This is a genomic window from Mycobacteriales bacterium (genome assembly GCA_035550055.1).
In the GTDB taxonomy this organism is placed as follows: domain Bacteria; phylum Actinomycetota; class Actinomycetes; order JAFAQI01; family JAFAQI01; genus DASZTV01.
In genome coordinates this window covers 1-56,914 of sequence record DASZRO010000051.1, presented here as the reverse complement: position 1 = coordinate 56,914, position 56,914 = coordinate 1, and the positions used below count along the sequence as shown (strand labels likewise).

Sequence of the window (56,914 nt, the reverse complement as noted above, 5' to 3'; positions counted from 1 at the left end):
CGCAGGTGTGTCGCACCGTGTTCGATGGCCGCTTCGAGATCGCCGCTCATCCCCGCCGACACGACCGTCGCGGCCGGGAACACCTCGCGCAGCCGGGCGGAGACCTCTGCCAACCGGCGAAACGCCGGCCGCGGGTCGGCGCCGAGCGGCGCCACCGCCATGACCCCGGCCGGGACCAGTCCGGCCGTCGCGTGGATCTGCTCGGCGAGCTCGACGACGCCCGCCGGGTCCACGCCGGCACGGCCTGCGGTTCCCGGCGGATCGAGCGAGACCTGGACCAGGCCGGCGACGACCCGGCCGGCCCCTGCCGCGGCCGCGCCGAGTGCGGCGACGAGCTCCGGCCGGTCGATCGAGTGGACGACGTCGGCGTACGACGCGACCGAGCGGGCCTTGCGCCGCTGCACTTGACCGACGAAGTGCCAGGCCAGCGGCAGGTCGGCGCACGCCGCATGCTTGGCACGCGCCTCGTCGTCGCGGTTCTCGCCGACGTCGGTGACGCCGATCTGCGCCAGCAGCCGGACGTCTGATGCCGGGAAGGTCTTCGTCACAGCGATCAGGGTCAGCCCGGCGCGATCCCGTCCTGCGGCGTCGCAGGCGCGCCGGATCCGGTCGTCGAGGGCGCGCAAGCTGGCCGTGAGCTCGCCGCGGCGGTCAGGCATCGGGCTCGATCATCACGAACCCGGCGAATCGCCCGGTGAGCCCGTCGCGGCGGTAGGAGTAGAAGCGCCCGTCCTCGGCCGTGCAGTGACCGGTGAGGGACACCTGCGACACGCCGGCCGCACGCAGCAGCCGCTCGGCTCCGGCCGGCAGGTCGAGCCCCGGCGTGCCGGCGCGCGTCTGGCAGGCCGATCCCGGGACGACGGCCGCCACCTGCTCGCGCAGCTCGGCGGGAACCTCATAGCAGCGGCCGCAGATCGCCGGGCCGATCACGGCGATCGTCGTGGCGGGCGTCGCGCCGAGCTCGGCCATCGTCGCGAGCGTGGCCTGCAGCACCCCCTCCGCCAGACCACGACGGCCGGCGTGCGCCGCGGCGACGACCCCGTGATCGCGGTCGGCGAGCAGCACCGGAAGGCAGTCGGCAACAAGGACACCGAGCGGCACTCCGGGCACGCCCGTCACCAACGCGTCGACCCCCGGGGCGCCCTCCCGGGTGATCCCGGGTTCAGCCGCAGTCGCACGGTCGACGGCGAGCACTCCCGGCCCGTGAACCTGCTGCGGGAAGCTGATGGGCGCGCTCCCGATCCGGCGGGTGAGGCGCTCGCGGTTGGCAAGTACCCGCGCCGGCTCGTCCTCGACGTGCAGCGCGAGGTTGAGCGCATCCCACGGCGGCGGGCTGTGCCCGCCCGCGCGGGTGGTGAACCCGCCGACGAGGCCAGCCGCGAACCCGGCGTCGATCAGGTCGATGCCGGCCAACGTCGAACGAGCTACTTCAGGAAGTCGGGAACGTCGAGGTCGTCGGAGTCGTCGAAGACGATCGTCCGGCGCGGCGGGGTCGGCCGCGACGCCCGGGCCGGCTCACGCTCCCGGGCCGGCTCCGGCGCGGGCTCGGGGGCCGGCGCACGCCGCGGGGCGCGCACCGGGGGCGGCGGCGGGGTCTCGGTCAGCTCCGTCAGCAGCAGACCGTCGTCTTCCTCGTCGTCGAACTCGACCGCCGGCGCCGGGCGCTCCCGCTCCCGCTCCACGGCGGGCGCCTGCTGGGCGCGCCGCGGCTCGAACAGCCGCGCCCGCGGCATCCCACCGTCGAAGCCGGCCGCGATGACCGTGACGCGCACTTCGTCGCCGAGCGCGTCGTCGATGACGGCGCCGAAGATGATGTTCGCCTCCGGGTGAGCGGCTTCGGCGACCAGCTGCGCCGCCTCGTGGATCTCGAACAGCCCCAGGTCGCTGCCACCCGACACGTTCATCAGTACGCCGTGAGCGCCCTCGATGGACGCCTCGAGCAGCGGGCTGGCGATGGCGCCTTCCGCAGCGACCAGGGCGCGGTCGTCGCCTCGGGCCGACCCGATGCCCATCAGGGCGGTGCCGGCGCCGGTCATGACGGACTTCACGTCGGCGAAGTCGAGGTTGATCAGACCTGGGGTGGTGATCAGGTCGGTGATGCCCTGGACGCCGGAGAGCAGGACCTGGTCGGCCGAGTGGAACGCCTCCAGGACGCTGACCCGCTTGTCGCTGATCGACAGCAGCCGGTCGTTCGGGATGACGATGAGGGTGTCGACCTCCTCGCGGAGCGCCGCGATCCCCTCCTCGGCCTGGGACGACCGGCGCTTGCCCTCGAAGGAGAACGGCCGGGTCACGACCCCGATCGTCAGCGCGCCAAGCTCGCGGGCGATCCGGGCGACCACGGGGGCGCCGCCGGTCCCGGTGCCGCCGCCCTCACCGGCGGTGACGAAGACCATGTCGGCCCCCTTGAGGACCTCCTCGATCTCCTCGACGTTGTCCTCAGCGGCCTGCCGGCCGACCGCCGGGTCGGCACCGGCGCCGAGGCCCCGGGTCAGGTCGCGCCCGACGTCGAGCTTGACGTCGGCGTCGCTCATCAGCAGGGCCTGTGCGTCGGTGTTGACCGCGATGAACTCGACCCCCTTGAGGCCGACCTCGATCATCCGGTTGACGGCGTTGACGCCACCACCACCGATGCCGACGACCTTGATCACGGCGAGGTAGTTCTGCGGTGCTGCCACGAGCTTCATGCCTCCACGGGTTGTGACGGCGGAGCGGGGGGTCCACTGCGGTGACCGCATCGCCGGCGACCCGGGGAAGGTGTCGCCGACACTGCGGTCACCAAGCTCCGATGACTGGCTCGAGTGTCCTCGAGAGTCGGGGAAAACTCTCAACCTCAAGTGAAGGGCTGGAGTTGCCCCGCTCGAAGCCCGGGGACATTACGGGGGACGGCACCCGGCGGTCAAGGCCTGCGACCATGATTCCCGCGTAACGGTGCATAAGTTCCTCACTCGGCCAGTCTCTATCTCAACTTGAGAATCACTACCTGCGCGCGGCCCAACGCCCGAAACGAGCGTGGTTGTGCGGCCGTAGGTGGATACCCGCGGCGCAGACGTAAAAAGGCGAACCCGAGCAACGGGCGAGCCTCAGTCGCGCCCCGGATATCCGTCCACCGCCGACACCCGACGTCCTACGCCCCGGCAAGCTCGTCGAGGACGGCTGGGCCGATCATGGTGACGTCCCCCGCGCCGATGGTGATCACCACGTCGCCCGGTCTCGCCAGCTCTGCGACCAGCGTCGGGACGGCCGCCCAGCTCGGCTCGAAGTGGACCTCGGCCGGCGCGGGCACGGCGTCGGCGATCAGCCGCCCGGTGACCCCGGGAAGCGGGTCTTCCCGGGCGGCGTAGACGTCCATCACCACGACCACGTCGGCGGCGCCGAGCGCCTCGGCAAACTCGGCGGCGAAGCGCTGGGTGCGGCTGTAGAGGTGCGGCTGGAACACCGCGATCACCCGGCCGTCGCGGGCCGCGCCGCGGGCCGCGACCAGCGCCCCTCTGGCCACCTCGGTCGGGTGGTGGGCGTAGTCGTCGTAGACCCGTACTCCCCCGGCGAGGCCCTTCAGCTCGAAGCGGCGCCGGGCGCCGGAGAAGGCAGCCAGCCCGCGGATCATGTCGGCGAACGGCAGCCTGACCGCGAGCCCGAGCCCGAGCGCGCCGGCGGCGTTGACGGCGTTGAAGGCGCCGGGGACCGCGAGCTCGACCGGCCCGAGCCGGCGGCCGCCGACGACCAGGTCGAAGCGTGAGCCCCCGGGTGCGACGACCAGGTCGTCGACCCGGACGTCGGCGTCGGCGGCGACGCCGAAGGTCCGGACGTCGAGGCCCCGGGCCCGGGCCGGCTCGACGAGGGCGCGTGAGCCCGGATCGTCGGCACCCAGCAGCAGCGGGCCGCCGGGCGTGACGCGTCCGACGAAGGCCTCGAACGCGGCGTGGACCGCCGCCGGGTCGCCGTAGTTGTCCAAGTGGTCCGGTTCGACGTTGGTGACGACCGCGCCGTGCGGCGAGAGCAGCAGGAAGGAGCGGTCGCTCTCGTCGGCCTCGGCGACGAAGAACTCGCCCGTGCCGTGGTGGGCGTTCGACCCGGGTTCGTTGAGGTCGCCGCCGATCGCGTAGCTCGGGTCGCGACCGCAGGCGTGCATCGCAACGGTCAGCATCGAGGTCGTCGTGGTCTTGCCGTGGGTCCCGGCGACGGCCAGCCCGATCCGGTCGGCCATCACCGACGCGAGCGCGGCGGCCCGTGGCAGCACCAGCCGCCCGACCTCGTGCGCCCGCTCCAGCTCGGGGTTGGTCGGGCGAATCGCGCTGGACACGACGACCGTGTCGACCTCGGCGCAGTGCGCCGGGTCGTGGCCGATCGAGACGGTGACGCCGAGCGGTCGCAGCGCCGCGAGCGCCGCGGACTCCTTCGCGTCGCACCCGCTGACCGCCACGCCGCGGGAGAGCAGCAGCCGGGCGATCCCGCTCATCCCGGCGCCGCCGATCCCCATCAGGTGGACCCGGCCGAGCTGGTCGGCGGCCGGGATCTCCCCGACCGGCTCGACGATCCCGCTCACCGCCGCCACCCCGCCGGCCACCCGACGGCGACGCCGGCCGTGCAGGCGCTCATCAGGATCCTCCGATCGCAGTTCGGACCAGGTCCGCGAGCAGCCGGTCGGCGTCGATCCTGCCGAAGGCGTGCGCCGCCGTCCCCATGGTGCCCAGCGCGGCGGGGTCCGCGAGCAGCGGGAGCACGTTGTCGAGCAGCCAGACGCGATCGAGCTCGCGGTCGGCGACCATCAGTCCGCCGCCCGCCTGCACCACTGGTAGCGCGTTGAGCCGCTGCTCACCGTTGCCGATCGGCAGCGGGACGTACGCCGCCGGCAGCCCGAGGGCGGTCAGCTCGCTGACGGTGTTGGCGCCGGCCCGCCCGATCACGAAGTCCGCCGCGGCGTAGGCGAGCTCCATCCGGTCGACGTACTCGACGACCCGGTACGCGGGCGCTCCGGGCGGCGGCGAGGGCACCTCGACCGTTTTGCCGTTCCCGCTGACGTGCAGCACCTGGACGCCGCGCTCCCACAGGGCGTCCGCCGCCGCGGGCACGACCTCGTTGAGGCGCTGGGCGCCGAGCGAGCCGCCGAACACCAGCAGCGTGGTGCGCCGCTGGTCGAGCCCGAATGCCCGCCTGGCCGCCGGCCGAGCGGCCGCGACGTCGAGACCCACGATCTCGGCGCGCAGCGGCATTCCGGTGCGCACCGCGTGCCGCAGCGGTGTGTCGGGAAAGGTGACCGCGACGTGCGACGTCAGCCGCGCGCCCAGCCGGTTGGCGAAGCCGGGCCTGCTGTTCTGCTCGTGGACCACGATCGGGGTCGTCGTGCGGCGCGCCGCGAGGTACGCCGGAGCGGACACGTAGCCGCCGAACCCGACGACGACGTCCGCGTCCAGCTCCTCGATCGCCGCTCGCGCGGCATCGACCGCGCGGCGCAGGTTCGCGGGCAACCGCAGCAGGTCCGCGGAGGGCCGCCGCGGGAGCGGAACCTTGGGTATCGGGTGCAGCCGGTAGCCCCGCGCGGGCACCAGCCGGGCCTCGAGGCCGGCCGTGGTCCCCAGTGCGACGATCTCGGTGGCCGGGTCGTCGGCGACGAGCCGATCCGCCAGCGCCAGCAACGGGGAGACGTGGCCGGCGCTCCCGCCTCCCGCCAGAACGGCCTTCATGAGCTGGTCGAGGGCTCGGTCAGCGGGCCCAGGCGAACCGGGGCGAGCGGCGCCCCCTCGCGCGACGTCGAGCCGCCAGGGCCTTCGCGGTCGCCGGCTCGTTGCGCGCGAACGAGATCAGCATCCCGATGGCGAACATCGTCGGCACGAGCGCCGAGCCGCCGAAGGAGACCAGCGGCAGCGGGATCCCGGTGATCGGCAGCAGGCCGACGACCGCCCCCATGTTCACCAGCGCCTGGCCGAGCAGCCACGCGGTCACCCCGGCGGCGGCGAGCTGGCTGAACCGGTCACGGCAGCGCTGGGCGATCCGGATCCCGGCGTAGGCGAGCAGGGCGAACAGTCCCAGCACGACGAGCGAGCCGAGCAGCCCGAGCTCCTCGCCGATGATCGCGAAGATGTAGTCGGTGTAGGTGTTGGGCAGGTAGCCGAACTTTTCCCGGCTGCCACCCAGCCCGACCCCGAACCAGCCTCCCGAGGACAGCGCGTAGAGGCCCTGACAGGCCTGGTAGCCGACCGAGAGCGCGTGACTTTCGGCGCACGGGTCACGGAAGCCGACGAGGCGGCGCATCCGGTAGGGCTCGGTGACCGCCAGCAGCGCCGCGAGCCCGCCCAGCCCGATCCCCAGCCGGGCAAACAGCCACATCGGCGCGCCCGCTGTGAACAGCAGCGCGAGCAGCACCACCATCAGCACGATCGTGGTGCCCATGTCGGGCTCGGCCATGACGAGCAGCGCGATCAGCAGCGCCATCGGCACCAACGGCACCAACAGGTGCTTGGCCTCGCCGAGCCGCTTCTCCTTGCGCGACAACAGGTCCGCGCCCCACAGCACGAGCGCGAGCTTGGCCGGCTCGGACGGCTGCAGCTGCATGCCGCCGGGCAGCGCGATCCACCTGGTCGCGCCGGACACGTTCTGGCCGACGCCGGGCACGAGCACTGCGAGCAGCAGGGCGATCGACCCGATCAGCAGCGGGTAGGCGAGCACCCGGTAGGCGCGCACCGGCAGTCGGGCGCCCAGCCACAGCACCGGCAGCCCGATCACCACCCACAGCGCCTGGCGCGAGGCGATGGTGAACGACGAGCCGCTCGAGGTGTACGACGTGACGCTCGACGCCGACAGCACCATGATCAGCCCGAGCGCCAGCAGAGCGGCCGCACTGCCCGCGACGAGGTAGTAGGAGGCCTGGGGCCGGTTGAGCAGCCCGACGACGGCGGCGATCGGCGACTTCGGGGCAGGCGCCGTCTTGCGGCGCGTGGCGGCGGCCACTACGAGAGGTAGTCGATGATGCGCCGCACTGCCGCGGCGTAACGGTCCCCCCGCTCGGCGTAGTCACGGAACATGTCCATGCTGGCGGCCGCGGGAGCGAGCAGCACGGTGTCGCCGGGCTGGGCCAGCTCGGCGGCAGCCTGCACTGCCTCATCCATCCCGCTAGTTTCATCCGTCACGACCGTCACAAGCGGCACATCCGGCGCGTGTCGCGCAAGAGCTTGCGCAATCTGCGCCCGATCGCGGCCGATCAGCACGACTCCCCGCAGCCGGTGGTGCTGCTCGGCGACCAACGGATCGACGTCGGCGCCCTTCAGCAAGCCTCCGGCGATCCACACCACGGACGGGTACGCCGACAGGCTCGCCGCTGCCGCGTGCGGGTTCGTGGCCTTGGAGTCGTCGACCCAGGTGACTCCGCCGGCCTGACCCACGACGTCGTTGCGGTGACGGCCGGGACGGTAGGACCGCAGGCCCTCGCCGACGGCGCCGACCGGCACGTCGTATCCGCCGGAGAGCCCGAACACCCGGGTCGCCGCGGCGGCCGCGACGGCGTTCGCGACGTTGTGCGGACCGGACACCGCGAGGTCGGCGATCTCCACGAGGCGGGTATCGGTCTTGCCGTTGGTCATCTGATCGATGACCGCACCGTCGGCGACACCGAACCCTCCGAACGCCGGCTCGCCGGTCGTGAACGGGTGCGGACACGACAGGGTCGCCTCGGCGAGCCCCGCGACGAGGGTGTCCTCGGCGTTGTAGACGCCTTCACTCCCGCGCCGCCAGATCGCGGTCTTGGCGGCGACGTACGCCTCCATCGACCCGTGCCAGTCGAGGTGGTCCTCGGCGATGTTGAGCACGGCGCCGACGTGCGGCGTCAGCTCGCTGCTCCAGTGCAGCTGGAAGCTGGACAGCTCGACGGCGACCACGTCGTACGGGTCGGGATCGAGCACCACCTCGATCAGCGGGCGGCCGACGTTGCCCGCGGCGACGGTTCGATGGCCCGCCGCTCGCAAGATGGCGTCGACCATTCCGGTTGTCGTCGTCTTGCCGTTGGTGCCCGTGATCGCCACCCAGGGCTGCGGCCCGAACCCATCGAGCCACGGGCGCATCCGGTAGGCGAGCTCCGGCTCGCCGATGACCTCGATACCGGCGGCCTGGGCCGCGACGAGCATCGGCTGGTCGGGACGCCAGCCGGGCGAGGTCACGACGAGGTCGGCGTCGACCGGCGACTCGGCGTCGCCCAGCCGGGCCTCGGCGCCGGCCGCCAGCAGCGGGGCCAGCGCAGCGCGGACCGATTCGTCGTCCCGCTGGTCGACGACCACTACCCGGGCACCCCGGTCGAGCGCCACCCGCCCGACCGCGAGTCCCGAGACCGCGGCGCCGGCAACGGCGACCCGGCGCCCCGAGAAGTCGGGGCTGGTCATTTGAAGGACAGGAACGCCGCGTAGAAGACGCCGAGCCCGAAGGCGACCGCAAGCCCGGCGATGATCCAGAACCGGACGATGACGGTGTTCTCCGACCATCCGGCGAGCTCGAAATGGTGGTGGAACGGCGCCATCCGGAACACCCGGCGCCCGAAGCCGCGAAACGACGCGACCTGGATGATCACAGACAGCGTCTCGATGACGAACAGCCCGCCGAGGATGAGCAGCAGCAGCTCGGTACGCGTGGTCACCGCGAGTCCCGCCAGCAGGCCGCCGATCGCCAGCGAGCCGGTGTCCCCCATGAAGATGCGCGCCGGAGAGGCGTTCCACCACAGGAAGCCGAAGCAGGCGCCCATGGCCGCCGCGGCGATGACCGCCGCGTCGAGGGGGTCGCGTACCGAGTAGCAGTTGGTCGTCGACACGTTGACGCAGTTGTTGCCGTACTGCCAGAACGCGATGACGACATAGGCGCCGAACACCATGCAGGAGGCGCCGCTGGCGAGCCCGTCGAGCCCGTCGGTGAGGTTCACGCCGTTGGAGGTCGCGGTGATCATCAGGTACGCCCACACGACGAACCCGACAGTCCCGAAGGCCCAGCTCTTGTAGTCGCGGGTGAAGGACAGATGCGTCGAGGCGGGCGCGAGATGGTGCTGGTTGACGAAGTGGATGGCCAGGATCCCGAAGACGATCGCGACGATCGCCTGGCCGGCGAACTTCGCGAGCTTGGTCAGCCCGAGACTGCGCTGCTTGCTGATCTTGATGAAGTCGTCGACGAAACCGACCAGGCCGAGTCCGGTCATCAGCAGCAGGACGAGCAAGCCGGTCGCGGTGAACCCGCTCAGGAAGACCAGGTGCGCCGCGACGTAGCCGAGCAACGTCGCCAGGATGATGACGGTGCCGCCCATCGTGGGCGTGCCGCGCTTGGTGTGGTGGCTGGTCGGCCCGTCGTCGCGGATCAGCTGGCCGTAGCCGCGCCTGGTGAACGTGCGGATCGCGATCGGGGTGCCCACCAGCGAGACGACCAGCGCGACCAGCGCCGAGACGAAGACGTCCCTCACGACGGCAGCCCTTCGACGACCCGTTCGGCGACCTGCCAGAGTTGGGCCGCGTTGGAGGCCTTCACCAGCACCACGTCGCGCGCTCCCGCCGTGCCGGCGAGCCGCGCCGCCTCCTCGTTCGTCGCCACGATCGTGCAGTCTCCCCGCCAGCCGTCGACGGCGCGCGCTCCCTCGCCGATCGCGGCCGCGACGTCTCCGATCACCACCAGATGATCCACGCCGAGCTCGGCCGCCGTGCGGCCGGTCGCCCGATGCAGATCCAGGACGTCCTCGCCGAGCTCGCGCATCTCCCCCAGCACCGCCCAGGTGGCACCGTCGCGCCGATCCCCCAGACGGGCGAGAGCCTCGAGCGCGGCACGCATCGACTCGGGGTTGGCGTTGTAGGCGTCGTCGACGACGAGCAGACCGTCGGCGCGGTGCGAGATCGCCATGCGGTGAGCGCTTCGTGGTGTCGCAGCGGCGAGTGCCTCGACGACGGCAGGCAGACTCATCCCCGATTCCAACCCGACGACGGCCGCCGCGGCCGCGTTGCTCGCCTGATGGCGCCCGTGCAGCCTCAGCGAGAGTTCAGCCTCGCCGTACGGCGTCACCAATCGGAACCGTGGTCGCGCCTCGTCGTCGATGACGAGGTCGGCCACACGTACGTCGGCTCCGTCGGCTTCGCCGAACGTGACGACCCGCGCGGCGGTCCGCGACGCCATCGCCGCGACCAGCGGGTCGTCGCGGTTGAGCACCGCGACCCCGTCGGCCGGCAGAGCTTCGACCAGCTCGCCCTTCGCTGTCGCGATCGCCTCCCGGCTGCCGAACTCGCCGAGGTGCGCGCTCCCCACGTTGAGCACGACGGCGATCCGCGGCCGGGCGATGCCGCACAGGTACGCGATGTGCCCGACGCCTCGGGCGCTGTACTCGAGCACCAGGCTCTCGGTGTCCGAGGTCAGGCTGAGCACGGTGAGCGGCAGTCCGATCTCGTTGTTGAACGACCCGCGCGCCGCGACGGTCGGTCCGTGCCGACCGAGGACGTCGGCGATCAGGTCCTTCGTGGAGGTCTTGCCCGATGACCCGGTGACCCCGCACACCCGCACCGCCGGCGCGCGGCGCAGCACACCTCCAGCCAGATAGCCGAGCGCCCGCTCGACGTCGTCGACGACGACCGTCGGCTCGCCGACCGCGCGGTCGACGAGCGCCAGTGCGGCGCCGCGGCGGATCGCGTCGCCGACGAACGCGTGGCCGTCGTCGTGCTCCCCGGGCAGCGCCACGAACACGCTGCCGGGTCCGGCTTGCCGGGAGTCGACGACCACCGATCCGTCGACGAGCGTCGTCGGGTCGGCGTGGTCGAGCCGGCCGCCGCAGAGGGCGGCGATCTCCTCGGCCCGCAGCGCCAGCATCAGGCGGCTCCGAAGTGGGTCAGCAGCGACTCGCGAAGCACCAGTCGGTCGTCGAAGGGCACGCTCACCCCGGCCGTCTCCTGGCCCTGCTCGTGTCCCTTTCCGGCGACGACGAGCACGTCTCCGGCGCGCGCCAGCCGCACCGCGGCGTCGATGGCCCGCGCCCGGTCGGGCTCGACCAGGACCCTGAGGCCGGCCGGTACGCCGCTGCGCATGGCGGCGAGGATCTCCTCCGGGTCTTCGGAACGCGGGTTGTCGTTGGTGAAGACGGCCAGGTCCGAACCGGTCGCTGCGGCGGCACCCATCAGTGGCCGCTTCGCGCGGTCGCGGTCGCCGCCGCAGCCGAGCACGACCAGCACCCGTCCACCGGGGTCTGCGAGAGCGCGCGCGTCGGACAGCGCCGCCGTTACCGCACCGGGCGTATGGGCGTAGTCGACTACTGCGACGAAAGGCTGTCCGACGTCCACCGGCTCGAGCCGGCCGGGCACCGCGGCAAGCGTCGCGATGCCGGCGCGAGCGAGCCCGCTCTCGACACCCGCCTCGACGAGCATCACGAACGCCATCGCCGCGTTGACCAGGTTGACGGAGCCGAGCAGCCGGCAGCCGACCACGAACGTGTCGCCGCGACCCGTGAGCCGGACCGAGCCGTCGGACCCGGCCGCGGCGGGCACCTCGTCGTGCCGTCGCCAGTCAGCACCGTCACGGCGGCCCGTCGTGACCACCGGCACACCTGCTTCGCCGGCAAGCCGCAGGCCCCACTCGTCGTCGACCGTGACGACCGCCCGCCGCGCCCGGGCCGGGCTGAACAGCGACGCCTTCGCGGCGAAGTAGGACGCCATGTCGGGGTGGAAGTCGAGGTGGTCCTGCGTCAGGTTGGTGAAACCCGCGACGTCGAACACGACACCGTCGACCCGGCCGAGCGCGAGCGCGTGGCTCGACACCTCCATCGCGACCGAGTCGACGCCACGCTCCCGCATGACCGCGAGCAGGGCGTGCAGGTCGGTCGCCTCGGGAGTGGTGCGTGCGCTCGGCAGCACCTCGCCGTCGACGCGAGTCTCGATCGTGCCGACCAGGCCGGTACGCCGGCCGGCGGCGCGCAGTCCCGCGTCGATGAGGTAGCTCGTGGTCGTCTTGCCGTTGGTGCCGGTCACACCGAGCAGCGTCATCGACTCGGCCGGGTCGCCGTACGCCCACGCCGCCGCCGGTCCCATCGCCGCGCGCGGCTCGTCGACGGCAAGCACGGCGGGCGTCCCGGCTTCAATCGCGGACCGGGCCGCGACGCGGTCGGTCAGGACCGCCACCGCGCCGGCGGCTGACGCCTCGGCGAGGTGAACGATGCCGTGCGTGTTCTCCCCGGCGCGGGCGACATAGAGGTCGCCGGGCCGAACCAACCGCGAGTCGTGGGTGATGCCGGTCACCTCGACAGTGGCGTCGCCCCCGAGCTCGACGTCGGTGAAGCCGGCAGAGCGCAGCCGATCGACCAGCGTCGCGATGCGACGGGCCTCGACCGCGGTCGGCCGCACGGAGAGCTCGGACATCGAGAAAACGCTAGTGGGGCGATCGGGATTCGCCGGAGAACTACCAGGTGAGCGCGGCGTGAGCCGCCTTGGTGAACGTCGGCGCGATGCCCAGCGTCCTAAGCGCGAACGACATGACGGTCTTGAACACCGGGGCGGCGACCTGGCCGCCGAAGTAGCCCCGGATCGGCCGCTCGAGCAGCACCTCACACACGAGCTTCGGGTTGTCGGCGGGAACCATCCCCACGAACGTGGCGTCGTACCCGGCCCCCGAATACCCGCCGTGGCCGTTCGACCGGTTGGCCGTCCCGGTCTTGCCCGCGATCCGGTATCCGGGGATCCGCGCGGCAGGAGCGGTGCCTTCGTTCGTCGTCACGGACTCGAGGATCTGGCGCATCTCGGTGGCCACGCCGGCACTGATCACCCGACGCCGCGACGGCGCCGGCGCAGCGTGGTAGGTGCCCTTGGCGTCGGTGGTGCCTTCGATGAGAGTCGGGGTGACCCGTACGCCGTTGTTGGCGATCGTCGAGTAGAGGCTGGCGACCTGCATCGCCGTCACGCCGAGACCCTGGCCGAAGGCCAGCGTCGGCAACGTCGTCCCGGACCACTGGTCGACCGGCAGCAGCAGACCCGGGCTCTCCCCCGGCAGGTCGACGCCGGTCGTCTGGCCGAAGCCGAAGGCGCGCAGGTAGTCGTAGAGCCGATCGGGACCGACTCGTTTCGCGATCTGGATGGCGCCGATGTTGCTCGAGTAGGCGAGGATCCCGGTGAGGGTCAGATGCTCGGTGCCGTGGTTCTCCGCGTCGTGGAACGTCGTCCCGTCGTACTGGTAGGTGTTCGGGATCACGAACTTCGAGGTGGGGGTGACCAGCCCGTTCTGCAGCGCTGCCGAGACGGTCACGGCCTTGATGACGCTGCCGGGCTCGTAGGCGTCGGTGACCGCCGGATCGCCCAGGTCCGCGCTGTTCGCCGTACTGAGGTCGTTCGGGTTGAAGCCGGGCGCGACCGCGAGCGCGTAGATCTGGCCGTTCTTCGGGTTCATCACGATGACCGTGCCCGACAGCGCGCCGGTGGCCTTGACCTGGGCGGCGATGGCCTGCTGCGCCTCGAACTGGATGTCGCGCTGAAGCGTCAGCCGAATGCCTTCGCCCGGGACTGCCGCGGTCTCGACGTCCTCGCCGTCCGGAATGGGCGCACCGTCCGCGGCGACTTCGTAGTGGGCGACGCCGTTGTGGCCTGCCAGCTGCTTCTGGTATTCGTACTCGAGCCCGCCTCGACCCTCACCCTGCGCGTCGACGAACCCGATCACGTTGGAGGCGAGCCGGCCGTCGGGATACACCCGCCGGCTGGTGTCCGGCGTGCTGATCCCGGTCAGGTCCAGGGCGTCGACGGCATCGCCGACGGCGGGTGAGACCGCCGCCGCGAGGCGGGAGTACTCGCTGGTGCCGGTCAGCAACGGCACCAGCTTGGCCGGCTTGATCCCGAGCACCGGCGACAGTGCCGCCGCGACGGTGGCCGGATGATCGATCTCAGAGGGGTCGGCGACGACGTCACGCGCGTCGACGGTCTCGGCCAACGGATCGCCGCTGCGGTCGGTGATCGAGCCGCGCGTCGCGGTCAGTGTCACGGTGTGCAGCCGCTGCTCCTGCGCCGCGGCCGAGTACGCCGCCCGGTCCACGCCCTGCAGCTGCACCAGTCGCGCCGCGATGAGCGAGGTGAGCATCATCGTGACGAGCAGCACGGTGTTGAGGCGGCGTCGCGGGCTCGGGCCGCGTCGCCGAGCCGCGGTACGCCGGGCCGGCGGTCGCGCCGGAGGCCGGCGCCGACTCGGTGGGCGTTGGGTCATCGGTGCGTCGCGTCCGCGGTCGGCCGGGTCGAAGGCTGTCCGGCCGGCTGCGTTGCGCCGCCAGTCGCGGCGGAGGTCCCGGTCGGCTGCGCGGTCCCGGTCGTCGCCGCCCCTGTCGTCGCGGCGGTGGGGCCGGTAGCGGGCGTCGATGCCGACGTCGAAGCCGACGTCGTGACCGTCGAAGTCGCCGGCACGACGTGGCCGATGGCGCGGCCGTCAGCTCCGCGCCGGTAGCCGGTGATCGCGGACGGCACCATGCCGAGCGCCCGGGCCCGCGCCTCGAGCGCGGCGGGAGCCGAGTCGGTCTGCACCTGCTGCTCGAGCTGCTGCTCGCTGTCGGTGAGGGCGGCGAGCTTCTGCTGGAGCGACGTCTGCTGAAACGCGTCCTGCGCGGCGAGCGTGTGCAGCATCAGCAGCGCGAGCAGGCCGCCGACCAGCAGGGTGCTCACCAGAATGATGAACGGACCCCGCGCCACCTTGTGGGTGGGCGAGGAGATGACGACGAGTCGCGGCCGTGCCCACGTCTTGTGCTGCTGGCCCGGCTTCGGCTGCGCGGCCGCCTTCCGCAGCGGATAGGTGGCGCTCACGATGCCGCCGCCCACGGCGAACGCCTGCGCTCGGCGATCATGCCGCTTCCCGGATTCGCTCGACGGCACGCAGGCGCACCGATGCCGCCCGCGGGTTGTCGGCGATCTCGCGCTCCGAGGCCTGCTCCGCGCCCCGCGTCAGCAGCCGCAGCCGCGGCTGCGCAGCCTCAGGTACGACGGGCAGGTCTGCCGGGGCGGTCACGGCGGAGCCGGCGGCGAGCGTCCGCTTGACGATGCGGTCCTCGAGCGACTGATAGGCGAGCACCACCAACCGACCGCCGACCCGCAACGCGGTGATCGCCGCCGGGAGGGCCCGTTCGAGCACCCCGAGCTCGTCGTTGACCTCGATGCGCAGCGCCTGGAAGGTCCGCTTGGCCGGGTGGCCGCCGGTGCGGCGAGTCGCCGCGGGCACCGCGTCCCGCACCAGCTCGGCAAGCCTGGCCGACGAGGTGAGCGGCCGGGCTGCGCGCTCTCGCACGATCGCGTCGGCGATGCGGCGGGCGAACCGCTCCTCGCCGTACGCCGAAAGGATCCGGGCGAGCTCGCGCGTGGGGTAGGTGTTGACCACCTCGGCCGCCGTGATGCCGCGCGTCGGGTCCATCCGCATGTCGAGGCCGGTGTCTCGGGAGTAGGAGAAGCCCCGGTCGTCGTCGTCGAGCTGCATCGAGGAGACACCGAGGTCGAACAGCACCCCGTCGACCTGGCTGACGCCCGCGGCCTGCAGGATCTGCGGCAGGGTGTCGTAGACGCCGTGGACGAGCTGCACCCGGTCGGCGTGGGCCGCCAGCCGGCTGCGGCTGCGAGCCAGCGCCTGCGGGTCGCGGTCGATGCCGATCATGCGCAGCCGCGGGTGGCGTTCGAGCAGCGCCTCGGTGTGACCGCCGAGGCCGAGCGTCGCGTCCACCACGACGGCACCGTCCGCGCTCGCCGCCGGGTCGAGCAGCTCGAGCACCCGGTCGAGCAGAACGGGTACGTGCCCGTCCGGCACGTCATCAGGCTCGACAACCTGGTCCATGACGTCCTTTCGTGGCGCTGAGCTGGGATCTGGGTCGCGAGCGGTGTGTGGCCTGGTCCCTGCCGCCGACGCCTGAGACCGGGGAAGTGATCTCAGGGGACGTCGGCAGGGGCCACGACACGCACCTGGTCGCGGGTGCGGGTGTCACGCGGTCAGAACAGGCCCGGCACCCCCTGTTCGGACAGGGAGGCGTAGGCGTCGGCCTGGCTGGACTTGTACTCCCGCCAGGCGGCCTCGTCCCAGATCTCGAGGTAGCTGTTCAGCCCGACCACGGCGCAGTCGCGGGTGAGCCCGGCGTACTCGCGCAGGGCGGCCGGGACGGTCACCCGACCCTGCCGGTCGGGCACCTCGTCGTGAGCGTCACCGAATGCCATTCGGTGGAAGTCGCGGGTCTCGCGCAGTGACGTGGGGGCCTCCCTGGCGACCTGGGTCACCCGGGCGAACTCCGCGATCGGGAACACCCGCAGGCAGCGCTCCTGCCCCGGGGTGATCACGAGGCCCGCCGCGAGCTCGTCGCGGAACTTGGCGGGAAGGAACAGCCGGCCTTTGTCGTCGAGGCGTGGCGTGAAGGTGCCCAGGAACACCCGCCACCTCCTTCATGAGCGCCGGCTCGCGATGCGGGCGTTCGCCCCACTCCGCTCCCCATGACGCGCCAACTTACTCCACTTCACTCCCCTGTCAACCACTTCGGCGGCGATTCGCTCCACTTGAGGCCTGTGACACACTCGGTTTCATGGCCTCGAGCCGTCCCAGCAGCCGCGCCGGCGCTCGAAGCGCCAGTTACGCGCCGAGCGCGCGCGAGATCTCGGCGGCCGGGCTGCGGATCGCCGAGGCGGTCGACCGCGTCATCGAGGGCAAGCCGGACGAGGTCCACCTCGCCGTTGCCGTCCTGCTCGCCGAAGGTCACCTGCTCATCGAGGACGTGCCTGGCGTCGGCAAGACCATGCTCGCGAAGGCGCTGGGACGGGCGATCGACTGCTCGGTGCGCCGGGTGCAGTTCACCCCCGACCTGCTCCCCAGCGACATCACCGGCGTGTCGGTCTACAACCAGAACACCCGGGAGTTCGAGTTCAAGCCGGGCGCGATCTTCGCCAACATCGTCGTGGGCGACGAGATCAACCGCGCCTCACCGAAGACCCAGTCGGCCCTGCTGGAGTGCATGGAGGAGCACCAGGTCACCGTCGACGGCGTCACCTACGCCCTCGAGTCGCCGTTCATGGTCGTGGCCACACAGAACCCGATCGAGATGGAAGGCACTTACCCGTTGCCGGAAGCGCAACGGGACCGGTTCACGGCGCGCCTCGCGCTCGGCTACCCCGCGCCCGAGGCGGAGCTGGCGATGCTCGACATCCACGGCGGCGGGTCGCCGCTCGACGAGCTGCAGCCGGTGGCCGACGACCGCGAGGTCGCCCGGCTGATCGAAGGGGTACGCCAGATCCACGTCGCGGACAGCGTTCGCGGCTACGCCGTGGACCTCGTCACCGCCACCCGCAACCACCCCGACCTCAGGTTGGGAGCCTCGCCGCGCGCAACGCTTCATCTGCTGCGGGCCGGTCGCGCGATCGCCGCACTCGACGAGCGTGACTACGTGCTCCCCGACGACCTTCAGGCGCTCTCCGAGCCGGTCCTGGCACACCGGTTGCTGCTGTCAGCCGATGCCCACATCGCCCGGCGGCCAGTCAACGCGGTCCTGGCGGACATCGTGGCCTCGGTCCCCGTGCCGGCCGCCTCGACCCGCCGTCCGGCATGACCCCGCGCGCGGCCGCTCCCAAGCCGGGATCGGCACGAGGACCCCACTAGTGGGGCCGCTGGTCAGCGGCGGGGGGCGAAGATGAAGTCGGCGCGGCTCGGACTGCGCTCGCTGACGTTGCGCGGTCGGTGCACGTTGGCCGCGGGCGTGGCCTCCGCGATCGTCGGCCTCGGGTTGCACAACGCAGATCTACTCCGGCTCGGCGTGCTGCTGGCGTGCCTGCCGCTTCTTGCGGTGGCACTCGTCGTCCGCACTCGGTTCCGGTTGGGCTGCACCCGCCGGCTCGAGCCGGCCCGGATCAGCGCCGGCAGCCAGGCACGCGCAGTGCTGCGGATCGAGAACGTGTCGCGGTTGCCGACCGGCCTGCTGCTGATCGAGGACACCATCCCCTACCTGCTCGGGGGTCGACCGCGGGTCGTCATCGAGCGACTCGCCCCGCGCCGGCCGATCGACGTCGGCTACCACCTCAGCGGGGAAGCCCGCGGCCGCTACCGGGTTGGGCCGCTCACCGTGCGACTGCTCGACCCGTTCGGCATGTGCGAGCTGCCACGCGCGTTTGCGGCGGTCGACACGCTCGTCGTCACGCCCCGGGTCGACGCGTTGCCCGACGCCATGCTGCGCGGCGAGTGGGGCGGCGCCGGGCAGAGCACGAGCCGAGCGGTCGCGACTCACGGGGACGACGACGTGGCGACCCGCGAATACCGGCAAGGCGACGACCTGCGGCGCATCCACTGGCGGACGACGGCGCGGCGCGGCGAGCTCACGGTACGGCGAGAGGAACAACCGTGGGAGAGCCGAGCCGCCGTACTGCTCGACTCCCGGCTGATCGCCCATCGAGGCGAAGGTCCGGCGTCCTCGCTCGAATGGGCGGTCTCGGCAGCGGCGTCGATCAGCCTTCATCTCGCCGGCCGCGGCTTCGACGTCCGGCTCGTGACCGACAGCGGCGGCGAGGTCTCTTCCGCCGCGCTCGGCGGAGTCGGCTTCGACGGCGCGCTGCTCGACGTGCTGGCGGCGCTCACCGCCTCGACGTCGACCAGCCTGCATGCCGGGGTCGAGGCCGCACAGCGGACCGGCGGTCAAGGCCTGATCGTCGCGATCCTCGCAGCGGTCGGCCCCGACGACGCCGAGCGACTGGTGCGGCTGCGCACCGCCAACCGTTCGACCGGCATCGCGCTGTTGCTCGACACCGACACCTGGGCGGCGACACCCGGGTCGGTCAGCGCTACCGACCGTGCCCGAGTCGTCCCGATGCTCACCGGCGCCGGCTGGCACGTCGTCGAGGTCAAGCGCGGGGAGACGCTGCCGCAGGTCTGGGCCGGGCTCGCCGCGCGCGCCGCGGGTGCCGGTCGCAACCATCCGGTCGGAGTGGCGCAGTGATCGGACTGCCGCGGTGAGCGGCCAGCTGCGGCTCACGCTCGCCGCGATGGTCGCGTCGGTGGCAGCCTCGACTGCGCTCGCCGCCGTGTTCGCCTCGAACGGCTGGGTAGGGCCGGTGATCGGCGCGATCGTGCTGGTCAGCGCCACCTGCGCCGCGGTCCGCTGGAGCCCGTTGCCCTCGCTGTTCGAGCCGCTTGCAGCCGCAGCTGTCGTGCTGCTGTGGGTGACCGGGCGCTTCGCCTCCCAGCAAGCGGTCGCGGGCTTCATCCCGAACGGCGCGGCGATGCGCCGGCTCGATGCGCTCGCGCGCAACGGGTTCACCGACATCCACAAGCTGCCGCCGCCGGTGCCCGCGCATCACGGGCTCGAGCTGATCACGGTCATCGGGGTCGCGGTCGTGGCGCTGCTGGTCGACCTGCTCACGGTCACCGTGCGCCGTGCGGCGCTCTCCGGGCTTCCGCTACTCGCGCTCTACACGCTGTCTGCAGCGACGAGCCATCACGGCGTCAACGCCGCGAGCTTCGTCGTCGCCGGCGCCGGGTTCCTGCTGCTGCTCTACGTCGACAGTCGCGAACGGGTCAACCGGTGGGGCACTGCGGTCGGCTCGGCGAGGCCGGCCCGGCCGTCGCCGGCACGCGCCGCCGGCGACTACCTGCCGGCCGCGACCGCCTCCCTCGGCGGCCGGATCGGCGTCGCCGCCATCGGGCTCAGCGTGGTCGTGCCGCTGGTCATCCCCGGCGTCCACACCGGCTTCCACGGCCACGGTCACGGCGGATCGGGGGAAGGCGGCGGCAGCGTCACCACAATCGACCCGATCGTGTCGGTCGACCACGACCTGGCGAGCAGCGTCGACGCGCCGGTGTTGTCGTATCGCTCGACCGCGACGGCGCCGGGCTACCTGCGCATGACGTCGCTGGACAACTTCTCGGACGGCTCGTTCACGGCGTCTGCGCTCAACGCCCCGGTCACCGCGCGCGTGACGAACGGGCTCGGCGTGCTGCCGCCGTCGACCGCGCGGGTCACCACGTCGATCACGGTCAGCGACCAGGACGCGTTCCGCTGGCTGCCCATGCCCGCAACGGCGCTGTCGGTGTCGGTGCCGGGCGACTGGCGCTACGACCCGGCCACCGCGACCGCCTTCTCCGCGAGCGACACGACCCAAGGCCTGCACTACACAGTGGTCAGTTCGCCGAACCTGCCGACCCCCTCGCAGCTCGCCCGCGAGCCGCGGACCGTCGCCGCCACCATGGCCGACGACCTCGCGCACCCCCGCATCGACCCGCAGGTGCGCACACTGACCGACCAGATCACCAACGGAGCCAACAGCAGCTACGACGCCGCGTTGGACATCCAGCGATATCTGACGAGCAACCTGTTCAGCTACAACCCGGACCCACCCGCCGCGCCTGCGGGTGCCGATCCGCTCAGCTACTTCCTGCTGCACAGCCGCACCGGGTTCTGCCAACAGTTCGCCACCTCGATGGCGGTGATGGCGCGCCTGGCCGGCATCCCGTCGCGCGTCGCGGTGGGCTTCACCGCCGGCACCCAGCAGGCCGACGGCAGCTGGCTCGTGACGACGCACGACGCCCACGCGTGGCCGGAGCTGTACTTCCCCGACTACGGCTGGCTGCCGTTCGAGCCGACGCCGCGTGGCGACGGCCAGGCCGTCACCCCGTCCTACGCCCGGGCTGCGCCGAACACGCACGGCGGACCGAGTTCGACGACCGGCGGCACCCAACCCGACCCGACGCCGGGCAAGCTGTCGAGCGGCGGTGGCACGAGTCATCTCAACGGCGGCGGGGACACCAGCCACGCCACGGCCGGCGACTCCTCCTCCGGACCGGGCGTCGCAGCACTTGTCCTGCTCGCGCTGGGCGCCGCTGTGGTCCTCGCGCTGCTCACGCCGGCGACGATCCGACAGGTCCTACGACGCCGACGCGCTCTGCTGATCCACGGCAGCGGTTCGATACCTGCCGCATGGGCGGAGCTCCGCGACACCGCGATCGACGCCGGCGCGCCGTGGTCCGAGGGCACCTCGCCGCGCCAGGTCGCCACGGCGCTGAGCGGTTGGCTGCGCAGCGGACGCCCGGCGGACGCGGACTCTCGGGTGCTGCCGGCGTTGGCGCGCCTGACCCGCGCCGAGGAACAGCAGAGGTATGCGGCGATTCCCGCTCCGGCGCCCGCGTCCCTGGCCGCCGACGTGCGCCTGCTGCGGACGGCGATGCGGCGCCAGTCGTCGCGGGCGCGCTGGATCCGCGCTGCGCTGCTGCCGCCCTCGACGATCCGGGCGCTCAGCGGCCGCCTGGGCTAGCGGTTGCCGTCCTGGCGGCGCTGCCACCGCTGTTCGAGTCGCTCCAGCAGTGATCGACCGTCGGCGGACCGCACCGCGCTGCGACGGGAGCGCCGGCGCAGCCGCGGCCGGTCACCCGGCCGACCGACCCGCTGACCGACCATTCGCTGCCATGAGGCCACGCCGTAGGAGGCGCTGGCGAGCATGACGAGGAAACCGACGACGCCGAGCGGGATCAGCGGGACGATCACCGCGGCCAGCAGGATCGCCAGGCCGAGCACCACACCGATCGCGGCGCGGATCAGCCGGCTGCGGTAGTGACTGCGAACGTCGGTGGTCTGATACAGGCGCGCGAACTTCGGATCTTCGTCATACAGCGCTTGCTCGATCTGCTCGAGCAGACGCTGCTCGTGATCGGAGAGCGGCACGACGCCTCCTCGGACGCCTGGGACGGTTCCAGGATAAGGGCGCGGAGCCCGGCTCGGGCAACCGGGCGGCGGGAGCGGTCAGCGCCGGGTCACTGCGGGTCGTGGCGGACGAGCGCCGCAGGACGGATCGCCTCGCGGCCGAACTTTGCCGCCACCTGGTCGACGGCGCGCGCGGCGGCGCGCCACTCCTCGTCGTCCCCGCTGAGCGTGAGCTGCTCCGGGACGTCGGCCGCGCGAGCGATCCCTTCGAGGCGCACGCCCACCAGACGCAGCGGGACGCCCTCGATCTCCAGCGCGTCGTAGAGCGCCACCGCGGTGTCGTAGATGGTGCGGGCGACGTCGGTCGGCTCAGTCAGGGTTCGGGAACGGCTGATCGTCCGGAAGTCGGAGAACCGGACCTTGATCGCGACCGTGCGCCCGACCTGCCCGCTTGCCCGGCAGCGCTCGGCGCAGCGTTCCGAGAGCCGCAGCAGCTCCCGCAGGATGCCGTCGTGGTCGTCGATGTCCTGGGCGAAGGTCTCCTCGGCGCCGATGCTGCGGTCCGGCTCGTTGGGGACGACCGGCCGCGAGTCCTGCCCGTTCGCCAGCGCGTGCAGGTGAGCGCCGGCAGCCTTGCCGACGGTGTGGACGAGGGTCGAGACCGGCGTGGCCGCGATGTCACCGATCGTGCGCAGCCCGATCTGGGTCAGCGCGGCCTCGGTCTTGTCGCCCACTCCCCACAAGGCGCCGATCGGCATCGGGTGCAAGAAGGCGAGCACGGACTCGCGCGGCACCACCAGCAGCCCGTCCGGCTTGGCGCGAGAGGACGCGAGCTTCGCCACGAACTTGGTGCTGGCGACCCCGATCGAGCACGGCAGCTGCTCCTGCTCGGCGATTCGCGCTCTGATCTGCATCGCGATCTGTCGCGGACTCCCCAGCCTGCGGACGGCGCCGGACACGTCCAGGAACGCTTCGTCGAGAGCCAGCGGCTCCACCTCGGGCGTCACGGAACGGAAGATCGCCATGACCGCCTTGGACGCTTCGCTGTACGCCGCGTGGTCCGGTGCTACGACGACCAGCCCCGCGCAGCGCCGCATCGCCTGCGCCATCGGCATCGCGCTGTGAATCCCGAACTTGCGCGCTTCGTAGGTCGCCGCGAGCACGACGGCCCGGCCGCTGGGGTGGCCGACGACGAGCGGCTTTCCCGCCAGCTGCGGCTGACGACGCAGCTCGACGCTGGCGTAGAAGGCGTCCATGTCGGCGTGGAGAATCGTGCAGCCCGAATCGTCGCCCGGCAGATCGGTCGGGCGCTCCCCACGCTCGAGCTGGCGTCGGCTCAGTTGTCCTCCACCTCACCGCGATGCCGGCGCTGAGCCGGTCACCGCAAAGGTTAGGCGCTGTGGCCCACGGGATACGCCGCGGACAAGCCGAGCGGAAGCATCGCCTGGCCCTCCGCCGGCATTCCGAGTCGGGCGGCGACCAGGTCGACGAACAAGCCCGCGTCACGCATCAGGTCGTCGGCCTGCCTGGCGGTGACGGCGCCCCGAAGACCGGCTTGCGCCGCGATCCGGCGGTCGGCACCAGCGGCGAAGTAGGCGGCCCACTCGCCGAGCTCTGGGGCGATGCGGTCGAGCAGGGTCCACACGCTCGTCGGACGGCCTCGCCGCATCGGGTGCTCAGCATCCGGCCGCGCCTGCGCCGCGAGCACTGCCGCTGCCGCCCGAAGCGCTGCCAGATGCGCCGCGGCGTACCGCTCGCCGAGGTCGGTCGCCTGCTCGGCCTCGCCGAGCGCCCGCCGCGCGGCCATGACCAGTCGCAGCGCCGAGGCCGGAAGTGTCGTCCGCCCGGGCGAGACTGCATCCGCAGGCCGGCGTCCGGTCGGACGTTCCAACACCCCGTGGGTCATCGCGTCACCTCCTGAGCTATCTCGTATCGAACATACGTTCGAACTCGGTCGCCGTCAAGGGCGACACTGCGTGCGTTAGCGTCCGCAGATGCATGCAAACGCCGAGCGAGTTGCCGCCGCGTTGCGCGCGGCCGATGCCGATGCGGCAGCCGACGGGATCCGAGAGCTCGCGGACTCGACCCGCACCGCGCTTGAAGCCGCCGACGCGCTCGAGGTCCCGGTCGGTGCGATCGTGAAGTCGCTGGTGTTCGCCGCCGACGACCGTCCGGTCCTGGTCCTCGCCAGCGGCGATCACCAGGTGGACACCGCCAAGGTCGCGACGGTCCTCGGCACCGCGAAGGTCAAGCGAGCCGACGCCGACCTGGTGCGCGAAGCGACCGGCTTCCCGATCGGCGGGGTCGCTCCGGTGGGCCACCCGGCAGCGCTCACCACGGTCGTCGACACGCACTTGGCGGACTTCGCCGTGATCTGGGCCGCCGCCGGTACGCCGCACGCCGTCTTCCCCACCACCTACGCCGAGCTCGTCCGGGTCTCGGGCGGCACGCCTGCCGACGTCGCTGCCGCGTCGTGATCCGGCTGCGCCGGCTCGACGGCGGACAGTTCCGTGCCGTCGCGGGCCAGGCGGCCGCGGTCTACGGCGCGGCGATGCGCCGCTCGCCGGAGATCGTCGTCCAGCGGCGCGAGATCCTCGCCGAGCATGCCGGCTATCCCGGGTTCGCCTGTACCGCGGCCTTCGACGGCCTCGCCGAGGACACTGACGACGTGCTGGCCGGCGAGCTCGTCGGGTTCGGCTACGGCTACCTCGGCGCGCGCGGTCAGTGGTGGCACGACACCGTGGCCCTTGCCCTCGGCCGCGACGAAGCCCGGCGTTGGCTGCGGGACAGCTTCGAACTTGCCGAGCTGCACGTGGAACCCGGCCATCAGAACGCCGGCATCGGCCGCAAGCTCCTCGCCGACGTCCTCGAGCAGACCCGTGCTCAGCGTGCGGTGCTGTCGACTCCGGACGCGCAGACCCCGGCACGCGAGCTGTACCGGTCATTCGGCTTTGCCGACCTGCTGTGCGGCTTTCACTTCCCCGGCAGCGCCGAGGCGTACGCGATCATGGGCGTCACGCTTTGACCGCGGTGGAGACGGCACCCTGAAACGAGACGTGGTCGTGGTCGGCGCGGGCCACAACGGGCTGGTGGCGGCGTGCTACCTCGCGAAGGCCGGGTACGACGTCGAGGTCGTCGAACGCGACCGCATCGTCGGCGGCGCGGTGTCGACCGTCGAACGATGGCCCGGCGTACGGGTCGACCGCGGCTCGAGCATCCACGTCATGGTCCGCCACACCGGCATCGTCGAGGAGCTCGACCTCGCCGGCGTCGGCTTGGTCTACGACGACGTCGAGCCGTGGGCGGTCCTGCCACATCCGGACGGCGCGCTGCGCTTCTCCGGCCGGCTCGACGCGACGTGCGCGTCGATCGAGGAGACGTGCGGCGCGGAGGATGCGGCCGCCTACCGCAGCTTCATCGAGGAGTGGACGCCGCGGATGCGGTGGTTCCTCGACGTCGCATCCGCGGCACCGACCGCCGCCGCACTCGGCCGGCGCGGATGGACGTTGCTGCGCGGCGCCGACTCCGGGACGGCTCCGCTCGTGCGTGCGTTTTTGGAGCCGGCCGAGGTGGCGCTGGCGCGCCGCTTCGACGACGCTCGGCTGCGCGCGGCGCTCGGCTGGTGGGCGGCGCAATCCGGGCCACCGCCGCACGCCGTCGGTACGGCGCCGATGGCAGGCACGGCGGCGCTGTTCCACATGCGGGCGGCGGGGCGGCCCCGCGGCGGCAGCGGCCGGCTCAGTGAAGCGCTCGCCGCCCGACTCACCTCCTACGGCGCGACCATCCGGCTCGCCGACCCCGTCACCGCGATCACCGCACGCGAGCGAGGCAGCTGCACCGTCACGACGACTTCCGGAGATCGCATCACCGCGCGCGCCGTGATCGCCGCGTGCCACATCGCCGACACCACCCGCCTGCTCCACGACGAGTCGGCGGCACGTGACATCCGGAGCGGCGACGGACTCGGCATGGTGATGAGAGTGCTCACCGACCGGCTGCCGACCTATCCCGTCACGGTGCCCGGCGGTCATGTCGCGATGCAGTTGCTGGTGCACTCCCCCGGCCAGCTGCGATCGGCGTACGGCGACTTCCTGCGCGCCGAGCCCTCCCGCGACCCGCCGCTGATCGTGATGACGCCGACCGCGGTCGACGCGACGCTGGCACCCGCCGGACGGCACGTGGTCACGGTGTGGGCACAGTGGCACCCCCGAGAGCTGCGGGTCAGCGACTGGGACGCCGAACGCGAGCGCGCCGGGGACGATCTGCTTGCGGCGCTCGACCGGTGGGCACCGGGCTTCTCCTCCGGTGTCCTCGACCGGCACGTCCAGACTCCGCTGGACCTCGAACGCGAGCTAGGCCTGCACGCCGGCAACGTCATGCACGTCGACAGCGAGCTGGACGCGATGTTCGGGTTCCGGCCGTTGCCGGGCTGGTCGGCGTACCGGACCCCGCACCGCGGCGTCTACGTGTGCGGTGCCTCGACCCACCCGGGCGGTGGCGTGTGGGGGGCGAGCGGGCGCTCGGCCGCGCGGGTGGTCGCCCGAGACCTACGCCTGCGTCGCTAGCCCGAGCTGCTGGTAGATCTCGCGTGAGGAGGTCGAGCGGTTCAAGGTGATGAAGTGCAGACCGGGAGCGCCCTCGGCGAGCACCGTCTCGCACAGCGCGGTCGCCGCCTCGACGCCGATCGCCCGCACGGCGGCGGGATCGTCCTCCACCGCATGCAACCGTTCGGCGAGGTCGGCGGGGAAGACCGCGTTGGACAGCACCGCCATGCGTTCGATCTGCGAGACGTTGGTCACCGGCATGATGCCCGGCAGGATCGGGACGTCGCAGCCCGCCGCGGCGACTCGGTCCCGCAGCCGCAGGTAGTCCTCGGCTCGGAAGAAGAACTGGGAGATCGCGAAGTCCGCGCCTGCGCGGCACTTGTCGACGAACCACCGCACGTCGGTGTCGAAGTCCGGCGAGCGCGGATGCTTCTCCGGGAAGGCCGCCACGCCGACGCAGAAGTCTCCGGACTCGCGGATCAGCTTCACGAGCTCCGAGGCGTAGCTGACCCCCTCGGGGTGTGCCACCCAGTCCGCGCGCGGATCCCCCGGTGGGTCGCCGCGCAGCGCCAGCACGTTGCGGATGCCGGCGTCGGCGTACTGACCGATCACGTGCCGCAGCTCGCTGATCGAGTGGTTCACGGCGGTGAGGTGACCGACTGCGGTGAGGGTCGTCTCGGCGGCGATCCGCTCGGTGATCGAGACGGTGTGGTCGCGGGTCGAGCCACCCGCGCCGTACGTCACGGACACGAAGGTCGGGTGCAGCGACTCCACCTCGCGCAGCGCCTGCCAAAGGGCGCGCTCGCCGTCCGGGGTCTTCGGGGGGAAGAACTCGAACGAGTACGAGCGGGTGCCACTCGCGAGCAGGTCGCGGATCGTCATGCGCGCCGCCGGCGCGCGGTCCGCCGGCCGGGTGGTCGAGAGAGCAGGCACGTCATCAGTATCGGTGAATCGGGCCGAGACCTGACCTGGATTGATGAACGGATCCCACAGTGGGAGATGCTCGGCGGATGAGTGCCGACCTCCGCGCGCGCTTCGACAGCGCACTCGAGCACTTCATGTCGGCGGCGACCGCCGACCTGCGCGCGACCGCCGACGAGCTCGCCCCGATGGCGGATGAGGCACGGGCCTTCGTGCTCGACAGCGGCAAGCGGCTGCGCCCGTCCTTCTGCTTCCTGGGCGCTCTCGCAGCGGGCGCCGAGGACTGCGATGCGCTTGCCGCCGCAGCCGCGAGCCTCGAGCTGCTGCAGGCGTGCGCTCTCGTCCACGACGACGTGATCGACCACAGCGACACCCGGCGCGGGCGCCCGGCCGTGCACCGCCGGTTCGCCGAGCTCCATCGCACGTCGGGGTGGTCCGGCGACCCGTCGGCGTTCGGCGCCGCGGCGGCAATCCTGCTCGGCGACGTTCTGCTGTCGTGGTCCGAGGCGATGCTGTCGACCAGCGGGCTGGACGAGGCCGCGCTGCGCCGCGCGCATCCGATCTCGGCCGCCATGCGCACCGAAGTCATGGCAGGCCAGTACCTCGACGTCGTCGAGCAGGCCCGCGGCGAGACGACGGTCGAGCGCGCCCTGCGGGTGGCACGCCTGAAGTCCGCGAAGTACACGATCGAACGGCCCCTCCATCTCGGCGCAGCCATCGCCGGCGCATCGCAGGAGGCCTCGGCCATCTACACCGGCTTCGGCATTCCGCTGGGCGAGGCGTTCCAGCTGCGCGACGACCTGCTGGGCGTGTTCGGCGATCCCGCGGCCACTGGCAAGCCGGCCGGAGACGACCTGCGAGAAGGCAAGCAGACGGTGCTGGTCGCACTCGCGATCGAGCGATCCTCAGCGGTGGACGCGCGACGCATCCGCGATGCTCTCGGCGAGCCCGACCTCAGCGATGACGAGGTGGCGACGATGCGCGACCTGATCACGGGATCGGGCGCGGAGGCCGAGGTGGAGCGCATGATCGCTGAACGGTTCGAGCGTGCCGTGGCCGCCCTCGACCGGTTGCCGGAGCGGTCGGGGCAGACCGATGCCGCCTGCGAGCAGCTCGTCGCGCTCGCTGAGGTCGCCGTGGGCTACCGGCGCGGCTGAGCGGCCGGTGCGCAGAGTCGTCGGACCGACCGACCACGTCGTCGTCGTCGGAGCGGGCCTCGGCGGCTTGTCGGCGGCGCTGCGGCTCGCTGGGGCGGGCCGGCGGGTCACCGTGCTGGAACGAGCAGCAGCTCCCGGAGGCCGCGCCGGCCAGCTGCAGGTCGGCGGGTTCCGGTTCGACACCGGTCCGACCGTGCTGACCATGCCGGAGCTGATCGCGGACGCGCTGAGGTGCGTCGGCGAGGAGCTCGCCGATTGGCTGACGCTGCGGCGCGTCGAGCCGGCGTACCGGGCGTATTTCGCCGACGGCAGCCGTCTCGATGTCGTCGCAGACGTCGATGTCATGAGCGAACAGCTGGCCGCGACGATCGGCGTCAAGGACGCCGCGGGTTACCGCCGCTTCGCCGACTATGCCCAGCGGCTCTACGAGCTCGAGCGCAAGGACTTCATCGATCGCAACCTCGACGGCCCGCTCGACCTGCTGCGCCCGTCGCTGGCCCGGCTCGTCGCCCTCGGCGGCTTCCGCCGGCTGGACGCGAAGGTGGGCAGCTTCTTCGACGACGAACGGCTTCGCCGGATCTTCACCTTCCAGGCGATGTACGCCGGGCGCTCGCCGTACGACGCGTTGGCGATCTTCGCCGTGATCGCCTACATGGACTGCGTCGCAGGGGTCTGGTTCCCCGACGGCGGCATGCACGCCGTCCCCCGAGCGTTGGCAGCGGCCGCCGCGAAACACGGCGTCGACATCCGCTACGAAACCGATGCGACCCGGGTCGAGATGGCCGGGCAGCGCGCGGTCGCGGTCCACACGGCGTCGGGCGAGCGCATCGCCGCCGACGTCGTCGTGCTGAACCCGGACCTGCCGAGTGCTTGGGACCTGCTGCCCGCGGGCAGCGCGCCGCGACGCCTGCCGCGATTGCGACACGCACCCTCGTGTGCGCTGCTGCTGGCCGGCTCCTCACTGCCGCAGGCCGGGCAGGCGCACCACACGATTCACTTCGGCGCCGCCTGGCGCGAGACGTTCCGGCAGCTGATCGACGAGCACGTCGTGGCGTCCGACCCGTCGCTGCTGGTGTCGTGCCCGACGGTGACCGATCCGACGCTGGCTCCCAGCGGCAAGTCCTCGTGGTACGTCCTGGTCCCGACGCCGAATCTGGACGGTCCGATCGACTGGGAGTTAACCGGGACCGGTTACCGTGACCGGATCGTGGAACGCCTGGAGAACCTGGGGTACGCCGGATTCGGCGACGCCATCGAAACCGAGTCCTGGACCACGCCGGCCGACTGGGCGCGACGCGGCATGGCGCACGGTACGCCCTTCTCGATCGCGCACAGCTTCGGGCAGACCGGCCCGTTCCGGCCGAGCAACCTCGCCTTCGACAACGTCGTGTTCGTCGGCACCGGCACCCAGCCGGGTGTCGGCGTCCCGATGGTGCTCCTGTCAGGCCGTCTCGCCGCCGAACGCATCGTCGGAGCCGTCGCATGAACCTCTGGCGCGCCCTCGACGCGGCAGGCATCACCGACCCGCAGCTGCGCGCATCGTACCGCGCCTGCCGCGCGGTCAACGCGACGCATGGCCGCACCTTCTATCTCGCAACGCTGCTGCTGCCGCCGGCCAAGCGGCCACCGGTGCACGCCCTCTACGGATTCGCGCGCCGAGCGGACGAGATCGTCGACGCGATCGATCCGGCCCTCGACGTAGCCGAACGCGAACGGCAGCTCACCGAGTGGACCAACCTGCTCGTCCGCGGCACCGGCTCGGACCCGATCATGCCCGCGGTGCACGACACGATCGTGCGCAACAACATCCCGCTCGGTCCGTTCGACGACTTCCTGGCCTCGATGCGCATGGACCTGACGACGTCGGAGTACGCGACGTGGGACGACCTGCTCGGCTACATGAACGGGTCGGCCGCCGCGATCGGCTCGCAGCTGGTCCCGGTGCTCGGCACGGTTCGCGGAGCAGCCGACGACGCCGAGCCCTACGCCCGCACGCTCGGGCTCGCCTTCCAGCTGACGAACTTCATCCGCGACGTCGGAGAGGACCTGTCCCGAGGCCGCGTGTATTTGCCCAAGAAGGACCTCGCCGCCTTCGGCGTCACCGTCGACGACCTGTCGGGTCGCAAGGTGGACGCGAACACGAAGGCGCTCCTCGCGTTCGAGATCAGCCGGGCGCACAAGCTGTACGAGTCGGCGGCACCGGGCATCGAGCTCCTCGACCCGAGATCCCGCGACTGCGTACGGACCGCCTTCCGGCTCTACCGCGGCATTCTCGACGCCGTCGAGCGGTCGGGCTATCGCGTGCTCGACCGACGCGCGGCAGTCGGCACACCACGCCGGATCGCGGTAGCGACGCCGGCAGTCATCCGCGCGCGGCGAGCCCGCCGCCGCTAGGACTCGACCGCCGCCGAACCCGCTGGGTGGAGGCGTCTGCCCCACCAAATCCACCACGACAAGGTCTGCAGGACCAGCGAGAACCCGAAGAGCAGGTCCTCGACCGGCGCATCCGCAACGCGCCAGTGCCCGAACAGGTGCGGCCGCGCGTCGCCGAGGATGGCATGCGGTGAGTAGACGACCAACCGGTCGCCGGTCAGGACGCCGTTCACCAGCAGCTGGAAGCACACGATGATGGCGTAGGAGACCCAGAAACCCTTACGAGACAACAGCTTTGTCCGGAGAATGACGAGGTCGAGCGTTGCCGCGAAGGCGACCCCGAGCAGCGCTGCGTCGGTGTAGGTCACCGCGGGTTCTCGCCGAACCACTTGGGTCGCAACCGCCGGACGGCTTCGAACGTCAGCAGCGAGCACACCGGCACGACCACGAAGAAGACCAGCTCCTCGACCGGCAGGTCGCCGATCGAGACGCCGGTCAGGTCGCGGTAGCTCCAAAACCCCGCACGGATCGACAGCACGTCCCAGAGGATGAAGACGCAGAGCACCGGCATGAGTGTCAGCACGAGTCGCCGCCAGCGGGCGTAGACCCGCGCTCGCAAGACGAGCTCGAGGGGCAACGTCACGACGACGCACCCCACCATCACGAGCAGATACGTCATGTCAGAGCGTTCTCAGCCGGTCGGCGAGTGCCTGCGCCGCAGCCTTCGGGTCCTCGGCCTCGGTGATCGCGCGCACCACGACGATGCGGCGGGCACCCGCCGCGATGACTTGGTCGACGTTGGTCGGGTCGATCCCACCGATCGCGAACCACGGCTTTGCCGTCCCCATCGCGGCCGCATGGGCAACGAGCGGCAGGCCGGGCGCGGGCCGGCCGGGCTTCGTCGGCGTCGGCCAGGTCGGGCCGACGCAGAAGTAGTCCACCGACGTGGCGGCGGCCGCCTCACTCGCCTCGTCGTCGGCGTGCGATGACAAGCCGATGATGACGTCGTCGCCGACGAGGGCGCGCGCGGTCTCGGCCGGAAGATCGCCCTGGCCGACGTGCAGCACATCGGCGCCACTCGCCCAGGCGAGGTCGGCTCTGTCGTTGACAGCGAACAGCGCGTGGTGCCGGCGCGCGGCGTCCGCGAACACCTCGGCGAGCGCCAGCTCCTCTCTCGCCTCCAGCCCCTTCTCGCGAAGCTGCACGATGTCGACGCCGCCGGACAGCGCGGCATCGAGGAACTCGGCGAGGTCGCCTCGGTCCCGACGACCGTCGACACACAGGTAGAGCCTGGCGGCGGCGAGCCTTGCCCGGCGATCCACCCCTGTTCGGACCTCAGAAGGCCAACGACATGGCGACGCGCTTCACCGCGGTGTGGCGACCGGCGGCCAGGTAGTCGACGGGACGGCCTGGCAACAGGTCGTTGTCGGTGAGCAACCAACGCACCGCCTGCTCGGGTGAGTAACCGGCGTCGGCAAGGACGGTCAGCGCACCGGTCAGGCCTTTGACCAGCTGGCCGTCATGGACGAACTCGACGGGCACGCTCGGCCGTGGCGGGTCCCCGATGTCGACTGTGACGAGCCGATGCTCGCGGATCAGGTCCTTGACGCGACTCGGACGTTCGTTGAGGCGAGTGGCGAGATCGCCCACCGACAGCCACTGCGCGCTCAGCTCCTCGAGCTCCACACCGCCAACCCTACGGGCGTACCGTGAGGTTCCGCGCGGGAGCCAAGAAGTCGTCGAGCAGTCTCGGCTGAGAGGGTCGCCACGAGGCGACCGACCGCTGAACCTGATCCGGGTAATGCCGGCGAAGGGAGTGGATCCGGTGACAGATGCGTCGTACGACGTCGTGGTGGTCGGTGGCGGCGTCATCGGGCTCGCCTGCGGATGGCGGCTCACCCAACGCGGCGCGCGGGTGGCAGTCGTCGATCCGTCGCCGGCGAGCGCCGCAACGCACGTCGCGGCCGGCATGCTCGCGCCGGTCACCGAGATCAAGTACGGCGAGGAGCAGCTCCTCCAGCTCGCGCTCGAGTCGTTGCGGCGCTACCCGGCGTTCGTGAGCGAGCTGGAGTCGGTCACCGGCCACTCGGTCGGCCTGCGCACCGAGGGCACGCTGCTGGTCGCGACCGATGCGGGCGACCGCGCAATGCTCGCCGAGCTGCATGCATTCCAGACCTCACTCGGGCTCGACGCCACGATGCTCACCTCGCGCGAGGCCCGGGCGCTCGAGCCGGCACTGAGCCCGGACGTCCGTAGCGGACTGCTCGCGGCCAGCGACCACTCGATCGACAATCGGCTGCTGGCAGCGGCTCTGCTGGCGGCACTCGGCGCGTCGCTGGTCCGCGAACGGGTCACCTCCGTCGAGATCGTCGACAACACGGTGCACGCAGTCCGGCTCGGCGATGGCAGCCGGCTCGCCACGCCGACCGTCCTGCTCGCGGCGGGATCTTGGTCGGCGCGAGTCGCCGGGATCCCGGAGTTCGCCTTGCCGCCGATCCGGCCGGTGAAGGGCGAGATCCTCCGGCTGCGCAGCAGGGGCGCGGTCGGGCTGCCGGCCCACAGCGTGCGCGCCTTCGTCAACGGACATGAGGTCTACCTGGTGCCGCGCACGCACGGCGAGCTCGTCGTCGGCGCGACGGTCGAGGAACAAGGCTTCGACGTCAGCGTCCGTGCCGGCGCGGTCCGCGAGCTGCTGCGCGACGCGCGCGCGATCCTCCCGCTGATCGACGAGCTCGAGCTCGTCGAGGTGACGGCGGGCCTGCGCCCCGGCACGCCGGACAACCGACCGCTGATCGGCGAGTCGGCGTCGGTGGCCGGGCTGCACCTGGCCACGGGCCACTACCGCAACGGCGTCCTGCTGGCCCCCGTCACCGCTGACCTCGTCGCCGACTCGATCAGCGGCGCCGAGCCGCCGAGCCGGTGGGCGGTCGCGCCCAGTCGCTTCGAAGCGGTGTCCCGGTGATCCGCATCCGCCTCAACGGCGATGCTCGCGAGGTCGCCGCAGACGTGCGCGTCGCCGACCTGGTGGCGCTGCTCACCCCCGACCACGCCGGATGTGCGGTCGCGATCAACGACGAGGTCGTTCCTCGGCACGAGTGGGGTACCCGTAGCGTCGACGAGGGTGACCACGTCGAGGTCCTGACCGCGGTACAAGGAGGCTGAGTGTCCGACGACCCGTTCGTCATCGCCGACGTCGAGCTGATGTCCCGGTTGATCATGGGGACCGGCGGCGCGACCAGTCTCGATGCCCTCGAGGCCGCACTCGTCGCCAGCGGGACCGAGCTCACCACCGTCGCGATGCGGCGGGTGGACCCCCACGCCGCGGGGTCGGTGCTCGACGTCGTCCGACGCCTCGACATCCGGGTGCTCCCCAACACCGCGGGCTGCGCGACAGCCGCCGAGGCCGTGCTCACCGCGCGACTGGCTCGCGAAGCTTTGGAGACGAACTGGATCAAGCTCGAAGTGATCGGTGACGAGCACACGCTCCTGCCGGACCCGATCGAGCTGCTCGACGCCGCCGAGCGCTGCGTCGCGGACGGGTTCGTCGTACTGCCGTACACGAACGACGATCCGATTCTCGCCGCCCGGCTGGAGGCCGCCGGATGTGCCGCTGTGATGCCCCTGGGCGCACCGATCGGCTCGGGCCTGGGGATCCGCAATCCGCACAACATCGCGATGATCGCCGAACGCGCGACGGTGCCGGTCGTGCTCGACGCCGGAATCGGTACGGCGAGCGACGCCGCGCTCGCGATGGAGCTCGGCTGCAGCGCGGTGCTGGTCGCGTCCGCGGTGACCCGCGCGCAACAGCCGGCCCAGATGGCCGCCGCCATGGCGAAGGCCGTCGAGGCGGGCCGGCTGGCCCACGCGGCGGGCCGGATTCCACGCCGGCGCCACGCCAGGGCCTCGTCGCCCGTCGAGGGCGTGATGCGCGGCGACTAGCGGCGCCGGACCGCCGGGTCGACGCCGTTGACCACGTCGACGACCGGCTCGCCGTCGACGGCCCGCTTGACGTTGGCGACGACGGCCTGGATCAGCTTTGCCTGCGCCTGCCGGGTGGCGCCCGCCGCGTGTGGCGACAGCAGGATCCGGTCGTCGCGACGAAGCGGCGAGTCGGCCGGCAGCGGCTCGACGTCGTAGACATCCAGTGCCGCGCCGGCCAGCGCGCCGGACTCGACAGCCGCGAGGAGAGCCGACTCGTCGACGATCCCGCCACGCGCCGCGTTGACGACGTAACCCCCCGGCGGCAGCATCCCGATGCGATCGGGCCCGATCAAGCCGCGGCTGACGTCGCCGAGGCCGATCACCACCACGAGCACCTCGGCGTGCGCCAAGAGGTCGTCCAGTTCGAGCCATCGCGCGCCGCCGCAGTCCGCCGGGTCGTCGCGCCGGGTGCGGCTCCAGTACGCGACGTCGCAACCGAGAGCGGCGTAGCGCGTGGCGCACTCGCGACCGATCCGGCCCATCCCGACGATGCCGACACGGCGCCCGGACAGCTCGCCGCCGCCGCGAGCGGCGAGCTCGAGCTGCGGCCAGCCGCCAGCCCGGATCTCACGATCGCCGAAGGCCATCGATCGCATCGCCGCAAACGTTGCGCCGAGGCACCATTCGGCGACGCTCACCGCGTTGGCGCTGCCTGCGTTGGCAACCGGGATGCCCGCGCTGCGGCACGCCGCGACATCGACCGCATCGACGCCGGCACTCGGCTGCTGGACGAACGACAGGCGTCGGGCGGCGGCGACCAGGTCCTCGGACACTCGAAGCGTGGCCGTCCAGTCGCCGAGCACGATGTCGGCGTCGCGAACCGCCTCGATCGCGGCGGCCGGTGTGCGCTCGGCCGGCACGACTACCTCGGCGTCGACTTCCGCGAAGATCATCTTCAGCACATCGAGGTCCAGCGGCGGGAGCGCCAGGACCGTCCAGTCCGTCGACATGCGTCAGATCGTCGCAGACGGCGTGTCACATACGCCCCATCCGCCACTCGCGCGTTACGTTGATCGACACGCTGCCCGCTTCCCCGAGCGCTGGTTTTTCCAAGGCTAGGAGCAGCTCGATGTTCGGTGCTCACCGCGCGCGTCACGCTGCCCCGCGCGAGACGTCCGCCGCGCGCCGCAGCGCCGACCGCATCTGGCGACGCCGTGCCGTGGTGCTGCCCCTGGTCCTCGCCGCCGTGGTGACCGCTTCGGCGTCGAGCATCACGCTGATCCGGGTGCATCCGGGGGACACGCTCTCCGCGATCGCGGCTCGCTACCACACGACGGTGGCCCGGCTGATCGAGCTGAACGACCTGCCGGGCAACGGTGACCTGATCTACGCCGGTCAGACGCTGCGGGTGCCGACCGGGCACCGTTACCACGGGCACCGGCGCGTGCACTCGACGCATGTCACGACGATCTGGCACACGGTCGTCGTCGGGGACACCGTCGACGGGCTCGCCGCCCGCTACCACGTCAGGCCCGCCGCGATCGCGCGCCGCAACCATCTACCGAAGTCGCTGGTCATCGAGCTCGGCGAGCGGCTGGCGATCCCGCACCGTGTCGCCGGGCGAGGGAGCACCACCACCCGCGCGGCGAATCGGGAGCTGCGGATCCTCGACCGGCACCCCGAGCCCTCGCGCAGCGCCGTCGCGGCCCTGATTCGCTCCACCTCCGAGGCATGGGGTCTTGACGACCGGCTCGCCCTGGCGATCTCGTGGCAGGAGTCGGGCTTCAACATGCGCGAGGTCTCCCCCGTCGGGGCGATCGGAGCCATGCAGGTGATGCCCTACACCGCGGCGTACCTGTCCGCCGACGTCGTGCATCGCGACCTCGACCTGCTCGACGCGCGGGACAACGTCACCGCCGGCGTCGCGCTGCTGTCAGTGCTGACACACGAGGCGAAAAGCGAACGGCGCGCTGTCGCGGGCTACTACCAAGGTCTTCAGTCGGTGCGGGAGAACGGAATGTTCCGCTCGACGAGGCGATACGTCGCGGACGTGATGGCGCTTCGTGACCGCTTCTGAGCTCGTCACTCCACCTAGAATCGGCGTGATGGATGCCCCGCCGGTCGATCCGATGGTCGGTCGGTTGCTCGACGGCAGATACTCCGTCGACTCCTTCATCGCCCACGGCGGCATGGCGTCGGTCTACCTCGCCACTGACACCCGCCTCGAACGTCGGGTGGCGGTCAAGGTTCTGCACGCCCACCTGGCGGGCGACCACGAGACGCTCGCGCGGTTCCAGCGGGAGGCTCGGGCGGCAGCCCGGCTCTCCCATCCCGACGTGGTGGCCGTCTACGACCAGGGCACCGACGGCGACCGGCCGTTCCTCGTCATGGAGTTCGTGCCGGGGGCGAACCTGCGTGCCGTGCTGCGGGACCGGGGGCTGCTGACCCCCGGCGAGACCCTCGCGGTGATGGATCACGTCCTCGCCGCGCTCGCGGCGGCGCACCGAGCAGGCCTCGTTCACCGCGACATCAAGCCCGAGAACGTGCTGCTCACTGCGGACGGTCGCGTGAAGGTCGCCGACTTCGGCCTCGCCCGCGCCGTCGCCGGCAGCACCGTCACCACCACCGGAAGCGTGCTGTTCGGCACCGCGGCCTATCTGGCACCCGAGCAGTTCGAGCACGGGACCGCCGACGAACGCTCGGACGTCTACTCCGCCGGCGTGCTGATGTTCGAGCTGCTGACCGGACGCACGCCGTTCGAAGGCGACAGCGCATACGCCGTGCTCCACCAGCACGCCAGCCAGAACGTGCCGGCCCCGAGCACCCGGACCCCCGGGATCCCGCCACAGCTCGACGCGCTGGTCACCTGGGCGACGGCCCGGGACCCTGCTCAGCGCCCGACGGACGCGAACGAGCTTCACGACTCGCTCGTCGACGTCCGCGACAAGCTTTCGCTCCACGCCGCGGTGCCGGGGCTGCCGGTGACGGCCACCGCTCCACTGGCGGCGACCACGCCACCGCCGACGCCGACGAACGCGCTCACCCAGGCGGTCGCGGCGGGCTCCGTCGCCGACGCCGCACCACCGCAAGGTCCTACCCGGCACCGTGGACAGAGGTCGGCGAGCGGCCCGCGGTTCGGGCGGCGCGGCTGGATCGTGGCGGGACTGGTCGGCCTGCTGATCGTCGCCGCCGGCGTGCTCGGCTGGTACTTCGCACTCGGCCGCTACACACACGCGCCCGCGTTGCTGGGCGAGACCAGGCCGGCGGCCGACGCCGCTTTGAAGCGCGCCGGGCTTCACGCGAAATGGCTCAAGCCGGTCTACAGCGACCAGTACGCGCAGAACCAAGTGGCTGTCGAGTCCCCCGGCCCCGGCGACCGCGTCGGCCACGGCGGGACGGTGAGCCTGCGGCTTTCGCTCGGTCCCGCGCACATCCCGTCGGTGTCTGGAGACACCGTCGCCGCGGCTACCGCCGCGCTGCGCGCCGTCGGGGTGACGGTCAGCAGCGAGGACCACGTCTACAACGAGACCCTCAAGTCAGGTCTCGTGATCAAGACGGACAAGCCGGTCGGGCAGGAAGTCCAAGCCGGCTCCAGCGTGATCCTCTTCGTCAGCAAAGGCCCCAAGCCGGTCGCGGTGCCAGACGATCTCGACGGGCAGTCGGTCGCGGCCGCAACCGCTGAGCTCAGTTCACTCGGCTTCCTCGTCGACTCCGACCAGCAGCGTTACAGCAACACCGTGGCGAAGGGCGACGTCATCGCCTCTGTGCCCGGGGGCGGTGTCGAGCGTCATCAGGGCGACATCATCAAGCTCGTCGTGTCCGAAGGGCCTGAGTACGTCGACGTGCCGAACGTCGAGGGCGAGTCGCTGGTCGACGCGATCAACGCGCTGAAGGCCGCCGGCTTCAAGGTCGACGACGAGCAGTTCGCGCCGGGCGGACCTCAGCAGGTGTTCCGCGAGACTCCGCTCGGCAAGCAGAAGGTCGGTACGACGATCGAGATCGACTACTACTGACCGGCTGCGCCGTCGTACGTCGAACGGCGACGGCAGCGGCTAGAAGCCCAGCTGGGTCGGCTGTGTCTGTGGCAGGTGGCTGGCCATCGCGTACCCGAACGCTGCGACGTTGAAGGCCAGCGACAGCAGGCTCACCAACATCGCCGCGCCCACGATCGTCGCGTCGGCCCGGGCAGGTACCGGCAGCGCCGCGACGGCCGCCGCTTCGAGAGCGTCCAGGCTGGCCGGATCGTCTGCCTCCGGCGCCGCGACGCCGATGCGGACCCGGGCCCGCCGCCCGACCAGCATCCGCGCCGCCACCACGGCGACGACGAGTGCGACCAACGCCGCCAACGCCCGTAACCCCGACGACCACCGCAGTTCCAGCAGGTTGCCGTCCAGGTTGGCCCGCTGTGTGAACAGGTCGATGTCGCCGATCTCGCTGGCGGGGTCGATGACCATCAACGACGCCATCGCGACGACCAGCGACGCGATCCCGAGCGCCGCCGGCACGGCGACCAGCCCGACGATCCGTTGCAGCTGACTCGGCCCCGTCGGATAGGAGATCTCACTGTCGCCGGAAGGCTCGGGCGGACCGAGCTCGAGGGTGTCGACCACGCTGCGCACGCTAGCGCGGACGAGCTCGCGGCCGCGGCCGCTAGCGTCGATCGCGCCATGAAGCTGTCGAAGCCGGCGCTGGCGACTCTTCTGCTGGTCGCGGCGACTGCCGTATGGGGCTCGACGTTCGTCGTCGTCAAGGACGCCGTCTCGCGCATGCCGGTCATGGACTTCCTGGCATGGCGGTTCACGATCGCGGCCATCGCGATCGCGACGGCACGACCCCGCGCGCTGTCGCGGCTCGACCGGCGGGGCAAGATCCTCGGCGTCGTCCTTGGCCTCGCGCTCGGCACCGGCTACATCACCCAGACGGTCGGCCTGGAACGCACCAGTGCGACCGTGTCGGGCTTCCTCACCGGCCTGCTGGTCGTGTTCACGCCGCTGTGCGCCGCCATCGCGCTGCGCCGACCACCGGGGGCCCTCACCTGGGTGGGCGTCGCGCTGGCCACCGCAGGCCTCGGCGTCATCTCGCTGCACGGGTTCTCGATCGGGTACGGCGAGGCCATCACGCTGCTGTGCGCGCTGCTGTTCGCCCTGCACATCCTCGGCCTCGGCGAGTGGTCGCCCTCCTACGACGCCGCCGGACTGGCCGTGATGCAGCTCTCGACGGTTGCCGTGCTCTCGATCGTGTGCGCGGCGCCGGACTCGCTGGCGCCGCCGCCGGACGCCAAGGCGTGGGAGGCGGTCGTGTTCACCGCACTGTTCGCGACCGCCGTCGCCTTCTTCATCCAGACCTGGTCACAGGCACAGCTTGCGCCGACCCGCGCCGCGGTGGTCCTGACGATGGAGCCGGTGTTCGCCGGGATCTTCGGAGTGACGGTCGGTGGCGACCGTCTCGGACCGCGGATCGTCATCGGCGGTGTGCTCGTGCTGGCGGCGATGTACACGGTCGAGCTGGGCCCCAGGAAGTCCAGGGATGCGCTCGTCCAGCGTTTCGAGTAACATCATTTCCGTGACGCGCTGGTTTGGCTATTTCACCGGGTCCGGGCTGATGCTCGATCGGGTGGAGTAGCGCGCGCACTCCGCACTGACGAGCCCCGGGCAACCGCCCGGGGCTTTTTTGATGGCAAAGGTTGCTGTCAACACGACGTCCTTGGAAGGGACAGGCGATGGTGGTGGTCATGACCTCGGACGCGACCGTCGAGGAGGTCGAGACCGTCGTGAAGACGGTCGAGGCAGCCGGCGGCTCCGCGTTCGTCAGCCGCGGCGTGCACCGCACGATCGTCGGTCTCGTCGGTGACGTCGAGCGGTTCGAGACGCTCAGCCTCGGCGCCCTGCCCGGAGTGAGCGACGTCGTCCGGATCTCCGCGCCGTACAAGCTGGTCAGCCGGGAGAACCATCCGGAGACCTCGACGGTGAAGGTCGGCGGGGTGCCGATCGGCCCGGACACGTTCACCCTCATCGCCGGGCCGTGCGCGGTGGAGACCCGCGAGCAGACCCTCGCCGCCGCCGAGATGGCCAAGGCGGCCGGGGCGGTGCTGCTGCGCGGCGGCGCCTACAAGCCCCGCACCTCCCCGTACGCGTTCCAAGGTCTCGGCGAGGCCGGGCTGAAGATCCTGGCCGACGCGCGGGAGGCGACCGGGCTTCCGATCGTCACCGAGGTGGTTGACGCCGCCGACGTGCCGCTGGTCGCCGAGTACGCCGACATGATGCAGATCGGCACCCGCAACATGCAGAACTTCGCGCTGCTCCAGGCGGTCGGCAGCGCCGGCAAGCCGGTCATGCTCAAGCGCGGGTTCAACGCCACGATCGAGGAGTGGCTGATGGCGGCGGAGTACATCGCCCAGCGCGGGAACCTCGACATCGTGCTCTGCGAGCGCGGGATCCGTACCTTCGAGACCGCCTACCGCAACACCCTCGACATCAGCGCCGTGCCGGTGATCCACTCGCTGTCACACCTGCCGGTGATGGTCGACCCGTCACACGCGGGGGGCAAGCGCGAGCTGGTCGTGCCGCTCGCCAGAGCGGCCATCGCCGTCGGGGCCGACGCGATCATGGTCGACCTGCACCCCGCGCCCGGAGAGGCACTCTGCGACGGACCACAGGCGCTCGTCGACGTCGATCTCGCCGCGTTGACCAAGGCCGTCCAGGAGATGCCTCCGGCGCTGGGGCGCACCGTCGTCACGATGTAGCGACGGTGCGCTGACGCGGCGCTACGCCAGCACGCCCGCGATGACCCGCTGCGCTCGGTCGACCCCTTCGTCGTCCACGTCGAGGTGGGTCAGCAGGCGGACTCGCTGCGGGCCGACGACAGAGACCAGCACACCGGCCTCCTTGCAGGCCGCGGCGAGGCCTGCGCCGTCGACGGAGCCGTCCGCGAGATCGAGGACGACCATGTTCGTCTCGGTCTCGGCAGGGTCGGTCACGCCCGGCGCCGCCTCGGCGATTCCTTCCGCGAGGCGCCTGGCCCTGGCGTGGTCCTCCGCCAGCCGCGCGATGTTGTTGCGCAGGGCATAGCTGCCCGCTGCGGCGAGGACACCCGCCTGGCGCATCGCGCCGCCCAGCCGGTGGCGCAGGTCGCGGGCCCGTGACTCGAGGTGCGCGTCACGCATCAGAACCAACGAGCCGACCGGCGCCCCGAGGCCCTTGCTCAGGCAGACCGACATGGTGTCGAAGAGCGCGCCGTAGTCCGCCAGTGGCACGCCGGTGGCGACGTGCGCGTTCCAGATCCGCGCACCGTCGCAGTGCAGGGTGAGCGCGCGTTCGTCCACCAGGGCTCGGAGATCGCGCAACGTCTGGAGCGGATAGATCGCGCCGCCGCCGCGGTTGTGCGTCTGCTCGACAGCCACCGCGGTCGTCGGGACGGCGTGGTAGCCGGCCGCTCGAAGCTGCGGCTCCACGACCTCGCGGGACAGCAAGCCGCGCGACACGATCGGGGTGCGGGTCTGGATGCCCCCGAGCGCCGCCGCGGCACCGGCCTCGTAGCTGACGATGTGCGAGTCGGCGTCGCAGATGAGCTCGTCACCCTCGCCGCAGAGCAGCCGCAACGAGATCAAGTTGCCCATCGTTCCGCTCGGGACGAACACGGCTGCCCCGTGGCCGAACATCGCGGCGACCTCGGCCTCCAGGGCCGCGATCGACGGATCCTCGCCGTACACGTCGTCACCGACCTCCGCGGCGGCCATCGCCTCGCGCATCTGCCGGCTCGGACGGGTGACGGTGTCACTGCGAAGGTCGACGGTGTCCGAGCGGCCTGCGCCGATGTCGCCCACGCGTGTTGCCTCCAGCCCTGTTCAGATCCCGGCCATAAGGTAGCCGCGTGCCGCGGGACTTGGTCGCTCTCGTGTCGGCCGACGACTTCATCAGCGCGATCCGGGTCTACGCCGACCGGGTCAACGACCTGCTCCGCCGCCGTGGCATCCCGCCGCTCGAGGCGATCGACATCCTCGAGACGCACGCCCTGGCGCTGCTCGACACCGTCGTCAACGCGCCGGAAACCGTCATCGACCTGGCGGGCTGGTGGTTCGCGCGGGCGTTCGAGATGACGTCGACCGCCCGCGCTGACGAGGCGGCCGCCGACGAGGAGGCGGCGAGCGTCCTGGCGGGGACGCAGACCGAGCAGCGGGTCCGGGCGGCACTCGACGGGCTGCGCGATCCGGAGCGCAACGCGGTCGTCCTTCGCGACGCTTACGACCTGCCGCCGCAGGCGGTCGGCGTCGCGCTGCGACGCGGCCAGGACAGCGCCGCCGATCTCACCGCCGCCGGCAGGCTCGCGCTGGTCGCTGCCCACGACGCCACGCCGTCCCCGAACCTGGCAGGGCACTCCGGCCGGACGACCGTCGACGTGACGTCACTGAGCCGGCTGGCCGACGCCAGCCTCGACACCCCGAGAGCCGCCCCGCTGCGCCGGCACGTGTCGAACTGCCCGGCCTGCGAGGAGATGCTCGAGACCCTCGCTCGGGGACGTCGCCTTGCCGCCGGACTGCCGATCATCGCGATGGACGACGACGCGCGGGAGGCGATGCTCGAGCGGATCTCCGAGCGGGCGATCGCCGCGTTGCCCAGTCACGACGCGGTGCTGCGCGCCGTCGACGAAGACCACGACCCGGGCCCGTTGGTCTCCCCGGTGGTGGTCGTGCTCGCGCTGCTGCTCGCTGTCGCGCTCGGGGTCGGCATCGGCGCGTTGAGCCGCACCGGCAACGACAACCTCAGTCCGTTCGCCGACATCCCGACGCCGAGCCTGAGTCCGGTCGTCCCGGCGTTCTCCGTCTCACCCTCCCCGCAGCACACGCGGACGGCGTCGGCCTCGCCGACCGCTTCCCCGACCCTCGCGCCGCCCCCGACCGCGACGATCAGCGCGCCCCCCACCCAGGTCGTCTACCACCCGACGATCACCCTGTCGCCGTCGTCCGGCCGGTCCGGCAGCGACTTCACCGTCACCGGCGCCGGATGGGTGCCGAACACCCGGGTGTTCGTCTCCTACGCCGCCCGGCCGCAGACCAGCGCCAGGGTCAACAGCGACGGCACCTGGAGTGCGAGCGTCGTCGCCAACGCGCTCCTACCCGGCCAGCGGATCGTCACTGCGACCGACGGGCCGCACACCGTGCACGCGTTCTTCACCCAGCAGTTCTGAGAACGCGAGCGGCGGGTCAGCCGAAGAAGACCTCGACCTCGGCGTACCGCTCGAGGGACACCGTCTTCAGCTCGCGGGTCGCCTCCGCCAGCGGCACCCGCACGATGTCGGTGCCACGCAGCGCGACCATGACACCGGACTCGCCGTCGTGGACCGCGTCGATGGCGTGCAGCCCGAACCGGGTCGCGAGCACGCGGTCGTAGGCGGTCGGCGTGCCACCGCGCTGCACGTGACCGAGCACGGTGGCGCGTGCCTCCTTGCCGGTCCGCGAGGCGATCTCGTGTTCCAGGACCGCGCCGATGCCGCCGAGTCGCACGTGACCGAACGAGTCGACGCCCTGGTCCTGCAGCGCCATCGTTCCCTCCGCCGGCACCGCACCCTCCGCGACGACGACGATCGGCGCGTAGTGCGAGTCGAAGCGGCGCTCGATGTAGGCGCACACCTGGTCGATGTCGAACGGGCGCTCGGGAATCAGGATGACGTTCGCGCCGCCGGCCAGGCCGGAGTGCAGCGCGATCCAACCGGCGTGCCGGCCCATCACCTCGACGATGAGCACCCGGTGATGCGACTCCGCGGTCGTGTGCAGGCGGTCGATCGCGTCGACCGCGATCTGGACGGCGGTGTCGAAGCCGAACGTGTAGTCGGTGGCGCCGAGGTCGTTGTCGATCGTCTTGGGAACGCCGACGACCGTCAGGCCCGCTGCGGCGAGCGCCGTCGCCACCCCCAGTGTGTCCTCGCCGCCGATGGCGATCAGCGCGTCCACGCCGGCCGCGGCGAGGTTGCCGCGAATCGTCTCGACGCCGCCGTCGACCTTGAGCGGGTTGGTCCGCGACGAGCCGAGGATGGTGCCGCCCCGCGGCAGGATTCCCCGCGTCGCTTCGACGTCGAGGCGCATCGTGAGGCCTTCGAGCGGGCCTTTCCAGCCGTCGCGAAACCCGACGAACTCGTGACCGTAGACCTGCGTCCCCTTGCGCACCGCGGCGCGGATGACCGCGTTGAGGCCCGGACAGTCGCCGCCACCCGTCAGCACTCCGATCCGCATACGCCGACCCTACGGCCAACCGCCTAGGGTCGTCCCGTGCCTGTTCTCGCCATCGATGCCGGTACGACGGGCGTGACCGCGTTGGTCGTCACCGAGGACGGCCGGATCGCCTCCCGCGGCTACTCGGAGTTCCCGCAGCACTTCCCCGAGCCCGGATGGGTGGAACACGAGCCCGAGGAGATCTGGCAGGCGACGTTGCGTGCCTGCCGCGCTGCTCTCGCCGAAAGTCCCGACTCCCCTACTGCCATCGGCATCACCAACCAGCGCGAGACCGCGGTTGTCTGGGATCGACGGACCCTCGCGGCGCCACGCCGCGCCATCGTCTGGCAGGACCGTCGTACGACGGAGATCTGTGACCGCCTCCGTGACGCCGGCCACGAGGCGCGGGTGAGCGAGCTCACCGGCCTGCGGCTCGACCCCTACTTCACCGGCACGAAGCTCGCCTGGCTCGCCGAGCACGACCCCGCGTGGGCGGGTGTCACGAGCGGCAGCACGGTCGTCGGCACGGTCGACTCCTACCTCGTCGCGCGCCTCACCGGCGGACGCGAGCACGTCACAGACCCGAGCAACGCCAGCCGGACCTTGCTCTACGACATCCACGCCGGGACGTGGAGCGACGAGATGTGCGCGCTCTTGGGCGTACCGATGGGCGCGTTGCCCGAAGTACGCCGGTCCAGCGGCGATCTCGGCCGGACCGACCCCGACGCGTTCCTCGGCCTGCACCTGCCGGTCGCGGGGATCGCCGGCGACCAGCAGGCGGCGTTGTTCGGTCAGGCCTGCTTCGGCGAGGGCGAGAGCAAGTGCACGTACGGCACCGGCTCGTTCATCCTCGTCAACACCGGCGCGACCGCCGTCCGATCCGATGCCGGACTCCTCACGACGGTGGCGTGGGACATCGGCGGCGGGTTGGTGTACGCCCTCGAGGGCGCGATCTTCGTCACCGGAGCCGCTGTGCAGTGGCTGCGCGACGGCCTCGGGATCATCAGCTCCGCCGCGGAGACCGAAGCGGTCGCGGGGACGGTGCCGGACTCCGGCGGCGTCGTCTTCGTGCCGGCGCTCACCGGTCTCGGCGCGCCCCACTGGGACCCGGACGCCCGCGGCACGATCACCGGCATCACCCGCGGCACGACGCGGGCGCACCTCGTCCGCGCCACGTTGGAGGCGATCGCCTTCGAGGTCCGCGACGTCGTCGACGTCATGACTCGCGACGCGGGCATCCCGATCCCCGAGCTGTCCGTCGACGGCGGCGCATCGGCCAACAACCTGCTCTGCCAGCTGCAGGCGACCGAGCTGCACATCCCGGTACGACGTCCCCAGGTTGCCGAGACGACGGCGCTCGGTGCTGCGTTCCTCGCCGGTCTCGCGACCGGCGTCTGGTCATCGCTCGACGAGGTCGGGGCCACTTGGCGGCTCGACCGGCGCTTCGAGCCGGGTGAGCGCGACGACACGTCGTACGCCCGGTGGCTGGACGCGGTCCGCCGCACGCTCACCTAGAACGGCCAGGTGCTGACGGCGTACCTGAAGACGACTAGTCGGCTGAGTCCTCGGCATCGAGGCCCTGCTCCATCGCGTAGCGGACCAGCTGGGCCTTGTTGTGCAGCTGAAGCTTGGTCAGCGTGTTCTGCACGTGGTTCTGGACGGTACGCACCGACAGCACCAGCCGCTCCGCGATCTGCGGGTACGTATAGCCCTTCGCGACCAACCGCAGGATCTCGGTCTCGCGCGGGGTCAGCGAAGGAGAGCCGTCCTCACCCGCACCGGACAACCGGTTGTACTCGCCCAGCAGCAAGGCGGCCAGACCCGGCGTGAACACCGCCTCGCCACGCGAGGTGGCGCGTACCGCCGCGACCAGCTCCGCCGTACTCGCCGACTTCACGAGGTAGCCGGTGGCGCCGGCGGCGACGGCGTCGAGCACATCGGGCTGCTCGCCGCTCGCCGACAACACCAGAATGCGCGGCGTCGGGTCGAGGCCGGCGAGCTGCCGCGCGACGTCGACGCCGGACCCGTCGGGCAGCTGGAGGTCGAGGACGACGACGTCAGGCCGCGTCGCCTTCGCGACGCGGACGGCCTGCGCGACGTCCGACGCTGTCCCGCAGACATCCAGGCCGGCCGCTTCGAGGTCGCGGGCTACCGCATCGCGCCAGATCGGATGGTCGTCGACCACCATCACGCGCAAAACCGGCTCAGCGGGGCACACGGATCTCGACCTCCGTCCCCGCTCCGGCGCGCGACTCGATCGTCACGCTGCCACCAACCGCCTCGACCCGCCCGACGATGCTCTGCGCCACGCCGAGCCGGCCGTCCGCGGCCGCCGCCTCCAGGCGACCGGACGGCACCCCGGCGCCGTCGTCGCGCACGGACACGACCACCGCCACATCGTCGGACTCCACCAGCACCCACGCGCGCGCATCCGGCCCGGCGTGGCGCTCGACGTTCACCAGCGCCTCCCCGACCGCGGCCAGGATCGCCTCGGCTTTCGTGGCCGGCAGCGTCACCGCCTCGGCCGGCGTCGAGACATTCACCCGGGCGGAAGTCAGCGCCAAGAGCCCGGAGCGGAGGTCGCTGTCCGCGCCCGAAACCGTCGGGGCCGACGAGACGAGGGCGCGCAAGCTGACCTCCTGGGCCGCGGCCTGCTCGGCGAGGTCCGCCGCGTGACCGCCGAGCTCTCGGCCGCGGCGAGCGATCAGTGCCAGCACCTGAAGGGTCGAGTCGTGGATCTCCCGCGCCAGACGCTCGCGCTCCTCGACCGCCGCGAGCGCCCGCGAGGCGTGCGCGACGGACGTCTCGGCGGCAACGGCCAGCTTGACCAGGTAGCCGCCGACACCACCGGCGAGGAGCAGCAACACCACGCCGTTGAACGTGTGGGCAGTGAGGGTGCCGCGTTCGGCGATGTCCGCGGCACTGACGGCCGCCCCGGCCACGGCGCCGCCGACCGGCCCGGCGAACACCGCGCACGCCATGACGGGGGCCGCCGCCCATGCCGCCGGAAGGGTCGGTGACCCGGCGTCGATTCGCGCCGAGGTCTGCACGGCAAGACCCGCCAGCACCAGCCCGACAGCGACCGCGACATCCGCCGTCAGCAGGCTCGCCCGAGCGCGGCCCGTGAGGTGTTCGTAGCCTGCGGTCGCTGCCACACTCCAGCCCACCATGCCGGCGAGCAGAACCCAGCCGAGCGCGGGCCGCTGGTACTGCCGGTGATCAGCCGCCATCAGTACGCCGGCGTAGATCAACGTCAGCAACCGATAGGCGCCGACCGCGCGCAGCAGCGCCCGCCGTACGGTCACGGGCGAAACGTAGCGGTCAGGAAGCCTTGGCGAGCTCCGGCTCGGGCGCGAGCGCCGCGCCGGCAGCCGCTCGCGCCTCAGCCAGCTCTTCCTTCGCCTTGGTGGCGTACATGTCGACGTACTCCTGGCCGGACAGCTGCATGAGCTCATACATGATCTCGTCGGTGATCGAGCGCAGCACGAAGCGGTCGCTCTCCATCCCCGCGTAGCGGGAGAAGTCCAGCGGCTTGCCGATCTTGATGCCGACCTGCATGATCTTCGGCCGCACCTGCCCAGCCGGCTGGATCTCGAAGGTGTTGATCATCGCGACGGGGATCACCGGCACCCCGGCTTCGAGCGCCATGCGGGCAATGCCGGTCTTGCCGCGGTACAGCCGGCCGTCGGGCGACCGCGTGCCCTCCGGGTAGATCCCGAGCAGCTCGCCCGACCTGAGGATCTCGACGCCCTTGTTCAGCGCGGCCTCACTCGCCCGACCGCCGCTGCGGTCGACCGGCACCTGGTTGATCGACTTGAAGAACGCCGCGGTCAGCTTGCCCTTGATCCCGCGGCCGGTGAAGTAGTCGCCCTTGGCCAGGAAGGTGACGCGGCGGTCGACCTCCAACGGCAGGAAGAACGAGTCCGAGAACGACAGATGGTTGCTGGCCAGGATCGCGCCGCCGGAGGCGGGGATGTTCTCCGCGCCTTCGACCCACGGCCGGAACAAGGTCTTGAGGATCGGGCCCAGCACGATGTGCTTGAGGAACCAGTAGACCATCGCGAACCCTCCTCTCAGGACGAATCCGGTACGGCGGCCGCGGCACCTGGCCTCACCCGACATACCGACCCTAAGCAGGCCGGTTTGGTTACCGCAATGCCAGAACCGGAACGACGATCTTATCGAGCGTGAGCGTCACGCGCTGGCCATGCGACGATCGACGGGTGACCGCTGGCCTTTCACCGAGCGACACCAGCCCGTACGCCGCGGAGGGCGGAGCCGTCGGGGTGGTGCTCTGCCACGGGTTCACGGGAATGCCAGGAAGCATGCGGCCGTGGGGCGAGGCACTGGCGGCGGCGGGCCTGACCGTGCGGGTCCCGCTGCTCCCCGGGCACGGCACCCGATGGCAGGACGCGAACCGCTCGACCTGGCAGCAGTGGTACGCCGCGCTCGACGCGGCGGTCGACGACCTGCGCTCGCGCTGCACGTCGGTCTTCGTGATGGGCCTGTCGATGGGCGGCACCCTCACGATCCGTCTGGCAGAACAGCGCAGCAACGATCTCGCCGGCATCGTCGTGGTCAACCCCTCCCTGTTCACCACCCGCAAGGACGCAAAGCTGCTCCCCCTGTTGCGCCACGTCGTGCCGTCGTTGGCAGGCATCGGCAGCGACATCAAGAAACCCGGCGTCAGCGAACCGGCGTACCCGAGGATGCCGGTCAAGGCCGCCTACCAGCTGTCCTTGCTCTGGCGGCTGACCAACGACGACTTGGCGAAGGTCACCGCCCCCCTGCTGGTGATGACCAGCCGCCACGACCACGTCGTCGAGGCGGGGAACTCGGAACGCGTGATGGACGGCGTGTCGTCGACCGACAAGGAGCGCATCTGGCTCGAGGACAGCTACCACGTGGCGACCCTCGACAACGATCTGCCGCTGATCATCGACAGGTCCCTCGCGTTCGTCCATGCCCGCGCGGCAACCGCCTCACCGTGACCGACAGCAGCTCCGGGCCGCGGCCGGGCGCCCGCGACAACGGACTGCGGTGCGCCGGCTACGTCGCGGCTGGAGACCTCGACCCCCGAGTCGCCGACGCCCTGCTCGACACGCTCCGTTCCGAAGGCATTGCGGCGTACGCCTCGCCGACCCCCGCCTCGCGCGGCGGCTACCTGGAGCTGCGGCTGCCCGACCAGCTGACCGACCGGGTCTACGTCGACGCGGAGAAGTCCGCGCGTGCGATGCAGCTGTTCGCCGAGGAGCAGGCGGACGCTACTCAGCCGGATGCCCGCTCGGCGTCCGACGCTCCTTCGGGAGGCACCTCGCCTGAGCTCGACGTGGACGCCGCCTGGCAGCAGCTGCTCACCTCGCTGCGGTCACCGACCCCCGCGCCGACCTGGCCCGACCGGGAGGACGTGGCCGCCGGCTCGCCGCCGGTGACCTTCGACGAGGCGCGAGTGTCGATGGGTGCCGCGCCGTACGAGCCGCTCGAGGACGACGACCACTACGTGCCGCCCGCCCCGCCTCCGTTGCCCAAGCTCCGCACGGTGACGCTGGGCGCGCTCGCCGCGATCATCGGCGGCATCGCGATCCTCGTGACCGGGCTCGACGGCGGAGATTTCGCCTGGCTCGGTTGGCTTGCCATCATCGGCGGGGGCGCTGCCCTCGTCTGGTACATGAAGGACCGGCCGCCGAACGACTCCGGTTGGGACGACGGCGCGGTGGTCTAGTGCGCGTTTTCGGTGTTGATCATCGCGAAACTGGGGAGGGGTGATCAGATGCTGGTCAACGAGACGGTCGAGATCACCGGCCACCTGATGGATTCCGGAGTCCTCGCGAAGGTCCTCGACGACGTCCTCGACTACGGCGGCGACTACACCGTCGACCGGATCGACCTCGGCAAGGCGCACGAGGACGAGTCGCACGCGGTGATCATCGTCGGCGCGGACAGCGAGGAGAACCTGGCTCGCATCCTGATGCGGCTGCAGGTCCACGGGGTCAACCTGGTGGAGCCCGGCGAGGCGGAGGTCGTCGCCGCCACGGCCGACGGCGTCTTCCCCGACGGCTTCTACTCCACCACCAACCTCGAGACCGTCGTGCGCCTGGGCGGGCAGTGGGTGCCGGTGGAGCAGCCCGAGATGGATTGCGGTCTGCTGGTGACGAACGGAAGGGTCCGCACGGTGCCGGTCAGCGACGTGCGCGCCGGCGACCAGATCGTCGTGGGAGCGGGCGGCGTCAAGGTCGTGCTGCCGCAGCGCGAGCACCGCGCCGTCGAGCATCACGCCATCGACGGGCGCTTCGAGTTCATGTCGTCAGCGGTGTCGAGCGAGCGGCCGCAGGCCCTCGTCGTACGCCAGGTGGCGGCTCGGATGCGGGAGGTCAAGAACGACGGCAACCGCATCCTGTGGGTCGCCGGACCGGCCGTCGTTCACACCGGTGCCGCCACGCCGATGGTCGAGCTGGTCCGCCACGGCTGGGTCGACGTGCTGTTCAGCGGCAACGCTCTGGCGACGCACGACATCGAAGCCGCGCTGTTCGGCACGTCGCTCGGCGTCGACCTGACCGTCGGCACCGGGACAGCGCACGGCCACGAGCACCACATCCGCGCGATCAACACCGTCCGTGCCGCCGGTTCGATCAAGGACGCGGTCGAGGCCGGCATCCTGGAGCGCGGCGTGATGCACGCGATGGTCTCGGCCAAGAAGCCGTTCGTACTGGTCGGATCGGTACGCGACGACGGGCCGCTGCCCGACGTCTACACCGACGTCGTGGAGGGTCAGCGCGCGATGCGCGCGCAACTGCCGGGCGTCGGCTTCGCGATCATGGTCGCGACCATGCTGCACTCGATCGCGACGGGCAACCTGCTGCCGGCGTCGGTCCCTCTCATCGCGGTGGACATCAACCCGGCGACGGTGACCAAGCTCGCCGACCGCGGCAGCGCGCAGGCGGTCGGGATCGTGACCGACATCGGGCTGTTCCTCGAGCAGCTCGCGATCGAGCTCGTGCCCGGCTACCGCCGCGACTGATTCGTCAGCGTTCGAGCACCGCGAGCGTCGGGCGGGCCTGCGGCAGGCCGGGCACCGCGACCGGTCCGCACGAGACGACGGTGAGCGCGCGGTCGGCGGTGATCGCGGCCGGCCCGCCAACACCCCCGACCACGACGGTCGGGATGGGCTCCTCGGCGAACTCTGCGGCACCGCCGGTCGCCGCGAGGACTACCCGCCAGTCCTCACCTCGGACCTCGAAGGTCATCGTGATCACGGCGGGGCTGGTGCCTGCGGATGACGACGAAGCCTGAAAAGTCGTCCGTTTCGGATCGACACGCAACGAGGTCGCGATGAACATCCCCCCGACGCGATCAGTGGTCGCGACCACGAGCCCGAGCTGACGGGCGATCTTGGCCCGCTTGGAGCGCCACCGCTGGTAGCGCGGCGCACCGGTGATCGCCACCACGTCGGGCCGATGTTCGCTCACGACCGCGAACGCCGCGTCCGGATGGGCGGTGACCAGGCCCGCGTCGAAGGCCATCAGCCGAAGTTCGCTCATGCCGTCCTCGCCAGGTCCGCTGCCCCGATCATGCCGGCGTCCGGACCGAGCCGCGCCGGCACGACTTCGGCGAACGGACGGTACCCGCGACCGGACAGGACCGCCGCGTAGTTCTCCCGAGCCGGCCGCAGCAACAGCTCGCCGGCGTCGACGACCCCGCCCCCGATCACGAACCTGCCGGGATCGAGGGTGACCGCGATGTCGGCCATTCCTTGACCGAGCCAGCGGCCGATCTCCTCGAAGCAGTCGATCGCCGCCGGGTCACCCTCTTGTGCCGCCTGCGTCACGACCGGCCCGTCGATCGACTCGGCCCGGCCACCGGCCAGCTCGAGCAGCCGAGCCGCGTCGGTCGGCCGGGTCTGGGCGACCTCACGAGCGGCGCGTACCAACGCCGTGCCGCTGCAGTACTGCTCGAGGCAGCCGAGGTTGCCGCAGCCGCACTGTCGCCCGCCCGGTACGACGCGCATGTGACCGGGCTCCCCGCCGATGCCGAACCGGCCTCGGCGCAGCTTGCCGTCGATGATCAACCCGCATCCGATGCCGGTGCCGATGGTGAGCACGACCGTGTCGGGGTCCTGCTCGCCGGCACCGAAGCGGTACTCGCCCCACGCCGCCGCGTTGGCGTCGTTCTCGACGATCACCGGTATGTCGACCAGCCGCGCGAGGTCGTCGTAGAGAGGGGTGTTGCGCCAGGCGAGGTTCGGCGCGAACAGCACGGTCTTGCGCGAAGCGTCGACCCAACCGGCAGCACCGATGCCCACCGACGTCACGTCGTACCCGGCTCGCAGCTCGCCGATGGCCTCGGCGACCAGCGCTTCCACCATCGCCGGGTCCTGGCTGGGTGTCGGCCGACGGGTGGAGCTCAGGATGTTGCCGGACACGTCGACCACACCGGCGGCGATCTTCGTCCCCCCGATGTCGATTCCGATGGAAAGGCCGCTCACTCCAGATCGATCCGTTCGACCCCGCGGTCGCGCCGACCCGGCTGGTCGTGCTGGTCGATCACCGAACGGACGGCGGCCATCATCGACGTCGCCGCGTCGACGAGATGGCCGAAGGTCTCAGGCTGGGTACGCCGGGCAAGCGCGAGCAGCTGACACAGCGGGCAGATCTGGCATTCGGGCCCATCGCCGACGCCGTGCAACGGATCGCCGACCGCACCCCTCGCCCACTCACCGATCGCCTCGACGAGGCGAGCCGCCTCCTCCGCGAGCGGACCCGGCTGCGACGCCGTCACATCGCCCTCCAGACCGAGGGATCCGCCGCGAAGCGCACCCGCAGCGCGCCGTCGCGCAGCGCAGCGCCGTCGACCGTGCAACGGCGCAACGCGCTGGGCAGCGCGATCACCCGCCGGTAGGAGCCGACGGTCACCACGAGATCGTCACCTTTGCGGACCAGCTCGACGTCGGGCCGGTCGGCGTGCGGGAGGGCAAGCACCAAGACGTACTCGTCGCTGCTGACCTGCTCGACGGTCAACGGGTCGGCGACGGTGACCGGCTCGAGCGGGTCCGGCCGCCCGTCGGCGTAGACCTGGTCGGCGAAGGCGGCGAGCGCCTCCAGCCCCAGCGGCTCGGCGGCGGCGTACGCCGACTCCCAGACCGGTATCCCGGTGAAGGAAGCGGCGACCTCGGCCAGCTGCTCACGCTGGCGGCTCACCCAGCCGTCCCGCCAGGCATCGGAGGGGCCGCATTCGGGGAACACCCGGTTGGCGACGATCCCGTCGACCCGGTAGCCGAACAGCGACAGCGCGGTCAACGTCCGGCGCGCCTCGGCAACGACCATCGACTCCGGAGTGAGGACCAGACGCACCGAGGTCGTCGCCGGGTCGACGATGAGCGAACGCACCTCCGACAGCTCGTCACAGAGCCGCTGTGCGGCCGCGAACACCGAGTCCGGCGGCAGCGGCAGGCCGGCCAGGTGGCTCAGCACCGGCCGGACGTTGCGCAGCACCCGACGGTCGGTGGGATAGACCCGCTGCATCCACCACTGCATCGCCTCGGGCAACGCCAGCAGCCGCAGCGTCTCCCCCGTCGGAGCGCAGTCGACGACCACGACGTCCCAACGCCCGCCCGCCACCTGGTTGCGAAGCTCCAGCAGAGCCAGGACCTCCTCCGCGCCCGGCAGCACCGTGAGCTCCTCGGCTTCCAGCGGTGCGATGCCGCCCTGCTCGAGGACGTCCCTCAGGTAGTCCTGCACCGAGCGCCAGTTCGACTCGAAGGCACGCTGGGCGTCGATCTGCTGCCCGTACAGGCCGGCGTCGATCTCCGTCGGGGTGTCAGCGAGCGCTACGCCGAACGCGTCGTCGAGAGAGTGGGCGGGGTCGGTCGAGAGCACCAGCGTCTTGTGTCCCCGGGCCGCGGCGTACGCCGCCGTGGCCGCGGAGGTTGTCGTCTTCCCGACTCCCCCCTTGCCGGTGAACAGCAGGACCCGCACCCGGGAAAGGCTACGTGGGCCGCGGTCAGCCCTGCTCGACCCGCTTCTTCAAGCCCTTCAACGCGGTGTCGATGATGACCTTCTCGGCCTTGCGCTTGAACATGCCGAGCATCGGGACCTTCAGCTCCACCGCGAGGCGGTAGACGACCTCGGTCTGGCCGCCCTTGTCCTGCAGCGTGTAGGAGCCGACCTGTGACTTGAGCATCGTGCCGCCGTCGGCGAGGGTCCACTCGACCCGCTCGTCGCCAGCCCAGGTGTAGGCGAGGGTGTAGGTGTCCTTGATCACACCGGCGTCGAGGACGAAGGTCGCGCGCGCCGGGCGCCCGTCACTCGCCGCCGCGTCGACGGTCGCGGACTTGATCCCGGTGGACCACTGCGGGTACGCCGCGACGTCGGCGATCACCGCCATGATCTGCGCCGGTGACGCCGCGATCGTGATGCTCGAGCTGGCCTCGTCCGCCACGACTACCTCCTCAGCTGCCGGGCCAGTAGATCATCAAAACTCACCAGACGAGACGAAACGGCGTACCCGTTCCGCGGAAGTGACCGACGTTGATGCACTCGGTCCGCCCAATCCTCGTCCGCCGGGCGAGCGGCTGGTGCACGTGGCCGAACAGCGCGACCTCGGGCTGGGTGTCCCGGATCGCGTCGAGCACCGCACTGCTGCCCCGCTCCATCCGCCGCGCGCGTACGTCGTAGAGGAGCTCCGGCACGTCGGGCGGGATGTGACAGCACAGGACGTCCACGGCGCCGACCGCGGCGACCTTGGCGGCGTAGTCCTCGTCGGCGATCTCGTACGGCGTGTGCATCGGGGTCTGCAGGCCGCCACCGACGAAACCGAACCGGCGGCCGCCGAGCTCCATCGTCTGGCCGTCCAGGACGGTGATCCCGTCGCGGAGGTAGTCGCCCCACAACGGCGGGATGTCGACGTTTCCGTAGGTGACGTACGCCGGGGTCGGCATCGCTGCGAACAACGCGTCGTACTGGCGGCGCACCGCGGCCTCGATGACACTTTGCCGGTCCCCGACCTCGGCCCACAATCCGCGGGAGAACTCACGCGCCTCGTCGAAGCGCCGTTGGCTGCGAAGCTCGACGAGCTTCGACGCGTTGGCGGCACCGAACATCTCGCCGAAGATGCCGCCCGCCGCGTCGTCATAGTCGATGAACAGGATCAGGTCTCCGAGGCAGATCAGCGCGTCCGCACCGTCGCCAGCACGTGCGAGCGCGTCCGCCCGGCCGTGGACGTCGGACACCACGTTGACCTGCACAACCGCGAGCCTATTGAGTACGCGCGCCGCTCAGAGAAGCTTGCCGCCGATGGTCGCGAGGATGACGATCAGCAGGATCAGCCCGAACGCGACCGCGATCCCGAGGCCGAGCTTCTGCCCGGAGCTGATCTTCGCGACGTCGCCGAACAGCGGCACCCGCACGGTGTTGCCGTCGCTCACTCCGGACAGGAAGCCCGCGCCGCAGGAGTGGCAGTAGTCCAACGACATCGGCACCGCGGTGCCGCATGCCGGACACGGCCAAGTGGGTTCCTGAGCGGGCGCGACAGCCGGGGCCGCCGTCGGTGCTGCCGCCGGTGCGGCCGCGGGCGGCTGCATGGGGTCCGGCGCGGCGAGCGCCCCTGCGGCAGCGCCGGGTGAGGCGGGCTGACCGGTCGGCACGAATGGTTGCGGCGCGGCCACGGGAGCGGGCGGCGGCACCGGCGCGGGCGGCGGCACGGGCTTGCGCTCGACGACGTAGGGCAGGTCCGCGAACGACGATCCCGCCGGCGGAGCAGGCGGCTCGACCGGCTCGACCGGTGCGACCGGCGCAGCAGGCACCGGTGACGGGACGTACGCCGGCTCGACCGGCTCGACCGGCGCGACCGGCACCGGCGGCGGGACGTAGGCCTGCGGCGCCTCGACGGGCACCGGCGGCGGGGCGTACGCCTGCACCGGCTCGACCGGTGCCGAGGGCAGCGGCGGGACCGCCACCGGAACGGGTGCCGTCACGACCGGCGGGTGCGCAATCGGAGCCGCGGTGAACACCGGCGGCTGCTGCACGAGAGGCGGCGGCAGCGGCTCCGGCGATACAGGGGCGACGACCGGTGGCGGCGTCACGACCGGCGGAAATGGCACCGGTGCCGGCGCTGCCGCTGGCGGCGCCGCCACGAACTGCTGCGGCGGTGGCCCGGGCGGCGCGACCGGAGCCGGCGGCGCAGGCGGAGCGGGCGGGGC

Annotated in this window: 57 protein-coding genes and 1 riboswitch (1 of these 58 cut by a window edge); of the genes, 21 read left to right on the top strand and 36 right to left on the bottom strand. The window is 71.6% G+C overall.

From position 1 onward, the window contains the following. The 14 genes from VG899_08385 to mraZ all read right to left on the bottom strand — a co-directional run. Window positions 1-659: the 5' portion of a YggS family pyridoxal phosphate-dependent enzyme gene (locus VG899_08385; GenBank protein ID HWA66371.1), read on the bottom strand. It extends 46 nt beyond the left edge of the window; the window shows 659 of its 705 coding nt (coding positions 1-659); its start codon is at window positions 657-659; its stop codon lies off the left edge, out of view. Continuing rightward, complete coding sequence (gene pgeF / locus VG899_08380; GenBank protein ID HWA66370.1) at window positions 652-1,413, bottom strand: peptidoglycan editing factor PgeF; 762 nt, start codon at window positions 1,411-1,413, stop codon at window positions 652-654. Before pgeF ends, VG899_08385 begins: the two co-directional genes overlap by 8 nt. 11 nt (window positions 1,414-1,424) lie before the next feature. Next, complete coding sequence (ftsZ, locus tag VG899_08375; protein HWA66369.1) at window positions 1,425-2,678, bottom strand: cell division protein FtsZ; 1,254 nt, start codon at window positions 2,676-2,678, stop codon at window positions 1,425-1,427. 449 nt (window positions 2,679-3,127) lie between these two features. Continuing rightward, a complete protein-coding gene (gene murC / locus VG899_08370; GenBank protein HWA66368.1) occupies window positions 3,128-4,480 on the bottom strand; it encodes a UDP-N-acetylmuramate--L-alanine ligase in 1,353 nt (450 codons plus the stop codon). A gap of 118 nt (window positions 4,481-4,598) precedes the next feature. Then, a complete protein-coding gene (murG, locus tag VG899_08365) occupies window positions 4,599-5,684 on the bottom strand; it encodes an undecaprenyldiphospho-muramoylpentapeptide beta-N-acetylglucosaminyltransferase (protein HWA66367.1) in 1,086 nt (361 codons plus the stop codon). A 19-nt stretch (window positions 5,685-5,703) separates the two neighbouring features. Continuing rightward, entirely contained in the window at window positions 5,704-6,948 is a 1,245-nt protein-coding gene (gene ftsW / locus VG899_08360) for a putative lipid II flippase FtsW (protein ID HWA66366.1), read from the bottom strand. Continuing rightward, window positions 6,948-8,369: a UDP-N-acetylmuramoyl-L-alanine--D-glutamate ligase gene (murD, locus tag VG899_08355; GenBank protein HWA66365.1), complete on the bottom strand. Its 1,422-nt coding sequence runs from the start codon at window positions 8,367-8,369 to the stop codon at window positions 6,948-6,950. The genes ftsW and murD overlap by 1 nt, the downstream gene beginning before the upstream one ends. Continuing rightward, on the bottom strand, window positions 8,366-9,427 hold the full coding sequence (mraY, locus tag VG899_08350) for a phospho-N-acetylmuramoyl-pentapeptide-transferase (GenBank protein HWA66364.1): 1,062 nt from the start codon (window positions 9,425-9,427) through the stop codon (window positions 8,366-8,368). Before mraY ends, murD begins: the two co-directional genes overlap by 4 nt. Beyond that, on the bottom strand, window positions 9,424-10,812 hold the full coding sequence (gene murF / locus VG899_08345; GenBank protein HWA66363.1) for a UDP-N-acetylmuramoyl-tripeptide--D-alanyl-D-alanine ligase: 1,389 nt from the start codon (window positions 10,810-10,812) through the stop codon (window positions 9,424-9,426). The genes mraY and murF overlap by 4 nt, the downstream gene beginning before the upstream one ends. Further along, complete coding sequence (locus tag VG899_08340; GenBank protein ID HWA66362.1) at window positions 10,812-12,350, bottom strand: UDP-N-acetylmuramoyl-L-alanyl-D-glutamate--2,6-diaminopimelate ligase; 1,539 nt, start codon at window positions 12,348-12,350, stop codon at window positions 10,812-10,814. Before VG899_08340 ends, murF begins: the two co-directional genes overlap by 1 nt. Before the next feature lie 40 nt (window positions 12,351-12,390). Further along, a complete protein-coding gene (locus VG899_08335; GenBank protein ID HWA66361.1) occupies window positions 12,391-14,070 on the bottom strand; it encodes a penicillin-binding protein 2 in 1,680 nt (559 codons plus the stop codon). A 101-nt stretch (window positions 14,071-14,171) separates the two neighbouring features. Then, entirely contained in the window at window positions 14,172-14,777 is a 606-nt protein-coding gene (locus tag VG899_08330) for a hypothetical protein (GenBank protein ID HWA66360.1), read from the bottom strand. 22 nt (window positions 14,778-14,799) lie between these two features. After that, entirely contained in the window at window positions 14,800-15,777 is a 978-nt protein-coding gene (gene rsmH / locus VG899_08325; protein ID HWA66359.1) for a 16S rRNA (cytosine(1402)-N(4))-methyltransferase RsmH, read from the bottom strand. Between the two features lie 152 nt (window positions 15,778-15,929). Next, complete coding sequence (gene mraZ, locus VG899_08320) at window positions 15,930-16,361, bottom strand: division/cell wall cluster transcriptional repressor MraZ (protein HWA66358.1); 432 nt, start codon at window positions 16,359-16,361, stop codon at window positions 15,930-15,932. A 149-nt stretch (window positions 16,362-16,510) separates the two neighbouring features. On the opposite strand from mraZ, the gene VG899_08315 reads away from it, so the two are divergent. From VG899_08315 to VG899_08305, 3 genes are all read left to right on the top strand, one after another. Continuing rightward, a complete protein-coding gene (locus tag VG899_08315; GenBank protein HWA66357.1) occupies window positions 16,511-17,527 on the top strand; it encodes a MoxR family ATPase in 1,017 nt (338 codons plus the stop codon). Window positions 17,528-17,608: 81 nt separating this feature from the next. Then, entirely contained in the window at window positions 17,609-18,904 is a 1,296-nt protein-coding gene (locus VG899_08310) for a DUF58 domain-containing protein (protein ID HWA66356.1), read from the top strand. Between the two features lie 13 nt (window positions 18,905-18,917). Next, window positions 18,918-21,215 (top strand): DUF3488 and transglutaminase-like domain-containing protein, encoded by a 2,298-nt coding sequence (locus VG899_08305; GenBank protein HWA66355.1) that lies wholly within the window; start codon window positions 18,918-18,920, stop codon window positions 21,213-21,215. Here VG899_08305 and VG899_08300 read toward each other — a convergent pair. From VG899_08300 to VG899_08290, 3 genes are all read right to left on the bottom strand, one after another. After that, window positions 21,212-21,622: a DUF3040 domain-containing protein gene (locus tag VG899_08300; GenBank protein HWA66354.1), complete on the bottom strand. Its 411-nt coding sequence runs from the start codon at window positions 21,620-21,622 to the stop codon at window positions 21,212-21,214. The genes VG899_08305 and VG899_08300 overlap by 4 nt on opposite strands. An 89-nt stretch (window positions 21,623-21,711) precedes the next feature. Beyond that, complete coding sequence (dinB, locus tag VG899_08295) at window positions 21,712-22,872, bottom strand: DNA polymerase IV (protein HWA66353.1); 1,161 nt, start codon at window positions 22,870-22,872, stop codon at window positions 21,712-21,714. Window positions 22,873-22,991: 119 nt separating this feature from the next. Beyond that, window positions 22,992-23,507 (bottom strand): SAV_6107 family HEPN domain-containing protein, encoded by a 516-nt coding sequence (locus VG899_08290; GenBank protein HWA66352.1) that lies wholly within the window; start codon window positions 23,505-23,507, stop codon window positions 22,992-22,994. An 88-nt stretch (window positions 23,508-23,595) separates the two neighbouring features. Here VG899_08290 and VG899_08285 point away from each other — a divergent pair, with 88 nt between their 5' ends. The 3 genes from VG899_08285 to VG899_08275 are packed head-to-tail and all read left to right on the top strand — an operon-like array spanning window position 23,596 to window position 26,166. Further along, window positions 23,596-24,078 carry a YbaK/EbsC family protein gene (locus tag VG899_08285; protein ID HWA66351.1) on the top strand — a complete coding sequence of 161 codons (483 nt, stop codon included), beginning with the start codon at window positions 23,596-23,598 and terminating at the stop codon, window positions 24,076-24,078. Beyond that, on the top strand, window positions 24,075-24,626 hold the full coding sequence (locus VG899_08280; protein ID HWA66350.1) for a GNAT family N-acetyltransferase: 552 nt from the start codon (window positions 24,075-24,077) through the stop codon (window positions 24,624-24,626). The genes VG899_08285 and VG899_08280 overlap by 4 nt, the downstream gene beginning before the upstream one ends. A gap of 31 nt (window positions 24,627-24,657) precedes the next feature. Beyond that, window positions 24,658-26,166 (top strand): NAD(P)/FAD-dependent oxidoreductase, encoded by a 1,509-nt coding sequence (locus VG899_08275; protein ID HWA66349.1) that lies wholly within the window; start codon window positions 24,658-24,660, stop codon window positions 26,164-26,166. Here the strand turns inward: VG899_08275 and metF are convergent. Then, window positions 26,149-27,078, bottom strand: coding sequence for a methylenetetrahydrofolate reductase [NAD(P)H] (gene metF, locus VG899_08270; GenBank protein HWA66348.1), 930 nt, complete (start codon window positions 27,076-27,078; stop codon window positions 26,149-26,151). The genes VG899_08275 and metF overlap by 18 nt on opposite strands. A gap of 77 nt (window positions 27,079-27,155) precedes the next feature. On the opposite strand from metF, the gene VG899_08265 reads away from it, so the two are divergent. Genes VG899_08265 through VG899_08255 form a run of 3 tightly spaced genes read left to right on the top strand, consistent with a single transcriptional unit; the run spans window position 27,156 to window position 30,617 of the window. Further along, window positions 27,156-28,223, top strand: coding sequence for a polyprenyl synthetase family protein (locus VG899_08265; protein HWA66347.1), 1,068 nt, complete (start codon window positions 27,156-27,158; stop codon window positions 28,221-28,223). 7 nt (window positions 28,224-28,230) lie between these two features. Beyond that, window positions 28,231-29,709: a phytoene desaturase family protein gene (crtI, locus tag VG899_08260; protein ID HWA66346.1), complete on the top strand. Its 1,479-nt coding sequence runs from the start codon at window positions 28,231-28,233 to the stop codon at window positions 29,707-29,709. Beyond that, entirely contained in the window at window positions 29,706-30,617 is a 912-nt protein-coding gene (locus VG899_08255) for a phytoene/squalene synthase family protein (protein ID HWA66345.1), read from the top strand. Before crtI ends, VG899_08255 begins: the two co-directional genes overlap by 4 nt. Here VG899_08255 and VG899_08250 read toward each other — a convergent pair. From VG899_08250 to VG899_08235, 4 genes are read right to left on the bottom strand one after another with little or no spacing between them, the layout of a single operon-like run. Beyond that, the gene (locus tag VG899_08250; GenBank protein HWA66344.1) at window positions 30,614-30,964 is read right to left on the bottom strand and encodes a lycopene cyclase domain-containing protein; all 351 of its coding nucleotides are present in this window, start codon (window positions 30,962-30,964) and stop codon (window positions 30,614-30,616) included. The two genes, VG899_08255 and VG899_08250, sit on opposite strands and share 4 nt — an antisense overlap. Further along, window positions 30,961-31,275, bottom strand: coding sequence for a lycopene cyclase domain-containing protein (locus VG899_08245; GenBank protein HWA66343.1), 315 nt, complete (start codon window positions 31,273-31,275; stop codon window positions 30,961-30,963). The genes VG899_08250 and VG899_08245 overlap by 4 nt, the downstream gene beginning before the upstream one ends. 1 nt (window position 31,276) lies before the next feature. Beyond that, entirely contained in the window at window positions 31,277-31,918 is a 642-nt protein-coding gene (gene thiE, locus VG899_08240) for a thiamine phosphate synthase (GenBank protein ID HWA66342.1), read from the bottom strand. A gap of 13 nt (window positions 31,919-31,931) precedes the next feature. Next, complete coding sequence (locus VG899_08235) at window positions 31,932-32,282, bottom strand: Rv2175c family DNA-binding protein (GenBank protein HWA66341.1); 351 nt, start codon at window positions 32,280-32,282, stop codon at window positions 31,932-31,934. A 25-nt stretch (window positions 32,283-32,307) separates the two neighbouring features. Then, window positions 32,308-32,429: riboswitch (TPP riboswitch) on the top strand. On the opposite strand from VG899_08235, the gene thiO reads away from it, so the two are divergent. The 3 genes from thiO (at window position 32,422) to VG899_08220 (ending at window position 34,535) form a co-directional block, all read left to right on the top strand. Further along, window positions 32,422-33,558, top strand: a complete 1,137-nt coding sequence (thiO, locus tag VG899_08230; protein HWA66340.1) for a glycine oxidase ThiO — start codon at window positions 32,422-32,424, stop codon at window positions 33,556-33,558. It overlaps the preceding riboswitch by 8 nt. Continuing rightward, window positions 33,558-33,758: a sulfur carrier protein ThiS gene (gene thiS, locus VG899_08225; protein HWA66339.1), complete on the top strand. Its 201-nt coding sequence runs from the start codon at window positions 33,558-33,560 to the stop codon at window positions 33,756-33,758. The genes thiO and thiS overlap by 1 nt, the downstream gene beginning before the upstream one ends. Continuing rightward, entirely contained in the window at window positions 33,759-34,535 is a 777-nt protein-coding gene (locus tag VG899_08220) for a thiazole synthase (GenBank protein ID HWA66338.1), read from the top strand. Here the strand turns inward: VG899_08220 and VG899_08215 are convergent. After that, window positions 34,532-35,527: a 2-hydroxyacid dehydrogenase gene (locus VG899_08215; protein HWA66337.1), complete on the bottom strand. Its 996-nt coding sequence runs from the start codon at window positions 35,525-35,527 to the stop codon at window positions 34,532-34,534. The two genes, VG899_08220 and VG899_08215, sit on opposite strands and share 4 nt — an antisense overlap. A 119-nt stretch (window positions 35,528-35,646) precedes the next feature. Here VG899_08215 and VG899_08210 point away from each other — a divergent pair, with 119 nt between their 5' ends. Both VG899_08210 and pknB read left to right on the top strand, forming a co-directional pair. Continuing rightward, the gene (locus VG899_08210) at window positions 35,647-36,594 is read left to right on the top strand and encodes a LysM peptidoglycan-binding domain-containing protein (protein HWA66336.1); all 948 of its coding nucleotides are present in this window, start codon (window positions 35,647-35,649) and stop codon (window positions 36,592-36,594) included. A 28-nt stretch (window positions 36,595-36,622) separates the two neighbouring features. Continuing rightward, window positions 36,623-38,530, top strand: coding sequence for a Stk1 family PASTA domain-containing Ser/Thr kinase (gene pknB, locus VG899_08205; GenBank protein HWA66335.1), 1,908 nt, complete (start codon window positions 36,623-36,625; stop codon window positions 38,528-38,530). A 39-nt stretch (window positions 38,531-38,569) separates the two neighbouring features. Here pknB and VG899_08200 read toward each other — a convergent pair whose 3' ends face one another. Beyond that, entirely contained in the window at window positions 38,570-39,127 is a 558-nt protein-coding gene (locus VG899_08200) for a hypothetical protein (protein ID HWA66334.1), read from the bottom strand. Between the two features lie 57 nt (window positions 39,128-39,184). On the opposite strand from VG899_08200, the gene VG899_08195 reads away from it, so the two are divergent. Further along, on the top strand, window positions 39,185-40,069 hold the full coding sequence (locus VG899_08195) for a DMT family transporter (protein HWA66333.1): 885 nt from the start codon (window positions 39,185-39,187) through the stop codon (window positions 40,067-40,069). A 167-nt stretch (window positions 40,070-40,236) separates the two neighbouring features. After that, window positions 40,237-41,259 (top strand): 3-deoxy-7-phosphoheptulonate synthase, encoded by a 1,023-nt coding sequence (gene aroF, locus VG899_08190; GenBank protein ID HWA66332.1) that lies wholly within the window; start codon window positions 40,237-40,239, stop codon window positions 41,257-41,259. Between the two features lie 21 nt (window positions 41,260-41,280). Here the strand turns inward: aroF and VG899_08185 are convergent, their stop codons facing one another. Continuing rightward, window positions 41,281-42,339 (bottom strand): GntG family PLP-dependent aldolase, encoded by a 1,059-nt coding sequence (locus VG899_08185; GenBank protein HWA66331.1) that lies wholly within the window; start codon window positions 42,337-42,339, stop codon window positions 41,281-41,283. 47 nt (window positions 42,340-42,386) lie between these two features. On the opposite strand from VG899_08185, the gene VG899_08180 reads away from it, so the two are divergent. Next, the gene (locus tag VG899_08180; protein HWA66330.1) at window positions 42,387-43,700 is read left to right on the top strand and encodes a hypothetical protein; all 1,314 of its coding nucleotides are present in this window, start codon (window positions 42,387-42,389) and stop codon (window positions 43,698-43,700) included. Window positions 43,701-43,716: 16 nt separating this feature from the next. Here VG899_08180 and VG899_08175 read toward each other — a convergent pair whose 3' ends face one another. Continuing rightward, window positions 43,717-44,742 carry a 6-phosphofructokinase gene (locus VG899_08175; protein HWA66329.1) on the bottom strand — a complete coding sequence of 342 codons (1,026 nt, stop codon included), beginning with the start codon at window positions 44,740-44,742 and terminating at the stop codon, window positions 43,717-43,719. A gap of 36 nt (window positions 44,743-44,778) precedes the next feature. Between VG899_08175 and glpK the strand changes: the two genes are divergently transcribed. After that, window positions 44,779-46,236 carry a glycerol kinase GlpK gene (glpK, locus tag VG899_08170; protein HWA66328.1) on the top strand — a complete coding sequence of 486 codons (1,458 nt, stop codon included), beginning with the start codon at window positions 44,779-44,781 and terminating at the stop codon, window positions 46,234-46,236. A gap of 34 nt (window positions 46,237-46,270) precedes the next feature. Here the strand turns inward: glpK and VG899_08165 are convergent, their stop codons facing one another. The 3 genes from VG899_08165 to VG899_08155 are packed head-to-tail and all read right to left on the bottom strand — an operon-like array spanning window position 46,271 to window position 48,780. Further along, on the bottom strand, window positions 46,271-46,909 hold the full coding sequence (locus VG899_08165; protein HWA66327.1) for a response regulator transcription factor: 639 nt from the start codon (window positions 46,907-46,909) through the stop codon (window positions 46,271-46,273). Between the two features lie 16 nt (window positions 46,910-46,925). Continuing rightward, a complete protein-coding gene (locus VG899_08160) occupies window positions 46,926-48,026 on the bottom strand; it encodes a DUF5931 domain-containing protein (protein ID HWA66326.1) in 1,101 nt (366 codons plus the stop codon). A 16-nt stretch (window positions 48,027-48,042) separates the two neighbouring features. After that, window positions 48,043-48,780, bottom strand: coding sequence for a lysophospholipid acyltransferase family protein (locus tag VG899_08155; protein ID HWA66325.1), 738 nt, complete (start codon window positions 48,778-48,780; stop codon window positions 48,043-48,045). A 164-nt stretch (window positions 48,781-48,944) separates the two neighbouring features. Here VG899_08155 and VG899_08150 point away from each other — a divergent pair, with 164 nt between their 5' ends. Genes VG899_08150 through VG899_08140 form a run of 3 tightly spaced genes read left to right on the top strand, consistent with a single transcriptional unit; the run spans window position 48,945 to window position 51,739 of the window. Then, window positions 48,945-49,712: an alpha/beta fold hydrolase gene (locus tag VG899_08150; protein HWA66324.1), complete on the top strand. Its 768-nt coding sequence runs from the start codon at window positions 48,945-48,947 to the stop codon at window positions 49,710-49,712. After that, window positions 49,709-50,443 (top strand): hypothetical protein, encoded by a 735-nt coding sequence (locus VG899_08145; GenBank protein HWA66323.1) that lies wholly within the window; start codon window positions 49,709-49,711, stop codon window positions 50,441-50,443. Before VG899_08150 ends, VG899_08145 begins: the two co-directional genes overlap by 4 nt. A gap of 48 nt (window positions 50,444-50,491) precedes the next feature. Next, the gene (locus VG899_08140; protein ID HWA66322.1) at window positions 50,492-51,739 is read left to right on the top strand and encodes a TIGR00300 family protein; all 1,248 of its coding nucleotides are present in this window, start codon (window positions 50,492-50,494) and stop codon (window positions 51,737-51,739) included. A 4-nt stretch (window positions 51,740-51,743) separates the two neighbouring features. Here the strand turns inward: VG899_08140 and VG899_08135 are convergent, their stop codons facing one another. Genes VG899_08135 through VG899_08105 form a run of 7 tightly spaced genes read right to left on the bottom strand, consistent with a single transcriptional unit; the run spans window position 51,744 to window position 56,689 of the window. Further along, the gene (locus tag VG899_08135; GenBank protein ID HWA66321.1) at window positions 51,744-52,259 is read right to left on the bottom strand and encodes a hypothetical protein; all 516 of its coding nucleotides are present in this window, start codon (window positions 52,257-52,259) and stop codon (window positions 51,744-51,746) included. Then, the gene (locus tag VG899_08130) at window positions 52,256-53,203 is read right to left on the bottom strand and encodes an ROK family glucokinase (GenBank protein HWA66320.1); all 948 of its coding nucleotides are present in this window, start codon (window positions 53,201-53,203) and stop codon (window positions 52,256-52,258) included. Before VG899_08130 ends, VG899_08135 begins: the two co-directional genes overlap by 4 nt. Next, window positions 53,200-53,496, bottom strand: a complete 297-nt coding sequence (locus tag VG899_08125; GenBank protein HWA66319.1) for a hypothetical protein — start codon at window positions 53,494-53,496, stop codon at window positions 53,200-53,202. Before VG899_08125 ends, VG899_08130 begins: the two co-directional genes overlap by 4 nt. Continuing rightward, window positions 53,493-54,692 (bottom strand): ArsA family ATPase, encoded by a 1,200-nt coding sequence (locus VG899_08120; GenBank protein ID HWA66318.1) that lies wholly within the window; start codon window positions 54,690-54,692, stop codon window positions 53,493-53,495. Before VG899_08120 ends, VG899_08125 begins: the two co-directional genes overlap by 4 nt. A gap of 25 nt (window positions 54,693-54,717) precedes the next feature. Then, window positions 54,718-55,155, bottom strand: a complete 438-nt coding sequence (locus tag VG899_08115; protein ID HWA66317.1) for an SRPBCC family protein — start codon at window positions 55,153-55,155, stop codon at window positions 54,718-54,720. 40 nt (window positions 55,156-55,195) lie between these two features. Continuing rightward, on the bottom strand, window positions 55,196-55,960 hold the full coding sequence (locus VG899_08110) for a metallophosphoesterase (protein ID HWA66316.1): 765 nt from the start codon (window positions 55,958-55,960) through the stop codon (window positions 55,196-55,198). A gap of 30 nt (window positions 55,961-55,990) precedes the next feature. Then, complete coding sequence (locus VG899_08105) at window positions 55,991-56,689, bottom strand: hypothetical protein (GenBank protein HWA66315.1); 699 nt, start codon at window positions 56,687-56,689, stop codon at window positions 55,991-55,993. Window positions 56,690-56,914 lie beyond the last annotated feature (225 nt).

Excerpts from the sequence above, each read along its gene's own strand:
- murC (HWA66368.1), bottom strand. The coding sequence starts at position 4,480 with ATGGGGATCGGCGGCGCCGGGATGAGCGGGATCGCCCGGCTGCTGCTC.
- murG (HWA66367.1), bottom strand. The coding sequence starts at position 5,684 with ATGAAGGCCGTTCTGGCGGGAGGCGGGAGCGCCGGCCACGTCTCCCCG.
- murD (HWA66365.1), bottom strand. The coding sequence starts at position 8,369 with ATGACCAGCCCCGACTTCTCGGGGCGCCGGGTCGCCGTTGCCGGCGCC.
- murF (HWA66363.1), bottom strand. The coding sequence starts at position 10,812 with ATGCTGGCGCTGCGGGCCGAGGAGATCGCCGCCCTCTGCGGCGGCCGG.
- VG899_08340 (HWA66362.1), bottom strand. The coding sequence starts at position 12,350 with ATGTCCGAGCTCTCCGTGCGGCCGACCGCGGTCGAGGCCCGTCGCATC.
- rsmH (HWA66359.1), bottom strand. The coding sequence starts at position 15,777 with ATGGACCAGGTTGTCGAGCCTGATGACGTGCCGGACGGGCACGTACCC.
- VG899_08315 (HWA66357.1), top strand. The coding sequence starts at position 16,511 with ATGGCCTCGAGCCGTCCCAGCAGCCGCGCCGGCGCTCGAAGCGCCAGT.
- VG899_08310 (HWA66356.1), top strand. The coding sequence starts at position 17,609 with ATGAAGTCGGCGCGGCTCGGACTGCGCTCGCTGACGTTGCGCGGTCGG.
- VG899_08290 (HWA66352.1), bottom strand. The coding sequence starts at position 23,507 with ATGACCCACGGGGTGTTGGAACGTCCGACCGGACGCCGGCCTGCGGAT.
- VG899_08285 (HWA66351.1), top strand. The coding sequence starts at position 23,596 with ATGCATGCAAACGCCGAGCGAGTTGCCGCCGCGTTGCGCGCGGCCGAT.
- VG899_08265 (HWA66347.1), top strand. The coding sequence starts at position 27,156 with ATGAGTGCCGACCTCCGCGCGCGCTTCGACAGCGCACTCGAGCACTTC.
- VG899_08255 (HWA66345.1), top strand. The coding sequence starts at position 29,706 with ATGAACCTCTGGCGCGCCCTCGACGCGGCAGGCATCACCGACCCGCAG.
- VG899_08245 (HWA66343.1), bottom strand. The coding sequence starts at position 31,275 with ATGACGTATCTGCTCGTGATGGTGGGGTGCGTCGTCGTGACGTTGCCC.
- VG899_08215 (HWA66337.1), bottom strand. The coding sequence starts at position 35,527 with ATGTCGACGGACTGGACGGTCCTGGCGCTCCCGCCGCTGGACCTCGAT.
- VG899_08210 (HWA66336.1), top strand. The coding sequence starts at position 35,647 with ATGTTCGGTGCTCACCGCGCGCGTCACGCTGCCCCGCGCGAGACGTCC.
- pknB (HWA66335.1), top strand. The coding sequence starts at position 36,623 with ATGGATGCCCCGCCGGTCGATCCGATGGTCGGTCGGTTGCTCGACGGC.
- VG899_08195 (HWA66333.1), top strand. The coding sequence starts at position 39,185 with ATGAAGCTGTCGAAGCCGGCGCTGGCGACTCTTCTGCTGGTCGCGGCG.
- aroF (HWA66332.1), top strand. The coding sequence starts at position 40,237 with ATGGTGGTGGTCATGACCTCGGACGCGACCGTCGAGGAGGTCGAGACC.
- VG899_08175 (HWA66329.1), bottom strand. The coding sequence starts at position 44,742 with ATGCGGATCGGAGTGCTGACGGGTGGCGGCGACTGTCCGGGCCTCAAC.
- VG899_08165 (HWA66327.1), bottom strand. The coding sequence starts at position 46,909 with ATGGTGGTCGACGACCATCCGATCTGGCGCGATGCGGTAGCCCGCGAC.
- VG899_08155 (HWA66325.1), bottom strand. The coding sequence starts at position 48,780 with ATGGTCTACTGGTTCCTCAAGCACATCGTGCTGGGCCCGATCCTCAAG.
- VG899_08140 (HWA66322.1), top strand. The coding sequence starts at position 50,492 with ATGCTGGTCAACGAGACGGTCGAGATCACCGGCCACCTGATGGATTCC.
- VG899_08135 (HWA66321.1), bottom strand. The coding sequence starts at position 52,259 with ATGAGCGAACTTCGGCTGATGGCCTTCGACGCGGGCCTGGTCACCGCC.